Source organism: Streptomyces sp. SAS_272 (assembly GCF_052543235.1).
On the sequence record NZ_JBMNDR010000005.1, the window covers coordinates 1 to 57,671 of the forward strand.

General features: G+C 70.2%; 46 protein-coding genes and 3 pseudogenes (1 of these 49 running past the window's edge). 26 read left to right on the top strand and 23 right to left on the bottom strand.

Annotated elements, in window-relative coordinates; genetic code table 11:
* The first annotated feature begins 75 nt into the window (after positions 1–75).
* The 5 genes from ACN6LD_RS05430 (at position 76) to ACN6LD_RS05450 (ending at position 6,720) form a co-directional block, all read left to right on the top strand.
* On the top strand, positions 76–759 hold the full coding sequence (locus ACN6LD_RS05430; RefSeq protein ID WP_334450147.1) for a response regulator: 684 nt from the start codon (positions 76–78) through the stop codon (positions 757–759).
* A gap of 46 nt (positions 760–805) precedes the next feature.
* Positions 806–3,358 carry a sensor histidine kinase KdpD gene (locus tag ACN6LD_RS05435; protein ID WP_334451864.1) on the top strand — a complete coding sequence of 851 codons (2,553 nt, stop codon included), beginning with the start codon at positions 806–808 and terminating at the stop codon, positions 3,356–3,358.
* Between the two features lie 169 nt (positions 3,359–3,527).
* A complete protein-coding gene (locus tag ACN6LD_RS05440) occupies positions 3,528–4,907 on the top strand; it encodes a cation:proton antiporter (RefSeq protein ID WP_334450149.1) in 1,380 nt (459 codons plus the stop codon).
* Positions 4,908–5,425: 518 nt separating this feature from the next.
* Entirely contained in the window at positions 5,426–5,791 is a 366-nt protein-coding gene (locus ACN6LD_RS05445; protein WP_334450151.1) for a hypothetical protein, read from the top strand.
* The gene (locus tag ACN6LD_RS05450; RefSeq protein WP_334450153.1) at positions 5,755–6,720 is read left to right on the top strand and encodes an APC family permease; all 966 of its coding nucleotides are present in this window, start codon (positions 5,755–5,757) and stop codon (positions 6,718–6,720) included. The genes ACN6LD_RS05445 and ACN6LD_RS05450 overlap by 37 nt, the downstream gene beginning before the upstream one ends.
* 348 nt (positions 6,721–7,068) lie before the next feature.
* Here the strand turns inward: ACN6LD_RS05450 and ACN6LD_RS05455 are convergent.
* From ACN6LD_RS05455 to ACN6LD_RS05465, 3 genes and pseudogenes are all read right to left on the bottom strand, one after another.
* A pseudogene (locus ACN6LD_RS05455) lies at positions 7,069–7,272 on the bottom strand (helix-turn-helix domain-containing protein); the annotation flags it as partial.
* Positions 7,273–7,498: 226 nt separating this feature from the next.
* Entirely contained in the window at positions 7,499–8,107 is a 609-nt protein-coding gene (locus ACN6LD_RS05460) for a hypothetical protein (RefSeq protein ID WP_334450155.1), read from the bottom strand.
* Positions 8,108–8,290: 183 nt separating this feature from the next.
* Positions 8,291–9,643 (bottom strand): DUF1996 domain-containing protein, encoded by a 1,353-nt coding sequence (locus ACN6LD_RS05465; protein ID WP_334450157.1) that lies wholly within the window; start codon positions 9,641–9,643, stop codon positions 8,291–8,293.
* Positions 9,644–9,899: 256 nt separating this feature from the next.
* Between ACN6LD_RS05465 and ACN6LD_RS05470 the strand changes: the two genes are divergently transcribed.
* On the top strand, positions 9,900–10,592 hold the full coding sequence (locus tag ACN6LD_RS05470; protein ID WP_334450159.1) for a substrate-binding domain-containing protein: 693 nt from the start codon (positions 9,900–9,902) through the stop codon (positions 10,590–10,592).
* 206 nt (positions 10,593–10,798) lie between these two features.
* On the opposite strand, the gene ACN6LD_RS05475 is transcribed toward ACN6LD_RS05470, so the two are convergent.
* A complete protein-coding gene (locus ACN6LD_RS05475) occupies positions 10,799–12,025 on the bottom strand; it encodes a lactonase family protein (protein WP_334450161.1) in 1,227 nt (408 codons plus the stop codon).
* Positions 12,026–12,535: 510 nt separating this feature from the next.
* On the opposite strand from ACN6LD_RS05475, the gene ACN6LD_RS05480 reads away from it, so the two are divergent.
* The 4 genes from ACN6LD_RS05480 (at position 12,536) to ACN6LD_RS05495 (ending at position 15,938) form a co-directional block, all read left to right on the top strand.
* Entirely contained in the window at positions 12,536–13,531 is a 996-nt protein-coding gene (locus ACN6LD_RS05480; protein WP_445036282.1) for an NAD-dependent epimerase/dehydratase family protein, read from the top strand.
* Between the two features lie 192 nt (positions 13,532–13,723).
* Entirely contained in the window at positions 13,724–14,494 is a 771-nt protein-coding gene (locus ACN6LD_RS05485) for a glycosyltransferase family 2 protein (protein WP_445036284.1), read from the top strand.
* The gene (locus ACN6LD_RS05490) at positions 14,491–15,108 is read left to right on the top strand and encodes a TIGR04282 family arsenosugar biosynthesis glycosyltransferase (protein WP_334450167.1); all 618 of its coding nucleotides are present in this window, start codon (positions 14,491–14,493) and stop codon (positions 15,106–15,108) included. Before ACN6LD_RS05485 ends, ACN6LD_RS05490 begins: the two co-directional genes overlap by 4 nt.
* Positions 15,105–15,938: a class I SAM-dependent methyltransferase gene (locus tag ACN6LD_RS05495; RefSeq protein WP_334450169.1), complete on the top strand. Its 834-nt coding sequence runs from the start codon at positions 15,105–15,107 to the stop codon at positions 15,936–15,938. The genes ACN6LD_RS05490 and ACN6LD_RS05495 overlap by 4 nt, the downstream gene beginning before the upstream one ends.
* Positions 15,939–16,275: 337 nt before the next feature.
* Here the strand turns inward: ACN6LD_RS05495 and ACN6LD_RS05500 are convergent, their stop codons facing one another.
* Positions 16,276–17,508: a molybdopterin-dependent oxidoreductase gene (locus ACN6LD_RS05500; RefSeq protein WP_445034295.1), complete on the bottom strand. Its 1,233-nt coding sequence runs from the start codon at positions 17,506–17,508 to the stop codon at positions 16,276–16,278.
* A gap of 113 nt (positions 17,509–17,621) precedes the next feature.
* On the opposite strand from ACN6LD_RS05500, the gene ACN6LD_RS05505 reads away from it, so the two are divergent.
* The 3 genes from ACN6LD_RS05505 to ACN6LD_RS05515 all read left to right on the top strand — a co-directional run bounded on the left by ACN6LD_RS05505 (position 17,622) and on the right by ACN6LD_RS05515 (position 21,164).
* Positions 17,622–18,968: a hypothetical protein gene (locus tag ACN6LD_RS05505; protein WP_445034296.1), complete on the top strand. Its 1,347-nt coding sequence runs from the start codon at positions 17,622–17,624 to the stop codon at positions 18,966–18,968.
* A gap of 331 nt (positions 18,969–19,299) precedes the next feature.
* Complete coding sequence (locus ACN6LD_RS05510) at positions 19,300–20,055, top strand: response regulator transcription factor (RefSeq protein WP_445034297.1); 756 nt, start codon at positions 19,300–19,302, stop codon at positions 20,053–20,055.
* Positions 20,052–21,164: a sensor histidine kinase gene (locus ACN6LD_RS05515; protein ID WP_445034298.1), complete on the top strand. Its 1,113-nt coding sequence runs from the start codon at positions 20,052–20,054 to the stop codon at positions 21,162–21,164. Before ACN6LD_RS05510 ends, ACN6LD_RS05515 begins: the two co-directional genes overlap by 4 nt.
* A gap of 345 nt (positions 21,165–21,509) precedes the next feature.
* On the opposite strand, the gene ACN6LD_RS05520 is transcribed toward ACN6LD_RS05515, so the two are convergent.
* Positions 21,510–22,043, bottom strand: coding sequence for a TerD family protein (locus ACN6LD_RS05520; RefSeq protein WP_334450178.1), 534 nt, complete (start codon positions 22,041–22,043; stop codon positions 21,510–21,512).
* 259 nt (positions 22,044–22,302) lie between these two features.
* On the opposite strand from ACN6LD_RS05520, the gene ACN6LD_RS05525 reads away from it, so the two are divergent.
* Positions 22,303–22,872 (top strand): DM13 domain-containing protein, encoded by a 570-nt coding sequence (locus tag ACN6LD_RS05525; RefSeq protein WP_334450180.1) that lies wholly within the window; start codon positions 22,303–22,305, stop codon positions 22,870–22,872.
* 33 nt (positions 22,873–22,905) lie between these two features.
* Here the strand turns inward: ACN6LD_RS05525 and ACN6LD_RS05530 are convergent, their stop codons facing one another.
* On the bottom strand, positions 22,906–23,553 hold the full coding sequence (locus ACN6LD_RS05530) for a peroxiredoxin-like family protein (RefSeq protein WP_334450181.1): 648 nt from the start codon (positions 23,551–23,553) through the stop codon (positions 22,906–22,908).
* A gap of 120 nt (positions 23,554–23,673) precedes the next feature.
* Here ACN6LD_RS05530 and ACN6LD_RS05535 point away from each other — a divergent pair, with 120 nt between their 5' ends.
* Positions 23,674–24,264: a TetR/AcrR family transcriptional regulator gene (locus ACN6LD_RS05535; protein WP_334450182.1), complete on the top strand. Its 591-nt coding sequence runs from the start codon at positions 23,674–23,676 to the stop codon at positions 24,262–24,264.
* Positions 24,265–24,393: 129 nt separating this feature from the next.
* On the opposite strand, the pseudogene ACN6LD_RS05540 reads toward ACN6LD_RS05535, so the two are convergent.
* Positions 24,394–25,451, bottom strand: a pseudogene (locus ACN6LD_RS05540) (PucR family transcriptional regulator).
* 95 nt (positions 25,452–25,546) lie between these two features.
* Between ACN6LD_RS05540 and ACN6LD_RS05545 the strand changes: the two are divergent.
* Positions 25,547–26,281, top strand: a pseudogene (locus tag ACN6LD_RS05545) (ISAzo13 family transposase); the annotation flags it as partial.
* Positions 26,282–26,538: 257 nt separating this feature from the next.
* Here the strand turns inward: ACN6LD_RS05545 and ACN6LD_RS05550 are convergent.
* From ACN6LD_RS05550 to ACN6LD_RS05580, 7 genes are all read right to left on the bottom strand, one after another.
* On the bottom strand, positions 26,539–29,091 hold the full coding sequence (locus tag ACN6LD_RS05550; protein WP_334450186.1) for a sensor histidine kinase: 2,553 nt from the start codon (positions 29,089–29,091) through the stop codon (positions 26,539–26,541).
* A gap of 6 nt (positions 29,092–29,097) precedes the next feature.
* A complete protein-coding gene (locus tag ACN6LD_RS05555; protein ID WP_334451866.1) occupies positions 29,098–29,784 on the bottom strand; it encodes a response regulator in 687 nt (228 codons plus the stop codon).
* A 160-nt stretch (positions 29,785–29,944) separates the two neighbouring features.
* Positions 29,945–30,559, bottom strand: coding sequence for a potassium-transporting ATPase subunit KdpC (gene kdpC / locus ACN6LD_RS05560; RefSeq protein ID WP_334450188.1), 615 nt, complete (start codon positions 30,557–30,559; stop codon positions 29,945–29,947).
* Positions 30,560–30,564: 5 nt separating this feature from the next.
* Positions 30,565–32,706, bottom strand: coding sequence for a potassium-transporting ATPase subunit KdpB (gene kdpB / locus ACN6LD_RS05565; protein ID WP_445042631.1), 2,142 nt, complete (start codon positions 32,704–32,706; stop codon positions 30,565–30,567).
* The gene (gene kdpA / locus ACN6LD_RS05570; RefSeq protein ID WP_445034301.1) at positions 32,703–34,367 is read right to left on the bottom strand and encodes a potassium-transporting ATPase subunit KdpA; all 1,665 of its coding nucleotides are present in this window, start codon (positions 34,365–34,367) and stop codon (positions 32,703–32,705) included. The genes kdpB and kdpA overlap by 4 nt, the downstream gene beginning before the upstream one ends.
* A gap of 8 nt (positions 34,368–34,375) precedes the next feature.
* Positions 34,376–34,465, bottom strand: a complete 90-nt coding sequence (gene kdpF / locus ACN6LD_RS05575; RefSeq protein ID WP_334450194.1) for a K(+)-transporting ATPase subunit F — start codon at positions 34,463–34,465, stop codon at positions 34,376–34,378.
* A 216-nt stretch (positions 34,466–34,681) separates the two neighbouring features.
* On the bottom strand, positions 34,682–35,578 hold the full coding sequence (locus ACN6LD_RS05580) for an alpha/beta fold hydrolase (RefSeq protein WP_445034302.1): 897 nt from the start codon (positions 35,576–35,578) through the stop codon (positions 34,682–34,684).
* A gap of 192 nt (positions 35,579–35,770) precedes the next feature.
* Between ACN6LD_RS05580 and ACN6LD_RS05585 the strand changes: the two genes are divergently transcribed.
* The 6 genes from ACN6LD_RS05585 (at position 35,771) to ACN6LD_RS05610 (ending at position 41,350) form a co-directional block, all read left to right on the top strand.
* Positions 35,771–37,150, top strand: a complete 1,380-nt coding sequence (locus ACN6LD_RS05585; protein WP_445042632.1) for a TrkH family potassium uptake protein — start codon at positions 35,771–35,773, stop codon at positions 37,148–37,150.
* Complete coding sequence (locus tag ACN6LD_RS05590) at positions 37,143–37,865, top strand: potassium channel family protein (protein ID WP_334450200.1); 723 nt, start codon at positions 37,143–37,145, stop codon at positions 37,863–37,865. Before ACN6LD_RS05585 ends, ACN6LD_RS05590 begins: the two co-directional genes overlap by 8 nt.
* A gap of 164 nt (positions 37,866–38,029) precedes the next feature.
* Complete coding sequence (locus ACN6LD_RS05595) at positions 38,030–39,274, top strand: cation:proton antiporter (RefSeq protein WP_334450202.1); 1,245 nt, start codon at positions 38,030–38,032, stop codon at positions 39,272–39,274.
* Positions 39,258–39,716, top strand: coding sequence for a CBS domain-containing protein (locus ACN6LD_RS05600; RefSeq protein WP_334450204.1), 459 nt, complete (start codon positions 39,258–39,260; stop codon positions 39,714–39,716). Before ACN6LD_RS05595 ends, ACN6LD_RS05600 begins: the two co-directional genes overlap by 17 nt.
* Complete coding sequence (locus ACN6LD_RS05605; RefSeq protein ID WP_334450206.1) at positions 39,713–41,011, top strand: ArsB/NhaD family transporter; 1,299 nt, start codon at positions 39,713–39,715, stop codon at positions 41,009–41,011. The genes ACN6LD_RS05600 and ACN6LD_RS05605 overlap by 4 nt, the downstream gene beginning before the upstream one ends.
* A 57-nt stretch (positions 41,012–41,068) precedes the next feature.
* Positions 41,069–41,350: a hypothetical protein gene (locus tag ACN6LD_RS05610; protein ID WP_334450208.1), complete on the top strand. Its 282-nt coding sequence runs from the start codon at positions 41,069–41,071 to the stop codon at positions 41,348–41,350.
* A 48-nt stretch (positions 41,351–41,398) separates the two neighbouring features.
* On the opposite strand, the gene ACN6LD_RS05615 is transcribed toward ACN6LD_RS05610, so the two are convergent.
* From ACN6LD_RS05615 to ACN6LD_RS05625, 3 genes are all read right to left on the bottom strand, one after another.
* The gene (locus ACN6LD_RS05615) at positions 41,399–42,661 is read right to left on the bottom strand and encodes a serine/threonine-protein kinase (RefSeq protein WP_443042339.1); all 1,263 of its coding nucleotides are present in this window, start codon (positions 42,659–42,661) and stop codon (positions 41,399–41,401) included.
* A 168-nt stretch (positions 42,662–42,829) separates the two neighbouring features.
* Positions 42,830–43,891 (bottom strand): PucR family transcriptional regulator, encoded by a 1,062-nt coding sequence (locus ACN6LD_RS05620; protein ID WP_334450212.1) that lies wholly within the window; start codon positions 43,889–43,891, stop codon positions 42,830–42,832.
* 482 nt (positions 43,892–44,373) lie between these two features.
* Positions 44,374–46,338: an NAD-binding protein gene (locus ACN6LD_RS05625; RefSeq protein WP_445042633.1), complete on the bottom strand. Its 1,965-nt coding sequence runs from the start codon at positions 46,336–46,338 to the stop codon at positions 44,374–44,376.
* Between the two features lie 364 nt (positions 46,339–46,702).
* Between ACN6LD_RS05625 and ACN6LD_RS05630 the strand changes: the two genes are divergently transcribed.
* The 4 genes from ACN6LD_RS05630 (at position 46,703) to ACN6LD_RS05645 (ending at position 54,522) form a co-directional block, all read left to right on the top strand.
* Entirely contained in the window at positions 46,703–47,137 is a 435-nt protein-coding gene (locus ACN6LD_RS05630; protein ID WP_334450216.1) for a hypothetical protein, read from the top strand.
* A gap of 111 nt (positions 47,138–47,248) precedes the next feature.
* Positions 47,249–49,294: a flotillin family protein gene (locus ACN6LD_RS05635; RefSeq protein WP_445034304.1), complete on the top strand. Its 2,046-nt coding sequence runs from the start codon at positions 47,249–47,251 to the stop codon at positions 49,292–49,294.
* Between the two features lie 76 nt (positions 49,295–49,370).
* Positions 49,371–54,233, top strand: coding sequence for a DNA repair ATPase (locus ACN6LD_RS05640; protein ID WP_445042634.1), 4,863 nt, complete (start codon positions 49,371–49,373; stop codon positions 54,231–54,233).
* Between the two features lie 61 nt (positions 54,234–54,294).
* Entirely contained in the window at positions 54,295–54,522 is a 228-nt protein-coding gene (locus ACN6LD_RS05645; RefSeq protein ID WP_445034306.1) for a hypothetical protein, read from the top strand.
* Here ACN6LD_RS05645 and ACN6LD_RS05650 read toward each other — a convergent pair.
* From ACN6LD_RS05650 to ACN6LD_RS05670, 5 genes are all read right to left on the bottom strand, one after another.
* On the bottom strand, positions 54,519–54,800 hold the full coding sequence (locus tag ACN6LD_RS05650) for a hypothetical protein (RefSeq protein WP_445034307.1): 282 nt from the start codon (positions 54,798–54,800) through the stop codon (positions 54,519–54,521). The two genes, ACN6LD_RS05645 and ACN6LD_RS05650, sit on opposite strands and share 4 nt — an antisense overlap.
* A 78-nt stretch (positions 54,801–54,878) precedes the next feature.
* The gene (locus tag ACN6LD_RS05655; protein WP_445034308.1) at positions 54,879–55,370 is read right to left on the bottom strand and encodes a CBS domain-containing protein; all 492 of its coding nucleotides are present in this window, start codon (positions 55,368–55,370) and stop codon (positions 54,879–54,881) included.
* 152 nt (positions 55,371–55,522) lie between these two features.
* Entirely contained in the window at positions 55,523–55,870 is a 348-nt protein-coding gene (locus tag ACN6LD_RS05660) for a hypothetical protein (RefSeq protein WP_445034309.1), read from the bottom strand.
* A gap of 141 nt (positions 55,871–56,011) precedes the next feature.
* Positions 56,012–57,445, bottom strand: a complete 1,434-nt coding sequence (locus ACN6LD_RS05665) for a flotillin family protein (protein ID WP_445042635.1) — start codon at positions 57,443–57,445, stop codon at positions 56,012–56,014.
* Between the two features lie 109 nt (positions 57,446–57,554).
* Positions 57,555–57,671, bottom strand: the final stretch of a protein-coding gene (locus ACN6LD_RS05670; RefSeq protein ID WP_445034311.1) for a hypothetical protein. It continues 399 nt past the right edge of the window; 117 of the gene's 516 nt are visible here — the last part of the coding sequence; the start codon falls outside the window, past its right edge; its stop codon occupies positions 57,555–57,557.

Below are 57,671 nucleotides of genomic sequence, written 5' to 3' on the forward strand. Positions count from 1 at the left end.
GAATCCCCGCCCCGCCGGCTCCCGCCGCCGCCTCGAAAGCCCCGACCCCGCCCATGACAGGAAGGCCGCACGCCGATGACCCGGGTGCTGGTGGTGGAGGACGATCCACAGCTCGTACGAGCCCTTGTGATCAACATGCAGGCCCGGCACTACGGAGTGGACGCGGCGCCGGACGGCGCCACCGCGCTCCGGCTGGCCGCCGCGCGCCAGCCCGACGTGGTGGTCCTCGACCTCGGTCTGCCCGACATGGACGGCGTCGAGGTGATCAAAGCGCTGCGCGGCTGGACCCGGGTGCCCGTCCTGGTCCTGTCCGCACGTCGCGCGTCCGAGGAGAAGGTCGCAGCCCTCGACGCGGGCGCCGACGACTACATCACCAAGCCGTTCAGCATGGACGAACTCCTGGCCCGGCTGCGCGCCGCCGTGCGTCGCACCGAGGCCCTGCCGCTAGCCCCCGAGACGACCATGGTCACCACGGACGGCTTCACGGTCGACCTGCTGGCCAAGAAGGCGACCCGCGGCGGACGCGACGTGCGCCTCACCCCGACGGAGTGGCATCTGCTGGAAATCCTGGTCTGCAGCCCCGGTCGCCTCATCACCCAGAAGCAGCTGCTCCAGGAGGTCTGGGGCCCCTCCTACGGAAGCAAGACCAACTATCTTCGGGTCTACATGGCGCAGCTGAGGCGCAAGCTCGAAGCTGACCCCGCCCACCCGCGCTATCTGATCACCGAGCCGGGAATGGGCTACCGCTTCGAGTCATGACGCGCTCTCCATGCTCCTGACCGCACACGACCGCAGAGGCGAGAAGATGGCACGCGGCAAGCTACGGATATATCTCGGCGCGGCACCGGGCGTCGGCAAGACGTACGCGATGCTGTCCGAGGCGCACCGCCGTATCGAACGGGGCACCGAATGCGTCGTGGCCTTCGTGGAGCACCACGACCGGCCGCGCACCGAGGTGATGCTGCACGGCCTGGAGGAGGTGCCGCGCAAGGAGTTCGAATACCGCGGCGGCGTCTTCACCGAGATGGACGTGGACGCCGTGCTCGCCCGGCACCCCGCGGTGGCCATCGTCGACGAGCTGCCCCACACGAACATCCCCGGCTCGCGCCACGCCAAGCGGTGGCAGGACGTCGAAGAGCTGCTCGCGGCCGGGATCGACGTCGTCTCGACGGTCAACATCCAGCACCTGGAGTCCCTCGGTGACGTCGTCGAGTCGATAACCGGCGTCCGGCAGAAGGAGACCGTCCCGGACGAGGTGGTGCGCCGCGCGGACCAGATCGAACTGGTCGACATGTCACCGCAGGCGCTGCGCCGCCGCATGGCGCACGGAAACATCTACAAGCCGGACAAGGTGGATGCGGCCCTGTCCAACTACTTCCGGCCCGGCAACCTGACCGCGCTGCGCGAGCTGGCTTTGCTGTGGGTCGCCGACCGGGTCGACGAGTACCTGAACGAGTACCGTAGCCAGCACCAGGTGTCGAAGATCTGGGGCTCGCGCGAGCGGATCGTGGTCGGCCTGACCGGCGGCCCCGAGGGCCGCACCCTGATCCGCCGGGCCGCGCGCCTGGCGGAGAAGGGCGCCGGCGGGGAGGTGCTGGCCGTCTACATCTCCCGCAGCGACGGACTCACCTCTGCCTCACCAAAGGAACTGGCCGTGCAGCGCACCCTGGTGGAGGATCTGGGCGGCACCTTCCACCATGTCGTCGGCGACGACATCCCCGCAGCTCTGCTGGACTTCGCGCGCGGCGTGAACGCCACTCAGATCGTCCTCGGTGTGTCCCGCCGCAAGAGCTGGCAGTACGTCTTCGGGCCCGGCGTCGGTGCGACGGTGGCCCGCGATTCGGGGCCCGACCTGGACGTCCACCTCATCACGCACGACGAGGCGGGTAAGGGACGCGGCCTGCCGGTGGCCCGGGGCGCACGCCTTGGCCGCTCCCGCGTCATCTGGGGCTGGCTCACCGGCATCGGCGGTCCCGCACTGCTCACGTTGCTGCTCACCCACGTCGACGCGGACCTCGGCCTCACGAACGACATGCTGCTGTTCCTGACGCTGACGGTGGCGGCGGCCCTGCTCGGCGGCCTCCTGCCGGCTCTCGCCTCGGCGGCGGTCGGCACGATGCTGCTGAACTGGTACTTCACGCCCCCGGTGCACCGCATCACGATCGCCGATCCGAAGAACATCCTGGCTCTGGTGATCTTCGTTGGGGTGGCGGTCTCCGTGGCCTCCGTCGTGGACCTGGCGGCCCGCCGCACCCACCAGGCGGCCCGGCTGCGCGCCGAGTCGGAGATCCTCTCCTTCCTCGCGGGCAACGTGCTGCGCGGCGAGACCGGCCTGGAGGAGCTGCTGGAGCGGGTCCGCGAGACCTTCATCATGGAGTCGGCGGCCCTGCTGGAGCGCACGAGTGACGTCGAGCCGTGGACCTGCGCGGGCCGGGTCGGCCCCGGGCAGCCGGTGGAGCGGCCGGAAGACGCGGACGTGGACATGCCGGTCGGGGACCACATGTCGCTCGCCCTGTCCGGCCGCGTGCTGCCCGCCGAGGACCGCCGTGTACTGGCCGCCTTCGCCGCCCAGGCCGCCGTCGTCCTGGACCGCCAGCGCCTGCAGTCCGAAGCGGACCAGGCCAAGGAGCTGGCCGAGGGCAACCGCATCCGCACCGCCCTGCTCGCCGCCGTCAGCCACGACCTGCGCACCCCGCTCGCCGGGATCAAAGCCTCCGTCACCTCCCTCCGCTCCGACGACGTGGAGTGGTCCGAGGAGGACCAGGCCGAACTCCTCGCCGCGATCGAGGAGGGCGCCGACCGCCTCGACCACCTGGTCGGGAACCTGCTGGACATGTCCCGCCTCCAGACCGGCACTGTCGAGCCGCTGATCCGCGAGGTGGACCTGGACGAGGTCGTCCCCCTGGCACTCGTCGGCATCCCCGACCCCGAGTCGGCCGTAGCTCTGGACATCCCCGAAACCCTGCCGATGGTCGCCGTCGACAAGGGGCTGCTGGAGCGCTCCGTCGCCAACGTCGTCGAGAACGCGGTCAAGTACAGCCCGGACGGCGAGCCGGTGGTGGTGTCGGCCAGCGCGCTCGCCGACCGCGTGGAGGTGCGCGTCGTCGACCGGGGCCCGGGCGTCCCGGACGAGGCCAAGGACCGTATCTTCGCGCCCTTCCAGCGCTACGGCGACGCCCCGCGCGGCAACGGCGTCGGCCTCGGCCTCGCGGTCGCCCGCGGCTTCGCCGAGGCCATGGGCGGCACCCTCACCGCCGAAGACACCCCTGGCGGCGGCCTCACCATGGTCCTCACCCTCCCGGCCGCCCCCAGGCACGCGCCCACCCCCACCGACCTGTCGGCGACGGTCACGTCGTAACTCCGTAGACGGTGTTCCTTGCCGGAACCCGGCAACCTGTACGCCCGGGTGGTGCGCATCAGTGATCTGTCAAAGACGTACCAAGAGCAGGTAGGGTTCCCAACGGTGTGCCGGGAAGCCTGGTCGGCGAGCAGAGGCGTGATCTCTCTTCCGATCGGGGGCGTTTCCGGTGGTACTCGTTGCTGTCTTCGGGGTGGCTCTGCTGATCGCGGTGCTGCTGTCCGGGCTCGCCGCCCGTACCGTGCTGTCCACTTCCCTCCTCTTCCTCGCCGGCGGCGCGTTGGTCAGTGACGGGTTCCTCGGGCTGATCCACATCACGCCGGACAGTGAGATCGTGTCGGTCACGGCCGACCTGGCGCTGTTCGCGGTGCTGTTCACCGACGGCCAGCACGTCTCCTTCGCCAAGTTGCGCGCCAACTGGCGTAACCCTGCAAGGGCGTTGGGCCTGGGCATGCCGCTGGCGTTCGTGTTCATGGCATTGGTCGCCCACTACCTGGTCGGCCTGGACTGGACGACGTCGTTCCTGGTCGGCGCGGTACTGGCACCCACCGACCCGGTGTTCGCGTCAGCGATCGTGGGCCGCAAGGAGGTCCCGGCCAAGCTGCGGGAACTGCTGAATGTCGAGAGCGGCATCAACGACGGCCTCGCACTGCCGGTGGTGGTGCTGCTGATCGCGGCCGCAGGCCCGGTCGCCGGTCACACGAGCGAGGCGTCGCTCGGGACGATCGCGCTGGAGCTGGCCCTCGGCCTCGCCTTCGGCATCCTGCTGCCGCTGACCGTCAACGGCCTCGTACGGTTCCGGCTGCTCGGCGCCGAGCCCAAACTGCAGCAGCTCCTGCCGCTGGCGACCGGGATCATCCTGTACGGCCTGTGCCACCTCACCCACGCCAACCCCTACCTGGCCGCGTTCTCCGCCGGCGCCGTGCTCACCGCCACCGCACCGGAGGCAAAGGAGGCGTTCGCAACCGGCAGCCCATCTCCTTCTGGCAGTTCACCAAGTACGGACTCGTCGTCACGCTCGTCACGGTCGCTATCAGTGCTCTGTACTTATGGCTGCGGTACTTCGTGCTCGCCTGAGCTGGCCTGCGCGCGGGGATCCGGGCAAGGCCGTCGGGAGCACACTGGAGACGGGTGCCGTCTGTCCTCTCACAAGGGGGTGTCGGCGGTGGCTAGTACCTCTCGTACAGCAGTCCGGTGGTGGCGGTGGCGGCGCGACCTCCCCCACTCGGCTTCGCGCGAATGGGGGACCCCCACGGCGACGCAGCGATGTCGCCGAAGCCTGGCTCATGCTCATTGCCTGGGTGCTCGCCCTAGCCGGCGCTGTGCTGGCGGGCCTGGTGAGCGCGGGAGGGGACGGGAGCCGACCGCCCGCGGCACAGACGGATGTCCGCGCTCAGCCCGGGATGCCCCGGCACATGGATCACCACCGTGGGCCACCGGGCGGCCAGCGCCTCGGCGATGTGCCGGTAGACGGCACCGTTCGTGTTCGTACCGGGCACCAGCACCACCACCGTCGGCGACGCGGATGCCGGGTCCGGGCCAACCGTGACGACGCTGGTGGCACCGGCCGCTGTCGAGATCTCCCGTCGGTGGTGCGGCACACCCCACTCATCGAGTCGCTCAAGACACCATTCCCGCACCTGCTGACGGCACTTGGGGCCGCGATAGACGGAGGGCACGTCGGCAGCTTAGCCCTGCAGGCCGGTATCGGAACCAGGCTGACGTCGGCGTACAGAGCGGAGCCGTGAAGCGGCCCGGATCGGCCGACTACCTGTCAGCCGTGTCGCGCCGGCCGTCGTCCCTGGCAGCGGGCGGTGCCCGGCCGGGAACCGTGACGCATCCTTGACGCCTTACTTGCACTTCCCTGACGTAGTGTCGGCGGCGGAGTGCCGGGAAGTCTGGTCGGCGAAGTGTCCTGCCCTCGACGAATGCGTCCCCAAGGACGCCAAGGAAGGTCTTCGCGTGACCGTCTCGAAGTCGGCCGCCGCCGTCGCGGCTGCTCCGTCTGCTGTCGTGGGTGGCCGTGGCCCGCGGCGTTCCGTTCTCTTCTTCGCGTTCGCTTTCGCGGTGATCGCTGACCCCGTCTCCTCGGTGGCGTACGCGATCGAGGCCGCACTGCGCGCCCTGCACGGCGACCTGGCGCTGCTGCTGCCCACGATGAGCCTGGTCATCGGGCTCGTCGTGGTCGTCACCGCCAACTACTGGCAGCTCGTGAGGCGCTTCCCCAAGGGCGGCGGCGCAGCGGCCGCGGCCGGGCGGGCCTTCGGCGCGCGCTGGACGTTCCTGCCCATCGGGGCCCTGGTCGTCGACTTCGTCCTGACCTCGGCATCTCGATCGCAGCCGCTGCCAGCGCGGTCATTGCCCTCTTCCCCGGGCTTGCTCCGCTGCGCATCCCGATGGCGCTTCTGCTGCTGGTCGTGGTGGCGGGGCTGACCTGGTTCGGGCACGGCGGACGCCTGCTGTTCGCTGTCATGACCGTGGCCTTCGTCATCATCTCCGTGGCCGTACTGATCCTCGGCTTCACCTCGCTCCACACCCCCGGCCACGCCGCCACCTCGGCCGACCCAGGCCGCTCGGCGATGCTCGCGGTGGTCCTGGCGTTCCCGGTTGGCATGGCGCTGGCCACCGGAATCGAGGCGCCGTCGACCGCCATCGCCCAGCTCGGCCAGCTCGACGACACGCACCGTCGCCGCTTCGGTCGCGGCACCCTCGCGCTTCTGGTCGTGATCGTCGGCGGCCTGACCCTTGCGCTGACCGCGCTGGCCGTGCAGCTGCACATCGGCATCCCCGGCACGGATTCCACCCAGATCGCCGACATCGCGCACGCCGCAGCCGGACCCGGCTGGCTCTATGGCGCCTTCCAGCTGACCAGCTCGCTGCTCCTGCTCGCCGCGGCCAGCTCCTCCTTCCAGGCCGGCCCCGGACTGCTCAAGGCCCTGTCCGGCCCGCCCGAACGGCCCGGGGTACTGCCGCCGGTCCTCGGCCGGGTCAACCGCCACCACACCCCGTACTGGTCTGTGGTCGTCTACCTGGCCGCCGCCGCGCTGATCATTGTGGCCGCGGCGGGTCAGGAACAGGAGCTTGTCCTGTTCTACGCCGTAGCGGTCTTCGTCAGCTTCCTGGTCGGCCTCATGGCCATGGCCCGTTTCGCGCACCGCGAGAACAAGACGGCCCTGATGTGGATCAACGGCCTGGCCGCAGTGGCCGTCGCCTTCACCCTGGCGGTGAATTTGCTGCGCGGCTGGCCGATGCTGTCCCTGGCGGCGACCCTGCTCATCGCGGCTGGCCTGTACGCAAGGTGGGCCCGGGCCGGCCGCCCCACCGGCATCGAAGACGTCGAGGCGCGCGCCGAGGCGGAGTGACGGCGTGATGCGTACGGCACGGCGGCCGGAGCGGTAGTCGTGCCGCCTCCGACGGGAGACCTGTCAGCCTTTCTTTCCCTCCTTGTCTTTCTTCCGCTGCGGGTCGGCGTCGCCTGCTGAGTCTTCTGCTGAGTCTTCGCCCACGCGAGAGTCCGTCTCATCGATGGGCAGGGCAGCAGGGATCGGGCCGGCGCTCGGCGGCCCTGCCGAGGGCTGAGACGCGGAGGGTTCCGCACTGACACCGGCGTCCGCGCCCACGCCGGAGTCGGCGTTCTGGGAGGAGGCGGGACTGTCACCGGGCTCTGATCGTCAGCGCGGGAACAGCGGCTCACGATGGGCTGTCGGCCGTCACACCTCGTCGTCGGGCCACCCGAGGAGCCGGGGGCCGATCACCGCGGTCTGCAGGGTGTAGCGGTGGACGGGATCGCCGGGGTCGGCGCCGGTGAGCTTGTGGATGCGCTCCAGGCGGTAGGTGAAGGCCCGCACGCTCAGGTTCAGACGTCGGGCCGCCTCGGCGGCGACACAGCCGGAGTCGAAGTACGCCGCCAGCGACAAGGCTCAGGCGGAAGAGGCCGCTGCCGCGGCCCTCGCAGACGCAGCCGAGGCCGAGGGCGCCAACCCCGACGCCCACCCGTATCACCCGCCTCGCTGACGGCGGGCGGCCTCTCTTCCGGCTGCAACTCGCGCACCGGAAGTCTCCGAGCGCCTGACCATCTGGCAATCGACGTTCGTCAACGCTGCGCCGTTTGAATGCACCATGCGGAGGTGTCGAACGAGCTCAGGCGCGGCGCGGAACGGATTCGCTCCTTCTGGTCCCGGCGGCGAGCAGTGCGAAGCCCAGTGCGAAACCGAGCATTGTCCATACGCCGCGAGGCCAGAAGATGTGGCTGTCAGTGAAGGACCAGCCGGCCACCAGGAGAACCACCGTGCCGGGAATGACTCGCACGCCGTGTTTCGGGTAGAGCGCGACCGCCGTGGCCACGACCGCGACGATGAGAGCGTAGGCCCCGACCTGCCCGAGCGCCTCACCCGTGTCGTAGAGCGGGTACTTGATCCGCCCTATGTTCGCTGTCCCGGCAGCGTGCTCGACCGCGGTTCCCGCCGCGATACCGGCCACCGCGTCGAGACCGGTGTAGAAGGCCGCGTATGTGAACGCACTCGCCCAGGCCACCACCGTGGCGAAGCCCGCGAGATCTGGTCGGGGGCGGTGCCACAGAGGGACGAGGAGGCCGAGCGTAAGCAGCGGAAAGACCGGCAGCAGCGCGATGTGCAGCTGTGTCCAGTCCGCGGCCGTCGCCCTGGACAGGCCATGCGGGTGCGCGGCGCCCGCCGCAGCCAGCACAAGGGGCGCGACAGTGGCGAGGGTGATGTTTCGGATGGTCAACACGCTGGGATCGTAGGCGCGTTACGTCACGTGAGACGGCTGCGTAAGGGCTTCGTAAGATCTGGCGTGGTGCCGTGGAACGCTGGAAGCCGTCCGCCGGGGTGATTCCCTCCGACGCGACACTGGCCTCGCCGATCTTGCGGCGAGGCCGGAGCAGAGGAACCGGTGGCGGTCCGGTCGGTCGGTTCAGCCGCAGCGGCGCCCTGCGTTGATGCAGGAGACCGCCTGCTTCATGAGCTGGTCGGTCATCACGTTGATGAAGTCGTTGTGGTCGGTGATGGCGTTGTGCTGCTGTCCTTGGAAGCCGTCGACGGCGAAGTTCGGTGCCGCAGGGGTCTTGTAGGTGAGCCGCATCGTCAGCTGAGGGATGGCCTTGAAGCCGCTTGCGCAGTTGCCGTCTGCGTCGGCGAAGGCGACGTGGCTGCGGTGGTCGGCGCTGTCGACGTTGCGGCCGTCCCAGCAGCTCTGGAAGGCGAAGCTGCGCACCACCTTGCTGCCGCTGGGACAGATCGGGTACTTGTCGGTGAGCTGGACCTTGTTCTCGAAGCCGGTGCAGCTCCAGTGGGCGTTGGCGTTCTTGGTCCCGTTGGTGAACGCCTTGGCGTCACCGGTGATGATCCGCAGGAAGCGGGGCATCGCCACGACCTTGCCGGTGGGGCTGCCCTGGTAGGTGATCGTGACGGTCGCGGGCACCAGGATGGCTCCCTTGTTACCTTCGGCGCCGCCGCCGAGAGCGTTGGCGTCGGGGCCCTGACGGGTGGTGTCCCGCAGGACGGGCCAGTAGTACGCGGACTGGTCGCCGTTGGTGCAGGAGGTGCCCTGGGCGCTCAGGGACTCGTTGGTCGAGTTGAAGTCCACCTTCCGGTTGCCCACGTAGTCGTGGACGTGGTGGGCGCCGTTGCTGACACCGGGAGCCACGATGTCGTTGTCCGAGTTGTGCTGTCCCTGTTTGTTGACTCCGCATCGGGAGACGAATGCTCCGGTCGAGGCGCCTGCCTGCCGACGGACCCTGGGCACGTTCGGGGCCACCGTGGTGATGTCGACGAAGTCGGCCGCAGTGGGCCCGTCGTTGCTCTGTCCTGCGGCTCCGGAGCCGTTTCCTTGCTGTCCGGTGTTGCCTCCGTCACCCTGGGCGCCGCCGGGGCTCTGGCTCGCGGCCCCGGCCCCGGATGTCTGGGTCCCGGGTGCGTCGAGGCCGAGGTTGCAGACGGCGAGAGCGTCCAGCCCTGTGGGCCTGGCCGCCGACCGCCCGATGGCGATGGCGATCCGGTCGATGGTCGCCTTCCTCTTGTCTGCCAGAGGGCCGAGGATCGCGTTCTGCGCAAAGTTCGGGCCCCCTTGCCCGCGGGTGTCGACCAGCCGCTGGTTGGCCTCCGCGGTCTGGCGGTCCAGCAGTTGCAGGTTCCGGTCCACCTCGGCCTGTGCCTGTTGGGGGACGGCCGGCAGCTTGCTCTTCACGTCCGGACAGCTGATCGTCTGGGCTGACCGCGTCGTAGGAGCGGTGGCGGTGACGTTGGACGCGTTGGCGGCGTAGTTCACGGCTACGAGGCCACCGCCCCCTGCCAGCAGCGCCGTTACCGCCAAGATGGCGTTGCGGCGGCTCCGGCCGCGCCTGTGATCTGCTCGCATGAGAACTCCCGATCTGACAACGTGGTTCCTGGCCCGGTGGCGACGCGTATCACTCGCCGCCCGGATGCCCCAGCCTCATCTGAGTGGTCGGCGCTTGGCAGCTGTTCACGTCGCGCGTCATGGACACGTAAGAACTGAGCCGCGCCCGAACTGACCCCCGCTCAGCATGAGGAGCTGCGCCGCTTCGGCATCCTCGGCTCGGCGCTGGAAGAAGTCCGGGATCGCATGTGATCCGCGCCTTGTGCGCTACGACGACTTCACCCACTGCCTCGTGCACCGGCACGCTCTGGAGCTGCTGGCGTCGCCGACCGCACGATGGCGGTCTTCGCGGAAGGCAACCGTCAGAGGCTGGGCATCAATCGGGCGGCCGCGCCGCTCGGACTGCGCCTTTCCGGACGATGTCAGCCTGGTCGGCTTCGGTGATCTGCCCTTCGTGGACTGGGTGCATCCGCGTCTGACGACCGTGCGTACTCCGCTCGCCGACATGACTGCGCGCGCCACTTGCACGGTGCCGCTGCTGCTGTCCGGACAGCAACCGGAGACTGCACAGGCCGAGGTCACCATCGAGCTCGTAGTACGGGACAGCAGCGGGCCCCCCGCCGGTGACGGGGCGAGCCGTCGAACGCAGTCAGGGGGCGAGGGTCGGCTCAGCCGAGGAAGGGCGCGCGCCCCGGGCGCACGGAGTGGCCGACGGGCCGGCGAGGGGGCAGTGACATGGCGCTCATCGGCTGCTCAACCCGCCATGGTGGGCTGGGAGTTCGAGTCCCTGTTTCACCAGTGCGTTGGTGAAACCGGAGGGAGTGAGGCCCGGTGTCGCCCTGGTACAGGTCTCAAGTGGCGCCGCCGACGTCGAGGGTGACGACCTTGGACCGACTGGCAGGGCAGTTGTCGTGGCGGGCTGACTGGTCTGTTCCCCACTGGTGCTCCAGTCGGCCGGGCGCGTCCGGCCCGCATGGTCTGTCGGCTGCAGGATCCGTGACGGCGTTGAGCACTCCTGCTGCGTCGGAACGGGTTCGGCGCCCCGGAGAGGAGTCTCCAGGGCGCTGGGCCGCGGTGGCAGCTTCCTTACACCGCGGCGATGCCCTCCATGCCGGACTCGGCGAAGGGGGGCAATCCGGTGGCCGTGGTGACCTTGGTGAGGGAGCCGTTCCTGCCGATGCGGAAGCCGTCGACGGTGCCGGAGGTCCCGTTCTGTACGTACAGGAACTTCTCGTCCTGTGTCACCGCCAGGTCGATGACGCCCTGGGACATCGCCGACGGCGGGGTGGCGATGCCGACCTCGTTGGTGAGCGCGAGCCTGCCGTGCCGGTCGGTGCGGTAGCCGGTGACGGTCGAGTTGCCGGTGTTGCCGCCGTAGAAGAAGTCGCCGGCGCGCTCCAGCCAGCACAGCGTGTTCTGCCCGTTGGCCAGGGGCTTCTGGACGACCTTGAGGCGGCCGTCGGCGAGCACCTTGTATGTACTGACCGTCGATTTCTCGGCTTCGGCGACCAGCATGCGGCCTGCCTTGTCGAAGGTGATCGCGAACGGCACGCCGCCGGCTGATTCGTTGATCCTCGCCCGGGGTGCGGGGCGTCCGTCGGGCCGCATCGGGAACACCTCGATGGTGTTGGCGGACTTCGTGGTGACGACCAGTTCACGGCCGCCCGGCGTGAACGCGACCTGGCCGGGCGAGCTGCTGAACAGCGGCACCTTGTCGTTCTTCAGCCCCAGGGAGCGATATGAACCGCTCAGCGGCTGGAGTCCGTTGGCCGTGATCTTGAAGCCCTGGACGCTGCCCGCGCCTCCCGCGTTCATGACGTAGGCGAGGTTGCCGGACACCGCGATGGAGGAAGGGAAGTCGCCGCCTGAGCGCACCACTCGCCGGTGCGTCAGTTTCTGTCCCTCCACCCGGAACGAGGTCACGGTGCCGCTGCCCGCGTTCACTGCCAGCAGCAGATGCGAGCCGCGGTCGTAGACGAGTGAGCCCTGGGAGGCGAGGGAGTCGGTGGGTGCGTCGACCTGGTCGCCGCCCTTGCCGCCGGTCGCGTAGGCGCCTGAGGCGGTCAGCTTTCCGTCCTCGCCGCGCTTGAAGACGTGGATGGTGTTTCCGGCGAGCTCGTTGCCCTGTACGAAGACGGCGTGGTCGGCTCCCGCCTTGGCGCTCTTCGTCGTCGCGCCTTCGTGTGCGCGGGGGACTTCCCCCGCCGAGGCGATGGCCACCGTGGTCGCGACCGCCGCCGAAGCGAGGATGCCGGCCCCGGCGATGCTCATCCGGACCTGCGACTTCGACCTGCGCCTGGTATGCCTGCTCACGCCTGACTCCTCGTACCTCGCCGCCGCCGCCGGTCGGTGACGCGCAGAGCCAGAGTTGCCTGTGGGGCCGGTGGGAAGAAGATGTTTCGGTCCCGCGTCAGTTTCTCGTAAGAACTTCCGTTCGCCCCGGAGAATTCGGTGGCGGTCCGGCCTGCGGCTCGCCTGCCGCCGTTGCCGCTCATCCAGCGGTGAGAAGGCCCCGCATGGTGGAGCGAGGGCGGGGCAGTGTGGTCGCGGTAACGTCGACCCCGGTCTGATCGGGGGCTTCGACGAGAGCGCCTACGGGTCGGCCAAGTTCGCCGTGCGGGGGCCCGGAGCGGTGACTCGCGCCTTTCACGGCGCGGCGCCCCATCGCAGACGTCATGAGCAGGACGGCGGATGTGCCTTCCTGACCGAGTCGGCCCCGAAGTGATGTGCCATGGGCTGCTGCATCTGGCGAGGTCTTACGGACCCGTGACGTGATGGGCGCGGCGCTGCCGTGCGGGGTGCTCAAGCTCCTAGCGTTCGCTTATGCGAGTACTGGTCACCGGCGGAGCCGGGTTCATCGGGTGTCATGTCGTCGAAGCGCTGACCGCACGGGGGCACGAGGCGGTCGTGTTCGACCTTCGTGACGGCCAGGACGTACGCGACGCGGAGGCGGTCGCGGCCGCTCTGCCGGGTGTGGACGCCGTGTGCCATCAGGCGGCGATGGTGGGGCTTGGGAAGGGGTTTGCCGACGCGGTCGAGTACGTGTCGCGCAACGACCTCGGTACCGCGGTGCTGCTTTCCGCCATGGCCGACGCGGGGGTGGGGCGGCTCGTGCTGGCCGGCTCGATGGTCGTGTACGGCGAGGGCTCGTACGCGTGTGAACGGCACGGGACGGTACGACCCGGCCCCCGGGCCGTGGCCGATCTGGCCGCAGGGCGTTTCGAGCCCCGGTGCCCGCGGTGCGAGGAGGCACTGACCCCGGGGCTGGTCGGCGAGGACGCTCCGGTCGATCCCCGGAACGTGTACGCGACGACCAAGCTGGCCCAGGAGCATCTGGCTTCGGCCTGGGCCCGGTCGACGGGCGGCTCGGCGGTTTCGCTGCGCTACCACAACGTGTACGGGCCGGGCATGCCACGCGACACCCCGTACGCGGGGGTCGCGTCCTTCTTCCGGTCCGCGCTCGCCCGGGGCGAGGCACCGCGTGTCTTCGAGGACGGCGGGCAGCGGCGGGACTTCGTGCACGTTCGGGACGTGGCGGCGGTCAATGTGACGGCGCTGGAGGCCGAGTCCCCGGCCGGAGCGCTGGCTGCGTACAACACCGGCAGCGGGGAGCCCCACACGGTCGGCGAGATGGCGCGGGCGCTGGCGTCCGCGTGCGGCGGGCCCGAGCCCGTGGTGACGGGAGAGTACCGCCTGGGGGACGTACGGCACATCACGGCGGACTCGTCGCGGTTGCGGGCCGAGCTGGGCTGGAAGGCCGAGGTCGGCTTCGAGGAGGGCATGCGGGAGTTCGCGAGCGCAGGGCTGCGCGAGGAGTAGTACTCGACCGGCTCTGTCGCGGTCGCGGCGGAGGAGGCGGACGGCGCTCGGCCGACGCACCGGCTGTCGAGCGGCAGTTGGTCGCCGGGGTATACCGGCTGCGTCGGCCGCACTTCGGTGCTCTGCGCCCTTCCTCGACGTCCGCGTTTCGTAAGAAGCCGAAGTCCCTTACATACCTTTTGTCTTCGTAGGGTGAAAGCCGTGACGACTTCTCCTGTAACGCGATCGGAAGCGGGGACGACCGCGGCGACTGTCGACGTGGTGCTCCCTTGTCTGAACGAGGCTGAGGCTCTGCCCTGGGTCCTCGCCCGTATCCCGCCCACCTGGCGCGCACTGGTGGTGGACAACGGATCCACGGACGGCTCGCCGGACCTGGCCCGCGACCTCGGCGCGACCGTCGTGCGTGAGACGCGCCGCGGCTTCGGCGCCGCCTGTCACGCCGGGCTGACCGCGGCCACCGCGGACATCGTGTGCTTCTGCGACTGCGACGCCTCCCTCCACCCGTCCCTGCTCGTGCCCTTCGTACGCGAGGTGTGCGACGGTGAGGCCGACCTGGTGCTCGGGCGGCGCCGCCCGCAGGGCCCCGGCGCCTGGCCCGCGCACGCACGGTTGGGCAACGTGGCACTGGCACGGATGCTGCGTCGCCGCACAGGGCTGCGCCTGCACGATCTCGGTCCACTCCGTGCCGGCCGCCGGGAACAGTTGCTCGCCCTGGCGCTCACGGACCGCCGCAGCGGCTACCCACTGCAGATGGTCGTGCGCGCGGCCGACGCCGGCTGGCGGGTCGTCGAGCACGACGTGCCCTACCTGCCGCGCACCGGTGCCTCCAAGGTCACCGGTACCTGGCGCGGAACCTGGCAGGCGGTCCGGGACATGAGCCGTGTCCTGGCCGAACCACCGGTGCCCCGGGACGGGGCAGACGCCGACTCAATCGCCGTAATCCCAGGAGGAACCGCTCAGTGACCACTCTCCTCGTCATCGCCAAGGAGCCGCGGCCAGGACGGGTGAAGACCCGGCTCACACCGCCGTTCACGCCTCGAGAAGCGGCGGCGCTCGCCAAGGCGGCGCTCGTGGACACCCTGCGTACGGTGGCGGCCACACCCGCCCGCCGCCGTGTGCTGGTACTCGACGGCGCTCCGGGTCCCTGGCTGCCTCCCGGCTTCGACGTCGTCCCGCAGTGCGGGGGAGGTCTGGACGAGCGGCTGGCCGCCGCCTTCGCCGGCTGTGACGGACCCGCGCTGCTCATCGGCATGGACACCCCCCAGGTGACGTCCGCACTGCTCACCGTCGACTTCGCCGGCTGCGACGCGTACTTCGGGCCGGCCGAGGACGGCGGCTTCTGGGCGCTGGGCCTCGCTCACCCGGATCCCGAGCTGCTGCGGGGTGTGCCGATGTCGACGCCCACGACGGGTGCCGTGCAGCGTGAACGGCTCGCCGTCGCGGGCCTACGCGTACGCGAGCTGCCCCGTCTGCGAGATGTGGACACCGTAGGCGACGCGGAGGTGGTCGCCGCGGCTGCGCCGGAAAGCCGCTTCGCCGCCGAACTGGGGCGTCTCGGGGCGGCTGTCGGTCGATGAGCACCGCACATGAGATCGCGTCGCCGAGGGGGAGCGCCGTGGATCGCCTCGCGCCTGTTGCGGCGGTGGGCGCCGCGCGCCCTTGGTCTGCCGACCCCTACTCCGAGGCCCTGGTCACCGGCCGGGGCCAGCTCTTCCTTCGTCGCGCCGACGGCTGGCTGCTGCCGTTGGAGGTGGAACGCTGGTGTGCCAGGGCCGACGCGGCGGACATGGATGTCTTGGAGCACTGCGAAGGCGCTGTACTGGATGTGGGGTGCGGTCCGGGGCGGCTCGTCGCCGAACTCGCGGCCCGGGGCCGGCGGGTGCTCGGCGTCGACGTGAGTGAAGCCGCCGTCGCCCGCACGGTGCGGCTCGGCGGCCAGGCTCTGCAACGCTCCGTCTTCGAGCCGCTCCCGGCCGAAGGGCGCTGGGACACGATCCTTCTCATCGACGGCAACGTCGGCATCGGCGGTGACCCGACCGCCCTCCTCCGGCGGATGTCTCAACTGCTGAGCCTGAACGGCCTGTTGATTGCCGAGACGGTCCCGGAAGGTGAGGTCGACGAACGCGTCACCGTCCACGTCGTGAGCATTACCGCCGGCGCTCACGGCACGGCCGGTCCGCCCTTCCCCTGGGCCCGTCTCGGCACATCGGCCCTGCTCCGGCTCGCGACACGTGCCGGCTGGCGCCCGGAGCGTCAGTGGACGACCGGCGGCCGCTCCTTCGTCGCCCTGCGCAACCGCAGTGACCGCAGCAGGAGCGTCACCGCCGAGCCGCCGAACAGCACCGCGGTGATCAAAAGCCAGCGGGACAGGAATCCGTCGCCGGGCAGGGTGGTGGCGGAGCTGTAGTGGTCGGCCACCTGCCCGCTGCTCAGCGGAAACCAGATCAGCAGCAGAAGGCCGGAGAACGCCGCCGGGACGCGCACGTAGACCGTCCAGTCCCGGCGGCCGACCACGCCCAGTCCCCGCGCGACGACCCGGTCCGCTCCCGCGTACAGGGGCAGCAACACCAGGTCGTGCACCAGTGCCGCGCCCACGAACCACAGCACAACAGAGAGCCAGTCGTCCGCGAGCAGTCGCACGCCCGCATACCCTGCCAGCGCGAACGAACAGGCGAGAAGCAGGAGTTGCAGCGGGCTGCCCACACGCGGGCGCACCACAAGTCGTCGCATCACAGGTCGTCGCATCACAGTTCTCCGAACGTCATCCGTGCCACCCACTTGGTGTTGAGCACGCCGGGCGCCGCGGGGACGATGATCCGCGCCGGGTAGCCGTGGTCCGGGGTCAGGGGCTCGCCGTTGACGAACAGGGCGAGCAGGGAACGCGGGTCGCGCACCTGGTTGTCGCGCAGGGCGGCCCGGCGGAACGCCCCGTGCCGCTGGAGCGACTCCACCAGTACGTCGGGCGCCGCGCCGGCCTCGTACCCGACGAGCGCCGCCAGATCCCGCAGGCGTACGCCCCGCCACCACTGGTCGGAGGTCGACCAGCCTTCCACGCACGCGATGGGCAACGCCGCGCTGTGCAGCGGGAGTTGCAGCAGCTCTGCCCGGCTCAGCCGGACCGCCCGCCCCTGCCCCTCGATGACCAGACGCCACGCCTCGTCACCCGTCTCGGTCATGCTGATCCCGCGCGACGCGGCCGTCTTGTTGATCTGGAAGCCGCCGGGACCCGAACCCGGTTCGGGGCCGCCGTGCGGGGCGAGCAGAGCCGTTGCCCGCAGCGGTCCGTCAAAGCTCCGGCCCGCCGTCGTGGCCAGCAGGAGCAGGGAGCCGCCGCCGACGAAGGCGAGGGCTCCGCGGCGCGAGACGGTGGACGGTGCGGGGTTCGGGGCGACCAGCTCGCTCCCCTCGTCGCGCAGGTGACGCAGATTGCGTACCGCGGCCGGCACCCGCAGCGCCGCGTGAGTCACGAACGCCGCGAAGAACACCCAGGCGCCGTAGAAGTGCAGCGGATAGAAGGAGCCGGGGAAGAGGTAGTCGAGCTGGACGTTCAGCACGCCCGTGGTGAACTCGAACAGGGCGCCCCCGACCAGCAGAAGCAGCGAGATCCGCTCCAGCGCATGCGCGAGCGATCGCACGGGCGGCAGGGTGAACAGCCTCGGCAGGACCGACCACAGCTTCGCCAGCAGTACGGGGATCAGCGCGATGCCCAGGGTGACATGGACGCCCTGGGTGAGTCGGTAGAGCCAGGGCGGGTCGGTCGGCCAGGCGAAGAGGTAGAAGCCGAGCAGGCCCTTGTCCGGGGTCTTGTCGTTCACCGGCGACAGGTCAGGGTTGTAGGCGGCGTACGACACAAGGCCCGTCGCGAAGAGCACCGTGATCCCGACGAGCAGCACGATACCGAGCACGGAGGTGAACCAGGGGCTGCGCAGCGGACTGCGCCAGAAACCGGGAGAGGTGGGGAGTCGATGGTCGCGCATGTCCCGACCGTAGGCCGGTACCGGCCGCGGACGGGGCCCGCAACACATGACGAAACGCTGACGTTCAGGCTCACCGGAGTCTCATCCGGCTGTCCCCGGCCTAGCGTGCCGGTGTGAACCGCGATCTTCTCCGCGACCTGTCCGCGGCCCTGGCCGCAGCGCTGCTCGTCACGACGGCGGCTGTGATCGGCACCGTCCTGGAACACCGCTACGGGAACCTTCATGTCAGCTGGCCACCGCTCTACGGCCATTGGGAGCCGCATGTCGGCCCCGGCACCCCCGCCGCGATCACGGTGGCCCTCGTCGTGGTCGTGTACGGGCCGCTCCTCGCCGCCCGGCTGCCGTGGCGCGCGCTGCTGTGCACGGCCTGGGGCACCGCCATGGCGTGGACGTTCTCGCTCGCCTTGGTCGACGGATGGCAGAGGGGAATCGCCCGTCGGCTCACGACCAAGTACGAGTACCTCCAGGTCATCGAGCCCGTCAACCGCTTCCACGACATCCCGGCCGCCCTGCGGGACTTCACCCAGCACATCTTGATCCACTCACCCGATGCCTGGCCCGCGCACGTCGCCGGACATCCCCCCGCGGCGACCCTCACCTTCGTCCTCCTCGACCGGATCGGGCTGGGCGGCGGTGCCTGGGCGGGCGTCTGGTGCATCACCGTCGGGGCGACAGCGGCGGTGGCGGTCCTCATCACCGTACGGGCGCTGTCCGGGGAGGCGCTCGCCCGCCGCGCCGCGCCCTTCCTGGTCCTGGCCCCGGCCGCCGTGTGGATGGGCACCTCCGCGGACGGGTACTTCGCTGCGGTCGCCGCCTGGGCCGTCGCGTTCCTCGCCCTCGCCGTCACTGGACACCGGCCACCTGCGACAGGTCTCGCCTCCGGGCTCCTCTTCGGCCTCACCGCGTATCTCTCGTACGGGCTGACACTGTTCGCGGTGATCGCCGCCGGCGTCCTGCTGCTCGGCGCCCGACGCCTGCGCCCCCTGCCCTACGTCCTCGCCGGATTCGTCGTCGTCCCGGCCGTGTTCACCTTCGCGGGCTTCAACTGGTGGGAGGCGTACCACCTGCTGGTCACCCGCTACTACCAAGGGGCAGGCGGTATCCGGCCGTACGGCTACTGGGTGTGGGCGAACCTCGCGTGCACGGCACTCGTCGTGGGTCCGGCGACGGTGGCCGGGCTGCGACGATCCGGTGCGGCTCCCATCCGCCAGGGTCTTCGCACGTGCCTGCGCCGCTTCGACGCCGAAACCCGCCTCGCCCTGCTCGCCCTCGCCGCCCTGCTCGCGCTCCTCGCAGCCGACCTCTCCGGCATGAGCAAAGCGGAAACAGAACGCATCTGGCTGCCGTTCGCGATGTGGCTGCTTCCGGCCTGCGCGTTCCTGACGCGACCCCGTGCCTGGCTCATCGCACAGGCCACCCTCGCCCTGCTCCTCAACCACTTGCTGCTGACGGGATGGTGACCATGGAGACCCGGCTCAAGCCTCCGCGGAGGAGCGTCATCGGTCACCGCTTCTCCGGACGGATCTTCCCGGCCCTCGCCGTCGGCGCCACCCCTACCCGCACACAAGGCACCGCTCTGGTTTGCGCGAGGGGAGGCAGGCAGGGGTGCTCGCGACGCTGGCGCCTCCCGAGCTCAGGCACCGCCGAGTGACACGGCAGCCGTACGACGGGAGGCTGGTCGCGAGAACGGCCAGATTCGGGAAAGGGCGAAACGGGCGTCCAGGTCTTACGAAACGCGGACGTCGGGGCGCCCCTGCCGCACGGCAATGAAGCCGGTGGGAAGCTGGGGGCATGCAGCAGCCGCACGAATCCCCAGACTCCGGACATGCTCCACGTGGGCAGGGAGGTACGACCCGCGTCCTCGTCGTGGACGACGACCCCACCGTCTCCGAGGTCGTCTCCGGCTATCTCGACCGCGCCGGGTACCAGGTGGACGTGGCCGGGGACGGGCACTCCGCGCTCGCGCGGGCCGCGGCGCACTGGCCGGACCTGGTGGTGCTCGACCTCATGCTGCCCGGCATGGACGGCCTGGAGGTGTGCCGCCGGATACGTGACCGGGGGCCCGTGCCCGTCATCATGCTCACCGCCCGCGGCGACGAGGGCGACCGGATTCTGGGCCTGGAAGTGGGCGCCGACGACTACGTCACGAAGCCCTTCAGCCCCCGTGAGCTGGTCCTGAGGGTCGAGTCGGTACTGCGCCGGACCCGGCCCGGCGTCGCGGCTCGCCCCGTGCACGCGGCAGGCGTCACCGTCGACCCGGCAGCCCGCCGCGCCACCAAGAACGGCGCCGAGCTCAGCCTCACACTCCGCGAGTTCGACCTCCTCGCCTTCCTCCTGCGCAACCACGGCCGCGCCCACAGCCGTGAAGAGCTGATGCGCGAGGTGTGGGGCTGGGGCTTCGGCGACATGTCAACCGTCACCGTCCACGTCCGTCGGCTGCGGGCCAAGCTGGAGGACGACCCGGCCCGGCCCCGGCTGATCCAGACGGTGTGGGGAGTGGGCTACCGCTTCGACGCCACGCCCTGCGAGGAGGCGGTCCGACCGTGAGCGACACCCTCCTCATCGCCCTCTTCGCCTTCCTCGGCGCTCTCGCGGCCGGACTGCTCGGGGCGGGTGTGCTGTGGCTGATCCGGCGACGCTCGCTGACCGCGTCCCTCGCCGTGGTCGCCGCCGTGGCCGTGACCGCCATGCTCGCGGGAACGCTGGCCGTGGCGCAGGCGATGTTCCTGTCCTCGCACGACCTGAGAGTCGTCACCACGGTCGTGGCGATGGCGGCCGTGGTCTCCCTGGTCACCGCGCTGCTGCTCGGCCGGTGGGTCGTCGCCCGCAGTCGGGCGCTCACCGCCGCCGCCCGTTCCTTCGGCGACGGTGGCCATTTCGCGGCTCCCGACGGCCCGGCGACCGCGGAACTGGCCGCACTCAGCCGCGAGTTGGCCGCTACCAGTGCGAAGCTGGCCGAGTCCCGCGACCGCGAGCGCGCCCTGGAGACATCGAGACGCGAACTCGTCGCCTGGATCTCGCACGACCTGCGCACTCCCCTCGCCGGGCTGCGCGCCATGTCCGAGGCCCTGGAGGACGGCGTCGCCGCCGACCCCCACCGCTACCTTCGCCAGATGCGCACCGAGGTCGAACGCCTCAACGGCATGGTCGGGGACCTCTTCGAGCTCTCCCGCATCCACGCCGGGGCGCTCGCCCTCTCCCCCTCCCGCATGTCGGTGTACGACCTTGTGGGCGACGCCCTCGCGGGAGCGGACGCCCTCGCCCGCGAGTACGGGGTGTGGCTGGTCGGCGACCGCGTCGAGCCGTTGCCGGTCGAGGTGGACGGCAAGGAGATGAGCCGAGTGCTGGGCAATCTGCTGGTCAACGCGATCCGCCGGACACCCTCCGACGGTACCGTCGCGGTCACCGCCGAGCGCTTCTCCGACGGAGTCGTCCTGTCCGTCACCGACGGATGCGGCGGCATCCCCGAGGAGGACCTGCCGCGTGTCTTCGACACCGGCTGGCGCGGTACCCATGCCCGGACTCCTCCCGCCGGTGCGGGCCTCGGCCTGGCCATCGTCCGGGGCATCGTGGAGGCTCACCGGGGCCAGGCCGCCGTGCGCAACGTCCCCGGCGGCTGCCGCTTCGAAGTGACGCTTCCCCTGGCCGAGGCGTGATCGGGGGCTCCTGAGCCAAGCGAATCCGCCGACGAACGGAAGGGCATCCGGGCTGAGATCCACGGCGGTCGGCCATCCGGATCGGTCAGCAACTGCACGTGCACGCCATTCAGGCGGTGCGTGGCGGAGCAGTCGGCCCGGCCGTCGCCCAGGCTCGCACTCCGCGAGCATCCCTGTCGGCCCTCAGTCCGGCCGGTCGCAGACGACGTGAGCCGCGCCGGGAGCGGATCTGCGGGATACCGCGCACCAGCGGCTTCAGCCGTTTCCGGGTGCTTGGCGCCTCGGTTCCAGGGGTTCACGAGGGCACCACCATGACGGTCGTACGCTTCCTGCGCCGCTGCTTGGTCAGGGCTGTGGGGTGCTGCCCATCTCGGCGGCGAAGATCACGGGATCGCCGTCGAACCCTCGGACCATCTCCCGGAACTCCCACGTTCCGGAGGCGTCCCTGGTGAACTCCGCGACCGTCGCGGCGGTGTATTCGGAGAGCTGTGCGAAGTCGTCCTTCAGTAGCTCCCTGTACCCCTCGACGACCAGAACTCCGGCGCTCGACAGGTCGCCGAAGGTTTTGGGGCCGCTGTTCTGGTGGATCGCCACACCCACCACCACCCGAGCGAAGGAGGAAGCGAGGCGATCGAGCTCCAGGGTCATCGCTTCGACGTAGCCGAAGCCCTGGCCGGTCTGGCTGTGCCGGCTCATGTTGATGGTGCCGTCCGGTGAGCGGCTGTCGAAGTGGACGACGTACACCGGCCGCCCGAAGGGGGCGTCCGCCGAGTAGGTGGCGGCGATGATGTCGAGATGATGGGGTGGCTGATCCCAGGGACTCGGGTCCCATTTGAGCCGTACCTCGGCCTTCCCGACTCCATGGCTGTCGCTGCTCACCGAATTGCTGCCTCTCTCATTTCAAGCCACCACGCGATGGCACCTACCTGGGCAAGTATGGCTCTCGGCCATCCTGTTGAAGCCTCGCGCGGCAGCTCGCGATCGGGCTCGCCCTGCTGTGGACGGTGGAGGCGTTTGGAGGATCCCTCCGGCGCGACGGCGCGACGTAAGTATTTCGTCATCAGCTGCGGGGTGGGGGACGGGCGCCCGTGCACGTTGAATGGGAGCGCAACAGGAAAATCTCAGGAGGCGAGCGGGGATGGGACGCGTGCGGAAGGCATTGACCGGGCCATGGGTCATCGCGGTTGTGGTGGTGGCGGTTGGCGCAGTCGGCTTCGGGCTGTACTGGTTTCAGCCCTGGAAGCTGTGGCAGGACGAGACCGTCCAAGAGGCCCTGCCCGGGGTCGCGGACGTGTCCGCTCCTGCTGCGGCGCCCTCGGAAGAGACCCTCGCGCCGCCCTCCCCGGCCACCGGCCCGCAGGTGCTGGCCAGTGGTGAGCTGATCAGCCACGAGCATGCGACCTCGGGCGCGGTGAAGCTCGTACGGCTGGCTGACGGCTCCCATGTCGTCCGGCTGGAGAACCTCGACACCAGCAACGGACCGGACTTGCGTGTCTGGCTGACCGACGCGCAGGTGAAGCCGGGGAAGGCTGGATGGCATGTTTTCGACGACGGGAAGTACGTCAGCCTCGGCAAGCTGAAGGGCAACAAGGGAAGTCAGAACTACGCCCTGCCCCGTGACGTGGATCCGTCGAACTACCGCAGCGTGAGCATCTGGTGCGACCGTTTCGACGTGTCGTTCGGCGCCGCCGAACTCGCCCGTGTCTGACGGTGGTGCGGCCATGTCGCACCACGTCGGCACTCAGCCCAGGGCATCGAGGGCGGCCAGGACGGCGGCGGGTTCGGCGCGCTTGGTGTAGTCGGCGTCGACGAAGGCCCAGCGGATGACGCCCTCCCGGTCGATGACGTAGGTGGCGGGCAGCGGGAGGGTGCGCGGGTGGCCGCCGTTGACGCGCTGGAGGTCGAAGCCGAGCTTGTCGTAGACGGCGGCGAGGTCGTCGGGGAGGTCGAAGGCGAGGCCGTACTGCTTGGCGGTGTCGGAGCCGACGTCGCTGAGGACGCTGAAGGCGAGCTGATGCTTCTCGGCCAGGGAGAGGGACTCGTCGGGGACTTGCGGTGAGACCGCGACGAGGTGTGCGCCGCGTGCGGTGATCTCGGCGTGGTGCTGCTGGAGGGCGCGCAGGGCGATGTTGCAGTAGGGGCACCAGGCGCCCCGGTAGAAGGACAGGACGACGGAGCCGGTCTTGACCAGGTTGGCCAGGCTCACGGGGTTGCCGGCCGCAGACGGCAGGTGGAAGAGGGGGGCCTGTGCGCCGACGGCCAGTGCGCGGTCGGCCTGACCGGAGTCGGCGAGTTCCTGGCCGGCGCGCTGCATGATCTGCCGGATGTCGGCGGGGATCTGCTGCTGGCGGGCTGTGTAGAAGGCGTGCAGCTCGGCCTTGAGGGTCATCGGAAGGTTCCTCCTGGGGCGCCGGTCATGTCGTCTTCCGCTATCTCGGAACGACCGTTTCAAGATAGCGGGCGGGACGGTATCTTGGAACCCTCATTTCAAGATGCCGAGGACTGAGACATGCCGGACGTCAAACACTTCGATCCCGACACGGCCCTGGACGTCGTGATGCGGCTGTTCTGGCGCCAGGGCGTGGAGGCGACCGGGATCCAGGACGTCGTGACGGCCACCGGACTGAACCGCTCCAGCCTCTACGCCACCTTCGGCGGCAAGCAGCAGCTGTACCGTGCCGCACTGCGCCGGTACATCGAGCAACGCTCCCATCCGGCGTTCGGCCGCCTGGCCGGAGACGACCGCGGCCTGCCCGCCGTTCACGACTTCTTCGCCGCGCTGATCGAGGCCCGCTGCTCAGGCGCGTACGCCCAATGGGGCTGCATGGTCTCCAACGCTCATGCCGGCGGCGAGAACAGTGACCCCGACATCCGGGCCGTCCTCGACCGGCACCACGGGGAGCTACGGGAGGCGCTGCGCACGGCACTCGTCGCCGCCGAGGCCAAGGCTCAGCTCAAACCCGGCACCGACCCCGGGGCCGCGGCCGACCTGCTGGCCTTGCTCGCCTACGGAGTCAATCTACGTTCCCGTGCGGGCGCCGATGCCGGGGAGCTGACGAGGACGGTGACCGGGGCCCTCGACGCGCTGGGGGCCGCGTAGCCGGGCCGTGCGGCATGCCGTGTCAGCGGGGTCGGAGCGCGAGGTGAGTGGACGCCGGCCATCGAGGGCGGGGGGACGGCTGTGGACGTCGTACGCGTTGTCGGCGGCCGGCCGTGGCGGCGGGCGGTGTCAGACGTCTTTGGCCGGCCAGTCCAGAAGCCGGGCTCCGATCACGGCCGTCTGGAGCATGTAGCGGTGGGTCGGGTCGGCGGGGTTGGCACCGGTGAGTTTGTGGATGCGTTCCAGGCGGTAGGTCAGGGCGCGCACGCTGAGGGTGAGGCGGCGGGCGGCCTCGGCGGCCACGCAGCCGGAGTCGAAATACGCGGTGAGGGTGTCCAATAAGGGCTGGGCGCCGTCGCGGGCGGTGGTGAGCGGTCCCAGGGTGTCGGCGACGAGGTCGGCCATGGCTTGGCGGTCGCGGGTGAGGACGGGGTAGACCAGCAGGTCGGCGGCGCGCAGGACGGGGTCGTCGAGGTCGAAGCGCTCGGCGAGTTCGAGGGCGTTGAGCGCTTCCTCGTAGGACTGGACTACGCCGCCGGGACCGGGCTGGGGGCGGCCGATGGCGACCCGGCCGCCGTCGGTGGCGGCGTGCGCCTGCTTGGCGAAGTAGGCGAGTACCTCGTCCTGGTGGCCGGGGCGACGCACAGCAGGCGGCCGTCCTTGGTGGTGAGCAGGATGCTGCGGTCGCCGAAGCGGGAGATGAGTGCCCGTTCCACCTGCTGGGGCACCCGGTCGCCCTCGTCGTAGGTGGCGGGGCCCTGCGCGACGGCGACGGCGTGGGCGTGGGACAGGCGCAGGCCGAAGCGTTCGGCGCGTTCGGCGAGGCGGCCGAGGTCGCTGCGGCCGTAGAGGAGGTGGTCGATGAACTCGCGGCGGGCGGCCTCTTCTTGGCGTACGACCAGGAGCTGGGCGCGTTCGTAGCCTTCGGCGAAGGCGTCGATGACCTGCTGCACGGCGGCGAGCGCGTCGTCGGCGGAGCCGGGTGAACCTGGCCAAGCCGTGCGGGCGCAAGCCAGATGCGCGCTGACGAGGGCGCGCAGCCCGTGGCCGGCCTCGGCGGCCTGCTCGCCCAGGACGCGGCGGGAGGCGATCTCGTCCCGGGTGAGGCGTCGCCCGGTGGCCGACACCTCGGTCAGGATCTCGGCGTAACCGTCCAGAAACTGCTCGGGAAGTTCCCGCTCGGTCACGTCGTCCCCCTGATTCCTGACGCGCTGGTGACGGTTTCTTAGGGCTTGCCGGGAAACAAGTCCTGGCTTCCAGCTGCGGGGCTCGTTGCTCTGGTATGGGGAGACCGGAGGGGATCGAGGCCGTCCTGGCTGCGAAGTTCCAGGTGTTGTTGCCGCATCTGGACGAGCGGCAGCGTCGGCTGGCCATAGGGGCGGAAGCACTGGCGCTGGGGCATGGTGGGATCAGGCTCGTCGCTGCCGCGGCCGGGGTCCGGGAGGGCACGGTCTCGCGCGGAGCGGCTGAACTGGACTTTGGTCAGGCTGTGTTGGGGCGGGTCAGTCATCCTGGCGGGGGCCGGAAGAAGGCTGTGGACCTCGATCCGGGGCTGCGGCCGGCGCTACTTGCGCTGGTCGAGCCCGACGAGCGGGGTGATCCGATGTCGCCGCTGCGGTGGACGACGAAGTCGACGCGGAAGCTGGCAGCGGAGCTGACCCGGCAGGGCCATCGCGTCTCCGCCGACACGGTCGCGGGCCTGCTGCGGGAGGAAGGCTTCAGTCTGCAGGCCAACGCCAAGACCATCGAGGGTGCTCAGCACCCGGACCGGGACCCCCAGTTCCGCTACCTCAATGAGCAGGCACGAGACCACCGGGACGCCGGTGACCCGGTGATCAGCGTGGACAGCAAGAAGCAGGAGCTGATCGGCCACTACAAGAACGCCGGGCACCAATGGCGGCCCGCAGGGCACCCCGTGAGGGTCAAGACGCACGACTTCCCCGGCCAGGCAGAGAAGGCGATTCCGTACCGCGTTGGTCGGGTGCGAGCCCGCGGCGGTTGGTCCTCCGTGATGTGTACGGAGCCCAGATCGAGGTGGATCCAGACGTGCTCGTGGCCGATCCTGCGCTCTGGCGGCTAGTGGACGCGGGCGTCCGTGGTTCTCTGGAGCGAGGGAGCCTCCGACGCGGAGCGTCCGCGCTGCGGGAGATCTCCCGACGGATCGACGAGGAAACCGTCAGAGCCGTCTTCAGGGTCTCGGGCCTCTCCACGGATGGCGGTCAGCCCTGAGGCGAGCGGGCCGGTCGAACAGTCCATCCGCTCCACGGCCCGCCGCTATCTCGAAGCAGTGGCCGGGACATCGGGGTCTGCGGTCTGCAGGCCGGGAGCCGCTTTCAGGGTGAGCACCATGGTGAGGCCGCCGCCTGGGGTGTCCTCGGCGTCGAGGGTGGCGCCCATCGCCTCGGCGAAGCCGCGCGCGACGGCGAGGCCGAGGCCCACTCCCGCGCCGCGCGGGGCGTCGCCGTAGCGCTGGAAGGGGGCGAAGATGCGGTCCTTGGCCTCGTCGGGGACGCCTGGGCCACGGTCGACCACGCGGACCTCCACCCGGTCGGCGATGGCGCTGGCCGACACCAGCACCGGCTTGCCGTCGGGGCTGTATTTGACCGCGTTCTCCACGACGTTGGCGACCGATCGCTCCAGCAGCCCCGGATCCGCGGCGACCATCGGCAGGGTTTCGGGGATGTCCAGCTCCACGCTCTCCTCGGGGTCGGGTATGCCGCCCAGTGCCATCGGCACCACCTCGTCCAGGTCGGTCTCCCGGATCAGCGGGGTGAGGGTGCCGGTCTGGATCCGGGACATGTCGAGGAGGTTGTTCACGAGGTGGTCGAGGCGGTCGGCACCCTCCTCGATGCCTGCCAGGAGTTCGGCCTGGTCCTCCTCGGACCAGGCCACGTCGTCCGAGCGGAGTGAGGAGACCGCGGCCTTGATCCCGGCCAGCGGGGTGCGCAGGTCGTGGCTGACGGCCGCCAGCAGCGCGGTGCGGATGCGGTTGCCCTCGGCGAGTTCCTTGGCCTGGTCGGCCTGGTACTGCAGCCGCTGGCGGTCCAGGACCACGGCGGCCTGGGCGGCGAAGGCCGCGAGCACCCGCTGGTCCTCGGCCGGCAGGACGCGGCCGGTCAGGGCGAGTGCGAGGTGGTCGCCGACGGGCATGTCGACGTCGGCGTCCTCGGGGCGCCGCAGGGGCCGGGTGCCCCCGACACTGGCGGTGATCGTCCAGGGGGTGACCTCGCTCTCGCGTTCCATGAGGGCGACCGTGTCCATGCTGAAGGTCTCGCGGACCCGTTCCAGCAGTGCTTCCAGGCTGGTCTCGCCGCGCAGCACGCTGCCCGCGAGGAAGGAGAGGATCTCCGACTCGGCGCGCAGCCGGGCGGCCTGGTGCGTGCGCCGGGCCGCCAGGTCAACGACCGAGGCCACGGACACCGCCACGGCGAAGAACACGGCGATGGCGACGATGTTCTCCGGGTCGGCGATGGTCCAGGTGTGCACCGGGGGAGTGAAGTACCAGTTGAGCAGCACCGAGCCGACGGCGGCCGAGGCCAGCGCGGGCAGGAGGCCGCCGAGCAGGGCCGCTCCCACGGTCAGGGCCAGGAAGATCAGTACGTTGTTCGTGAGGTCCGGGCCCGTGTCGATGTGGGTGAGCGCGTAGGTGAGCAGGAGTGGGCCGAGCACGCCGACCAGCCAGCCCCCGATGATGCGCGAGCGGCCCAGACGGCTGCCTCGTGCGATCGGCAGCCCGCGCCCCTTGGCGACCTCGTCGTGGGTGACGATGTGGACGTCCAGGTCGGGGCCCGACTCGCGGGCCACGATGGCGCTCACACCGGGACCGAAAACGTACTGCCAGGTGCGGCGGCGGCTTGCGCCGAGGACTATCTGGGTGGCATTCACCCCGCGCGCGAAGTCCAGGAGCGCGGCGGGGACGTCATCGCCGACGACGTGGTGGAAGGTGCCGCCGAGGTCCTCGGCCAGCGTGCGCTGCACGGCCAGTTCCTTGGGCGAGGCCGACGTCAGACCGTCGCTGCGGGCGATGTAGACGGCCAGCACCTCGCCGCCGGCACCCTTCTCCGCGAGGCGGGCGGCCCGGCGGATCAGGGTCCGTCCCTCGGGACCGCCGGTCAGGCCGACCACGATCCGCTCGCGGGCCTGCCAGGTGGAGCGGATGTTGTGCTCCCCGCGGTACTGCTGCAGGTACGCGTCAACCCGGTCGGCCACCCACAGCAGGGCCAGCTCCCGCAAGGCGGTCAGGTTGCCGGGGCGGAAGTAGTTCGACAGCGCCGCGTCGATCTTGTCGGGCTTGTAGACGTTGCCGTGCGCCATGCGGCGGCGCAGCGCCTCGGGGGACATGTCGACCAACTCGATCTGGTCCGCCCGCCGTACCACCTCGTCGGGGACGGTCTCCTGCTGCCGTACACCGGTGATCGACTCGACGACGTCGCCCAGGGACTCCAGGTGCTGGATGTTGACGGTCGAGACGACGTCGATCCCGGCGGCCAGCAGCTCCTCGACGTCCTGCCACCGCTTGGCGTTGCGGGACCCGGGGATGTTCGTATGGGCGAGCTCGTCCACCAGGGCGACGTCCGGACGGCGGGTGAGGACCGCGTCGACGTCCATCTCGGTGAACGTGGTGTCGCGGTAGCCGATCTCGCGGCGCGGCACCTGCTCCAGTCCGTGCAGCATTACCTCGGTGCGCGGCCGGTCGTGGTGTTCCACGAAGGCGACCACGCAGTCGGTGCCCCGCTCGATGCGGCGGTGCGCCTCCGACATCATCGCGTACGTCTTGCCGACACCCGGCGCCGCGCCGAGATAGATCCGAAGCTTGCCGCGTGCCATGGTCTCTCACTCCTCGAAGCGGTAGCCCATGCCGGGCTCTGTGATGAGGTGGCGCGGATGGGAGGGGTCCGCTTCCAGTTTGTGCCGCAGCTGGGCCATGTAGACGCGAAGGTAGTGGGTCTTGCTGCGGCCGGCAGGACCCCACACTTCCTGGAGCAGCTGCTGCTGGGTGATCAGCCGCCCCGGGTTGCGCAGCAGTACTTCCAGGATGTGCCACTCGGTCGGGGTCAGGCGCACCTGCCCGCCACCACGCGTGGCCTTCTTCGCCGACAGGTCGACCGTGAACTCCTCGGTATGCACGACCAGCGGCCTGCCGTCGGCCAAGGGCGCGGGTTCAAGGTGGCGCAGGGCCACCCGCAGCCGGGCCAGGAGTTCCTCCATGCTGAAGGGTTTCGTGATGTAGTCGTCGGCGCCGGTGTCGAGCGCCTCGATCTTCTCGCCCTCGGCATGGCGGGCGGAGACCACCAGAATCGGTACCCGGCTCCAGCCGCGCAGCCCCCGGACCACGTCGAGGCCGTCGATGTCCGGCAGGCCGAGGTCCAGCAGGACCACGTCGGGCGGCCGGGCGGCGGCCAGCCGCAGGGCGGTCGCCCCGTCGGGCGCGGCGTCCACCTCGTACCTGCGGGCCCTGAGGTTGATCACGAGGGCTCTGAGGAGCTGGGGATCGTCGTCCACGACCAGCACCCGTGTCATCGCCGTGCCGCCTTCCATGGAGGTGCGGGAGGTGAGCCGGGCAACGGGCACCACCTTCGCCGGGTCTGTTCTGTGGGGGATGGTGGGGCAGAGACGGGAGTCGGCGGCCGGAGGATGCTCCTCGTGCCGCTGGCTCCCGCCTGCTGCGGTGGCAACGCGGTCAGCTCTTCTCGGCCAGTGTCCTGAGCGCGATGTTGAGTTCGAGGACGTTGACGCGCGGCTGGTCGAGGAAGCCGAGCGTGCGTCCCCGGGTGTGGTCGTCGACCAGTTTCCGCACCTGGGCGACGGGCAGCCCGTTCGCCTGCGCGACCCGCTTGACCTGGATGTCCGCGTACTGCGGGGAGATGTCGGGGTCGATGGCGGAGGCGGAGCCGGTGACCGCGTCCTTGGGCACCTCGGACTCGGGTACGCCGTTGAAGGCGGCGACCTGCTTCTTCGCGGCCTCGACGTTCTTGACGAGGGTCGGGTCACTGGCGCCGAGCTGGCTGGAGCCGGTGGCCAGCGGGTCGTAGCCGCTGTTGGACGGACGGCCCTGGAACCACTTCGGGTCGGGCTTGTCGGTGCCCTTGAAGTTCCAGCTCTGGCCGATCAGCGTCGAGCCGACCTCCTTGTCGTCGACCTTGACGATGGAGCCGCCTGCCTGGTCGTGGAAGGCGAGTTGGCCGATGCCGGTGACGGCGAGCGGGTAGATGACGCCGGTCACGACGGTGAGGACGAGGAGCATGCGCAGGGCGGCCCACAGCATCCGTGCGGTGTTCGTAACGGAGTTGTTCATGTCCTTCACCCGATCCCGGGGATCAGCGAGATGAGCAGGTCGATGAGCTTGATGCCGATGAACGGTGCGATCAGCCCGCCCAGGCCGTAGATGCCGAGGTTGCGGCGGAGCATCCTGTCCGCGCTCATCGGCCGGTACTGCACACCGCGCAGGGCAAGCGGGACCAGCGCGATGATGATCAGCGCGTTGAAGACGACGGCGGACAGGATCGCCGACTCGGGGCTGGCCAGACCCATGATGTTGAGCTTGTCCAGTGACGGGTAGGCGACGGCGAACATGGCCGGAATGATCGCGAAGTACTTCGCGACGTCGTTGGCGATGGAGAACGTGGTCAACGCGCCCCGGGTGATGAGGAGTTGCTTGCCGATCTCCACGATCTCGATGAGCTTGGTCGGGTTGGAGTCGAGGTCGACCATGTTGCCGGCCTCCTTGGCGGCCGACGTGCCGGTGTTCATCGCGACGCCGACGTCCGCCTGGGCGAGAGCCGGGGCGTCGTTGGTGCCGTCGCCGGTCATCGCGACGAGCTTGCCACCCGCCTGCTCCCGCTTGATGAGGGCCATCTTGTCCTCGGGGGTGGCCTCGGCGAGGAAGTCGTCGACGCCCGCCTCCTCGGCGATCGCCTTCGCCGTCAGAGGGTTGTCGCCCGTGATCATGATGGTCTTGATGCCCATGCGCCGCAGTTCGTCGAACCGCTCCCGCATGCCCTCCTTGACGACGTCCTTGAGGTGAATCACCCCCAGGACGCGTGCGCCCCGGTCGTCCTCGACGGCCACGAGCAGCGGGGTGCCGCCGGCCTCGGAGATCCGGTCGGCCAGGATGCCGGCGTCCTCGGCGACCTCGCCGCCCTGCTCGCGCACCCAGGCGGCGACCGAACCGGCCGCGCCCTTGCGGACCTTGCGCCCGTCGACGTCGACGCCCGACATGCGGGTCTGGGCGGTGAAGGCGATCCACTCGGCGTGCGCCAACTCGCCCTGGTGGCGTTCGCGCAGCCCGTACTTCTCCTTCGCCAGGACGACGATGGAGCGGCCTTCGGGCGTCTCGTCGGCCAGCGACGACAGCTGCGCGGCGTCGGCCACCTCGGCCTCGGTCGTCCCGCGCACGGCCACGAACTCGGACGCCTGCCGGTTGCCGAGGGTGATGGTGCCGGTCTTGTCCAGCAGCAGGGTGGAGACGTCACCAGCCGCTTCGACTGCCCTGCCGGACATGGCGAGGACGTTGCGCTGCACGAGGCGGTCCATGCCCGCGATGCCGATCGCGGACAGCAACGCGCCGATGGTGGTCGGGATCAGGCAGACCAGCAGCGCCGTGAGCACGATCATGGAGGTCTGCTTGTCCGCGCCCGCGTAGATCGCGAACGGTTTCAGCGTGACGACCGCCAGCAGAAAGACGATGGTGAGGGACGCGAGCAGGATGTTCAGCGCGATCTCGTTCGGCGTCTTCTGCCGGGCCGCTCCCTCGACGAGGTTGATCATACGGTCGATGAAGGTCTCACCGGGCTTTGTCGTGATCTTGATGACGATGCGGTCGGACAGCACCTTCGTGCCGCCGGTGACGGCCGAGCGGTCGCCGCCGGACTCACGGATGACGGGTGCCGACTCACCGGTGATCGCGGACTCGTCGACCGACGCGACACCCTCGACGACGTCACCGTCGCCGGGGATGATGTCGCCGGCCTCGCAGACGACCAGGTCGCCGATCCTCAGCTCCGTACCCGGCACCTGCTCCTCGGACGTGCCGTCCTTCAGCAGCCGTCGGGCGACCGTGTCGGTCTTGGCCTTGCGCAGGGTGTCGGCCTGCGCCTTGCCGCGGCCCTCGGCGACCGCCTCCGCCAGGTTGGCGAAGACGACGGTCAGCCACAGCCAGGCGGCGATGACCCAGCCGAACCAGTCACCGGGGTCCTTGACGGTCAGCACGGTGGTGACCACGGAGCCGACGAGCACAACGAACATCACGGGCGACTTGACCATCACCTGCGGATCGAGCTTGCGGAAGGCGTCAGGCAGCGACGTGAGCAGCTGCTTCGGGTCGAACAAGCCCGCACCGACACGGCCATGGTCCGTGTGACCGGTCGGTACGTCGCTGTGTGGTGCCCGGCTGGGTGTAACCGTGGGCATCGGGTCCTCTTGCTTCTCGATACGAGTGGTCATGTCGCCAGTCCCTCGGCCAGCGGGCCCAGCGCGAGTGCCGGGAAGAACGTCAGACCGGTGATGATCAGGATCGCGCCTACCAGCAGGCCGGTGAACAGCGGCTTTTCGGTGCGCAGGGTGCCTGCGGTGGCGGGAACGGGCTTCTGCTCGGCGAGCGAGCCCGCCAGCGCCAGCACGAACACCATGGGCAGGAAGCGGCCCAGCATCATGCACAGCCCCAGCGTCGTGTTGAAGAAGTCCGTGTTCGCCCCGAAGCCGGCGAAGGCGGAGCCGTTGTTGTTGGACGCCGAGGTGTAGGCGTACAGGACCTCGGAGAAGCCGTGCGCCCCGATGTTGGTCATGGCGTCCTTGCCGTCCGGCAGGGCCATCGCCACCGCGGTGCCGATCAGCACCAGCGCCGGGGTGACGAGGATGTAGCAGGCGGCCAGCTTGATCTCGCGGGTGCCGATCTTCTTGCCCAGGTACTCGGGCGTGCGGCCGACCATGAGTCCGGCGATGAAGACGGCGATGACCGCCATGACGAGCATGCCGTAGAGGCCGGAGCCGACACCGCCGGGCGCGATCTCGCCCAGCATCATGCCGAGCAGCAGCACGCCGCCGGACAGACCGCTGTAGGAGTCGTGGAAGGAGTTGACCGAGCCGGTCGAGGTCATCGTCGTCGACACCGCGAACAGCGACGACGGTCCTTCGCCGAACCGTTGTTCCTTGCCCTCCATCGCCCCGCCCGCCAACTGGGAGGCGGTGCCGGGGTGGGCGTACTCGATCCACGTCACGGCGACCACGCCGGCGAACCAGATGATGCCCATGGCCGCGACGACGGCGTAGCCCTGCCTGACGTTGCCGACCATCCTGCCGAAGGTGCGCGGCAGCGAGAATGGGATCACCAGCAGCAGGAAGATCTCCAGCAGGTTGGTGAAGCCGTTGGGGTTCTCGAACGGGTGGGAGCTGTTGGCGTTGAAGAAGCCGCCACCGTTGGTGCCCAGGTCCTTGATGGCCTCCTGGGAGGCCACGGCGCCGGGGCTGATGGCCTGCTTGTCACCGGTGAGCGTGGTGATGGTGTGGATGTCGCCGAAGTTCTGGATGGCGCCAGCGGCGATCAGCAGTACGGCCGCGACGACGGAGACCGGGATCAGGATGCGGACGGTGCCGCGCACCAGGTCCGCCCAGAAGTTGCCCAGGTCACCCGTGCGGGACCGGGCGAACCCGCGCACCAGCGCGACAGCGACGGCGATGCCGACTGCGGCGGAGACGAAGTTCTGCACGGCGAGCCCGGCGGTCTGGGTGACGTGGCTCATCGCCACTTCGCCCGAGTACGACTGCCAGTTGGTGTTGGACACGAAGGAAGCGGCGGTGTTGAACGCCTGGTCGGGGCTGATCGGCTTGAAGCCGAGCGACAGCGGCAGCTTGTCCTGCAGCCGCTGCAGCACGTACAGGAACAGCACGCTCACCGCGGAGAAGGCGAGCACCCCGCGCAGGTAGCCGGGCCAGCGCATCTCGACGTCCGGGTCGGCGCCGACCGAGCGGTAGATCCACCGCTCGACCCGTAGGTGCTTTGTGGAGGAATAGACGGCGGCCATGTAGTCGCCGAGGGGACGGTGGACCAGAGCGAGCGCGCCGATCAGCGCGGTCACCAGGAGCACGTCAGCAAGTACCGGGCTCATGGGCGTGCTCAGAACCTCTCCGGGAAGATCAGGGCGAGGACGAGATAGCCCAGCAGGGTGACGGCCACGACCAGTCCGACGACGTTCTCGGCGGTCACAGCTTCGCCACCCCCTTGGCGATGAAAGCCACCAGCGCGAACACCGCGACGGTGGTGAGGACGAAGGCCACGTCGGCCATCGCAGTCTCCTGAATGAGGTTCGGACAAGAACGGACCTCTAGAGGAAACCCCCTTCTCAGGGGGGAGGCGACGGTCGTTAACGCTCCTCATACGGCCGTGGGCTCGGCCTTGACGGATCTCTGACGCGGAGAGGCTTCAAGGCCCGAGGAAGCCGCGGATCCGAGTGGCGATGGCGGGCCAGTCGTCGCCGAACCAGACGAAGTGACTGTCCGCGTGGCTCTCCAGCAGCTCCGCTCTCCGGAGAGCGGCGGCCAGGGCCTGGGCATGGGCGAACGGCACGGCGCCGTCGTAGCGGCTGGCGATCACCAGGCCGGGCTGCTCGACTTCGGCCGACAGACGCCTGAGGCCGGGGCCGGCCTTGAGATCTCGGAGGTCGTTGAGGAACCCGTGCCCCGAGCGCATCCGCGTGAACAAGGCGATCGCCGTCTCCCGGTGCTCGGGCCGCAAGCCCGCCACGACCTTCCCGACCGAAAGGACCGTGAGATCACGCAACAGCATCCGAAGCGCAGCATCCGGCGCGTGCCGTACGAGCGCGTGCACCAGCGCCCACGTCGCCGGTTCGGTGCGGGGAGCGAAGACGACGTGAGCGCCGAGGTACGTACGGCGGTCGGGCCAGGGCACCGGTCCCACCGCGCTCTGCAGGATCAGCCGCTCCACCAGGGCAGGGTGCCGTGCGGCCATCGCGACGGCCGTGGGACCCCCGCCCGAGACGCCGACCACCGCCGCGACCCGGGTGACGCCGAGACGTGCGCAGAGCGCGGCGATGGCGTCGGCGAAACCTTCTGCCGAACCGCCGGTCTTGACCGGGGTACGGCCGTATCCGGGCCGTGACGGCACCAGCAGGGAGTAGCCCGCCTGCGTGAACGGCTCTTCACCCAGGGCCAGCCCGGCCCGCATGTGCCCGCCATGGAAGATTACGACGGTCTCCGGCCCGCGACGATCGAGGCGGAATTCCAGCGGCCCGTGGCCCGTCTCGACCACCTTCGTGGGGAGCTCGCTCTCGGCGGCTCCGCGAGCTGGAGGGAGCCTCACGACAACTCCCCGGTGCGGCGGAGTTCCCTGACGGTGGGGCGGTTCACTCCGAAATCGTGCCATGAAGCCGCCTGTCCTGGCTGTCCCGGGGCTGGTGGAGTTTGTGCAGGTAAGGTGTGCGGCCGGGATCTTGACGAGCCTTTGACACAGAGCTGCGCGGAAGCTGGGCGTCAGGGGATGGAGGTGACAGCGGTGAGAACACGGGGGGCGCGGATGCGGTCACAGCCGTCGCTGCTGACCGCACACCCTGCTCGCTCGGTCGTCGTGGCCTTCGCCCTCGTGGTCCTGGTCGGCGCGGTGCTGCTGGCCCTGCCGATCGCCACCGAGGAACGCGCCGGCGCCGGCTTCGTGACCGCGCTGTTCACCTCCACGTCGGCGGTGTGCGTCACCGGACTGGCTGTCGTGGACACGGGAACGTACTGGAGCGGATTCGGCGAGGGCGTGATCCTCGCGCTGATCCAGGTCGGCGGCTTCGGGATCATGACGATGGCCTCGCTGCTGGCGCTGCTGGTCTCCGGGCGGCTGCGCCTGCGCATGCAGCTGACCGCGCAGGCGGAGACCAAGAGTCTGGGCATCGGCGACGTACGACGAGTGCTGCTCGGTGTCGCCGGCACCACGCTGATCGTCGAACTGGCAACCGGCACGGTCCTCGCGCTGCGCTTCCGCTACGGGTACGGAGAGAGCGTCGGCAGCGCGGTGTACCTGGGCTACTTCCACGCCGTGTCGGCGTTCAACAACGCCGGCTTCGGCCTGCACGCCGACAGCATCACCCGCTACGCCCAGGACGCCTGGGTCACCCTCCCGATCGCCGGCGCCGTGATCCTGGGCGGCATCGGCTTCCCCGTCGTGCTGGAACTGCTGCGCCACCGGCACCGACGGCGCACCACCGGACGGCGCAACTGGACCCTGCACACCAGGCTGACGCTGATCACCAGCGCCGTCCTGCTGGCCGCCGGAACCGTGCTGACCTGTCTGCTGGAGTGGACCAACGCCGACACCCTCGGCCCCCTCACGACGGCGGACAAGGTCCTCAACGGCTTCTTCTACTCGGTCATGTCCCGTACCGCCGGCTTCAACGCGATCGATATCGGCGCCCTGCACGCTTCCACGCTGCTGATGACCTGCGTGCTGATGTTCATCGGCGGCGGCAGCGCCGGAACCGCGGGCGGCATCAAGGTCACCACGTTCGCCGTGCTGGCCGCAGCGATACTCGCCGAGGTCCGCGGCGAGCCCACCTCCTCGATGCTGGGCCGCCGCCTGGCCCCGCACGTGCTGCGCCAGGCTCTGACCGTGGCGTTGCTGGGCATCGGTCTGGTCATTAGTTCCACGCTCGCCCTGCTCACGCTCACCGAGGAGAGCCTGGAGGCGGTGCTGTTCGAGGTGGTCTCCGCCTTCGGCACGGTGGGCCTGTCCACCGGTATCACCGCCGACGTCCCGACGGCCGGACAGTTGCTGCTGGTCGGCCTGATGTTCGTCGGCCGCCTGGGACCCATCACCCTGGTCTCGGCGCTCGCCCTGCGCGAGCGCACCCGCCGCTACGAACTGCCCGAGGAGCGACCCGTCATTGGTTAACCACCTCACCTTCCTGCGCCGACGGCGCCGCAAGCGCCGCACCGAGACGCCTGCCCAGGGCGGCGGTGACCAGCGTGTCGCGGTCATCGGTCTCGGCCGCTTCGGCTACTCCCTGGCCGGCGAGCTGATGCGGCGCGGGTGGGACGTGCTCGGCCTCGACACCGACAGCCGTCTGGTCCAGAAGTACAGCGACGGCCTCACCCACGCCGCCGTCGCCGACTGCACCGACCCCGAGACACTCCACCAGCTCGGCGTCCACGAGTTCACCAGCGCCGTCGTCGCCATCGGCAGCGACATAGAGGCCAGCATCCTGGTCAGCTCAAACCTGCTCGAGGCCGGGGTGCCCAACATCTGGGCCAAGGCCGTCAGCCGTCAGCACGGCCAGATCCTCGAACGCCTCGGCGTCCACCACGTGGTCCTGCCCGAGCACGAGATGGGCGAGCGCGTCGCCCACCTGGTCACCGGCCGCATGCTGGACTTCATCGAGTTCGACGACGACTACGCCCTGGTGAAGACCGTCGCGCCGGACCTCGCCACCGGCGTCCCGCTCGGCCAGAGCCAGGTCCGCAGCAGATACGGCGTCACGGTCGTCGGCATCAAGCGCCCCGGGGAGGACTTCACTTACGCCACCGCCGAGACGGTCGTCCAGAAGGGCGACGTCATCGTCGTCACCGGCAAGACCCACGCCGTGGAGACCTTCGCCGAGCTCGGCTGAAGACCGAACAATGTTGCCGGGTTCCGGCAACGCCCGTGCCTCCGTGGTGCCCGTCAGCGAGCTGTCAAAGACGTATCAAGGGCAGGTAAGGTTCACCGTGGTGTGCCGGGAAGCCTGGTCGGCGAGTAGGGGACAAGTCTCTCTTCCGATCGGGGGTGGCCGTCATGGTGCTCGTGGTGGTGTTCGGTGCCGCGCTGTTGGTGGCGGTGCTGTTGTCGGGCCTGGCGGCGCGGACGGTACTTTCCACGTCCTTCCTTTTCCTGGTCGGCGGCGCGCTGGTCAGCGACGGATTCCTCGGGCTGATTCACATCACGCCGGACAGCGAGATCGTGTCCGTCACAGCAGACCTCGCCTTGTTCGCGGTGCTCTTCACCGACGGCATGCACGTGTCCCTGCCCAAGCTGCGCGCCGGCTGGAGGAACCCCGCACGCGCCCTGGGCCTGGGCATGCCGCTCGCGTTCGTCTTCATGGCCCTGGTCACCCACTACTTGGTGGGCCTGGACTGGACGACGTCGTTCCTGGTCGGAGCCGTGCTGGCGCCGACCGACCCGGTGTTCGCGTCGGCGATCGTCGGACGCAAGGAAGTCCCGGCCAAGCTGCGGCAGCTGCTGAACGTGGAGAGCGGCATCAACGACGGGCTCGCGCTCCCCGTGGTCCTGATGCTCATCGCGGCCGCCGGCCCCACCGCGGACAGCGCGGAAGCCTCCGGCTCCACCATCGCGTTGGAACTGCTGCTCGGCCTGGTCTTCGGCGTCGTGCTTCCCCTGCTGGTCAACGGTCTCGTACGCTTCCGGCTGCTGGGCGCTGAGCCGAAGCTTCAGCCGCTGCTGCCGCTGGCCACCGGGATCATCCTGTACGCGACCTGCCACCTCACCCACGCCAACCCCTACCTCGCCGCCTTCTCGGCCGGCGCGGCCCTGGCGCGCGTCTCTCCGGAGGCCAAGACGTCCTTCGAACCACTCGGCGAGGCGCTGGCGGAGCTGGCGAAGTTCGCGGCACTCCTGGTGTTCGGCGCGCTGCTGACCCCGCAGCTGTTCGGCGACCTCTCCTTCGGCGGGTACGTGGCAGTGGTTCTGGCGATCGTGCTGATCCGCCCGGCCTCGCTGCTCATCTCGCTGCTCGGCACGAGCGTCATTTCGCGCAAGGAGAAGCTGGTGGCGGCCTGGTTCGGGCCGAAGGGCTTCGCCTCGGTGGTCTACGGCCTGCTCGTGCTGCAGTCCGGCATCCCGCAGGCCGAGGAGGCGTTCACCCTCATCGCGGTGTGCATCGCCTTCTCGATCATCGCCCACAGCTCCACGGACGTCCCGATCGCGCGCGCGTTCGACGTCGACGACATCGTCGGCATCCCGGACAAGGACCAGCCCGCCACCACCACGCCCGAGGAGGGCCGTCTTGACGCTCGCGCGTGACCTGGCCCGCCCGTATCCGACGGTGCGGGTCGACGACGACGCCCAGGACGCGGCCCGGCTGCTGATACGCGAGCGGCTGCCCGCTCTGCTGGTGCTCGACCAGGTGGATTGTCCGTACGCGATCATCCCCACCGCCCAGCTCCTCAGCGCCCTGGTGCCTGAATCCGACCCCCTGGATCCACTGCTGTCTCTGATCGCCGATCGTTTGGACGACGGCGCCCAGGAAACGCTCTCCGGGCGGTCGGTGGCCGACTGGCTGCCCCGGCGTCGTACCACGCCCGGCCTGGTGGGCTCGGAGGACTCGCCGTCTGAGGTCGCCGCCCTCATGACACGCAAGGACTGCCCCGTCGTCGCGGTGATCGAGCATGGCGGCGGCGCAGTCACGTTACTTGGGGCGATCACCGCGAACGTCTTGTTGGAGCACTTCATCGGAGGACCGTGAACGACTGGCAGAGCTGGGCGGCGGTCGTCGTCTTCGTCTGCGCGTACGCGCTGATCATCAGTGAGAAGATCCACCGCGTCGCCGTCGCCCTCGGCGGCGCCGGCCTGATGCTCGCGATCCGGGCGACCGACGACAAGTCGGCGTTCTACTCCGAGCACAGCGGCGTCGACTGGAACGTCATCTTCCTGCTCATGGGCATGATGATGATCGTCGGCGTGCTGAAGAAGACGGGCATGTTTGAGTACCTGGCGATCTGGTCGGTGAAGAAGGCCAGGGCCAAGCCCTTCCGCGTGATGGCCATGCTGGTCGTGATCACGGCCGTGGCCTCGGCCCTTCTGGACAACGTCACCACGGTGCTGCTGATCGCGCCGGTGACACTGCTCGTCTGCGAGCGCCTCGCCCTGCCGGCCGTCCCGTTCCTGATCGCCGAGGTCATGGCGTCGAACATCGGCGGCACGGCGACCCTCGTCGGTGATCCGCCCAACATCATCATCGCCAGCCGGGCCGGGCTGACCTTCAACGACTTCCTGGTCCATCTGGCGCCGATCGTGGTCGTCCTGGTGATCGCACTGCTTCTGCTGTGCCGGGTGATGTTCCGCAAGTCCTTCGTCTACGACGGGGATCGCGCCGCCGAGATCATGGCGCTGGAGGAGCGCGAGGCCATCAAGGATCGGACGCTGCTCGTTCAGGGCCTCGTGGTCCTGGCCCTCGTGGTCGTGGGCTTCGTTCTGCACCCGGTGCTGCACTACGAGCCCAGCGTCGTCGCTCTGCTCGGCGCAGGACTGCTCATCGCCATCTCCACGGCGGAGACCCGGGAGGTGCTCCAAGAGGTTGAGTGGCCCACCCTGGCTTTCTTCGCCGGGCTCTTCATCATGATCGGCGGGCTGATCGAGACCGGTGTGATCGGTGAGATCTCCAAGGCCCTGGCCGACGTGATCGGCGACAACGAACTCGGCGGCTCCATGACCATGCTGAGCGCCTCCGCGGTCCTGTCCGGCATCGTCGACAATATCCCCTACGTCGCCACGATGGCCCCCATCACCAGCGACCTCGTCCAGAACATGGGCGGTGGCAGCGACCACGTCATGTGGTGGGCCCTCGCGCTCGGCGCCGACCTGGGCGGCAACGCCACCGCCATCGGCGCCAGCGCCAACGTGGTCGTCCTCGGCATCGCCGAACGCAACCGCCAGCCCATCTCCTTCTGGCAGTTCACCAAGTACGGCCTGGTCGTCACCGGCGTGACCGTGTCCCTCGCCCTCGGCTACGTCTGGCTGCGCTACTTCGCACTCGGCTGACGCCGCTCGAAGCGGGCCAATCCCCTGTCCATCACGCCGGATCGGAGAGCAACGGGCGTGGACGCCTCTCTCATGGCGCCGTTGGCCGTCATGGCCATGCTGGTGATCAGAACCGGACTGGTGGAGATCCGCCGTCCGGGCAGCTTGCGTCGGCAGTGGTCGTTCCTGACCAGACGGCGGGCTGTCGCGGCTGGAGTCGCAGCGGCCGTGCTCGTCTCTGTCGTCGGCTGGCAGGCCGCAGGCTTTGGCGCTGTGGCCTGGGCGGTGCTCACCGGGGCGCTCGTCGCTCAGATCGCCGACCTGGCGTCCCAGACGGACGGCACGGACCGGAATCCGTGACGTCCCGTGCCGCCTGGTAGGGCAGGTCCGCCTTCGACGGGAGACCTGTCAGCCTTTCTTTCCCTTCTTGTCCTTCTTCGGCTGCGGGTCGGCGTCGCCTGCTGAGTCTTCGCCCACGCGAGTGTCCGTCTCATCGATGGGGACGGCGGCAGGCGTCGGGTCGGCGCTCGGCGGACCTGCCGAGGGCTGAGACACGGAGGGTTCCGGACTGGCGTCCGCGCCCACGCCGGAGTCGGCGTTCGGGGAGGAGGAGGGACTGCCACCGGGCGCGAAGCAGACCGCGCCGACCAGGAGGGACACGGCGAACAGCGCGGCCGCCGCGAGGATGACGACGGTTCTCGGGCGCTGTCCGGCCGGAATGTGCACGCGCCGCCGACGACCGGCTGGGGTGCGGTGACGGGCCGGCGGGAGCCGGTACGTCGTGCTGTCGGCCGGATCCGCCGTCTTCCGAGCGGTCGGGGCGGTGAAGGACTCGAAGCCGTCGAGGGCCGGCAGGGGCTGTGGGGATCCCCGCCAGGCTTCCGCCTGGAACCAGTCGGCGACCTCCTGCGCGGTGGGACGGTCCTCGGGCTGCTTGGCGAGCATGCCGAGCAGGTAGTTCTCGAAGGCGGGCGGTAGACCTGCGCTCAGCGGGCCGGGCGGCGCGGGCGGCGTGTCGACGTGCAGAAAGAGCAGGGTGGTGGCGTTGCTGGCGGTGAATGGCGGCTGTCCGGTGAGCAGTTGGTACAGCACGCAGCCGAGCGAGTACACGTCGGAGGCCGGCCCCGCGGTCCGGCCCAGGGCCCGCTCGGGAGCCAGGTAGAGGCCGGTGCCGACGATCTGACCAGTGGTCGTCAGCCCGCCGTTCGGATCGTCGAGAAAGCGGGCGATGCCGAAGTCGCCCAGTTTCAGGGTGCCGTCGGCCTCGCACAGCAGGTTGCCCGGCTTGATGTCGCGGTGCACCACACCTTGGCGGTGCGCCGCTGCCAGGGCGGCGGCCGACTGCGCGGCGATCACGGCCACCCGCTCCGGTGCCAGACGGCGGTTGCCGGACGTCTCGTCGGCGAGGCTGCCGCCCTCGACGAACTCCATGACGAGGTACAGCCGTCCTTCCCAGGAGCCGAAGTCCAGGACGCCCACCACGTGCGGATGGCTCAGGGACGCGGAGGTCTGTGCCTCCAGCCGGAAGCGCGCGGTGGCCGCGGGGTCGGTCTGCTGCGTCAGCATCAGCTTCACCGCCACCGGGCGGCCGAGCAACTCGTCGGTCGCCCGCCACACCTCTCCCATGCCGCCCCGGCCGACGACCGATTGCAGCCGGTACCGATCAGCCACCAGCACGTGCGCACCCACCCCTGTTCAGAAATCGCACCGGCTCAACAGCCCGTCCCATGATCAGACTATTCCGTCCGGCGTCTCGGGCTCACCGCAAACGATCAGACAGCCACAGCCGTGGGGCTTTGATCGTCAGCGTGGGAACGGCTCACGATGGGCTGTCGGCCGTCACACCTCGTCGTCGGGCCACCCGAGGAGCCGGGCTCCGATCACCGCGGTCTGCAGGGTGTAGCGGTGGACGGGATCGCCGGGGTCGGCACCGGTGAGCTTGTGGATGCGTTCCAGGCGGTAGGTGAAGGCCCGCACGCTCAGGTTCAGACGTCGGGCCGCCTCGGCGGCGACACAGCCGGAGTCGAAGTACGCCGTCAGCGTCTCGACGAGGGGCCGGGCGCCGCCTCGTGCGCTCAGCAGCGGGCCGAGGGTGTTGCCGACGAGGTCGGCCATGGCCTGTCGGTCGCGGGTCAGGACCGGGTAGACGAGGAGGTCGGCCGCGCGCAGCACCGGCTCGTGGATCTGCAGCCGGTCTGCCAGGTCGAGGGCGTTGAGAGCCTCTTCGTAGGAGTGGACGACACCCCCGGCACCGGGGTGGGGACGTCCGATGGCGACCTGGCCGCCCTCGGTGGCCGCGTACGCCTGCTTGGCGAAGAACGCCAGCACGTCGTCCTGGTCCCCCGGCGCGATGCAGATCAGCCTGCCGTCCTTGGTGGTGAGCAGAATGCGCCGCTCGCCGAACCGGCCGACCACGGCGCTCTCCACCTGCCGGGTGGCCGGGTCGGTCTCCTCGACGGGCTTGTTGCCCTGCGCGACGGCGACGGCGTGGGCGCGGGAGAGGAGCAGCCCGAAGCGTTCGGCCCGTTCGGACAGGCGGCCCAGGTCGCTGCGGCCGTAGAGCAGGTCGTCGATGAACTCGCGCCGCACCGCCTCCTCCTGCCGTACGGCGAGCAGCTGCGCCCGTTCGTGCCCCTCGGCGAAGGCGTCGATCGCCTGCTCGACGGCGGCCAGCGCGCGATCACCCGCCGCGGCGGAGAGTTCGGGCCAATGATCGCGGGCCACGGCCAAGTGCCGGCGAAGGACGGCCCGCAGGCCGAAGCCCGCCTCGGCGGCGCGTTCCCCCCGGGTTCGCAGGGACTCCAACTCGTCCCTGGTGAAGCGGCGACCCGTCGCGCACACCTCGGTCAGTATCTGGACATACCCGTCCAGATACTCGTCGGGGACCTCCCGCCCTGTCACACGTCCTCCTGATTTCTTGGCGCCTTGCCGACGCGTTCCTGACGCACGCTGGACAAGACTGGCAGATCAGGGGCGGTGGGAGGAGCCTGGCATCAACGGCGGATCGGATTCCCTCGCTGATACGAGGTGATGGTGGCGCCTGCGGTCGGGGCGCGGGGGGCGTCGATCTCCGCGTACGCCGGGCTCTGCCCCTCCCGGCAGCCCGCGCTGCTTTGTGGTGCTGCCGCCGGGCTCGGAAGGTCTTGCCATCCCACCGGGCGTCAGTGCGTTGCGGCGACGCCCGGTAACTCGTCTCGCCCGATGCCGGAATTGTCCTGAGTCTGGCTTGAGCTGAAGGCTCCTGGCTGGTTCTGCACCTTCTGCATGGATCCGCTGTTCTGGATGCCTGAGTTGGTGCCGTCGGGCTGCTGCGCCTTGCGGCTGAGCCTCTTTTCATCCCCCAGAGGACCTTCCCTGTGGGGAGTTCGCCGGTGATTGGGCCTTCATGGACTGGCGGTAGTCGGGTGGTCCGGCAGGTGCGTTCCCAGGAGTTCGGCCAGCCCCTGGCGGGTGGCGGCGAGGACTACCCGGTCCTGCGGGTGGAGTACGTAGCCGGGGTGCGGGTCCCAAAGGAGGCCGCCTTGGTGTTCCGTGCCCTCGTGGGACGGTGTCACCGCGAGGTCGGGCAGGCGGTCGCCGGGATCGGTCGAGTCGACGGCCAGGACGCGCCAGGCTCCCGGACGGAACGACTCGGCGATCGTGCGGCCCTCCAACTGCGGGTGGCCCGCGACGTCGAGGGCCGCGAAGACCAGGACGCGCCGTTCGACGGGGATGGCGCCGAGGATCCGGCGGCCCATCATGGCCCCGGCGAAGGCGGGCGCGGCGAGGGTGGAGACGCTGCGGCTGCGGGTGAGGGCCTCGGGGTGGGCGGCGCGCAGGGTGCGGTGGACAGCGGTCGCGAAGGCGTCGTCGTACAGGCGCAGTGACACGCGCAGTCGGGGCGCCACGGAGCGGGCGTACAGGGCGGCTTCGAGGTTGGTGGTGTCGCTGCTGGTGACGGCGAGCAGTGCGTGGGCGCGGTGGGCCTTCGCAGCCTCCAGGACGCCCTCCTGGGTGACGTTGCCGATCACGGTGGGCACGTGCAGGCGGCGGGCCAGGGGGATGCCGCGCGCCTCGGGGTCCTCCTCCACACACACCACAGGGATGCCGAGTTCGTGCAGCCGGGCCAGTACACGGGTGCCGACCTTGCCGAGGCCGAGCAGGACGACATGGCCGGACAGGCCGCGCGGCGGCCGGCGCAGCGCGGAGGCGGTGCGGAAGGTCCCGAGCCCTTCCAGCACGGCGGCGAGCAGCACGGGCAGGAGCAGCAGCCCGGCCAGCCCGGACAGGAGTTGGAGGACCTGGCGGGCGGTGGGTTCACCGACGGCGGGGTCCCCGATGGCGAAGAGGTCGAGGAGGGTGAGGTAAGCGGCGTGCAGGGGGTGGTCGCCGGTCGTGAACCAGGACGCCACGGCCAGCCCGAGGACGCTCAGCACGAGCCCGGCCAGGGACCGGCGCAGGCGGCGCGAGAAGAGCGAGCCGAGCGGCAGGCCACGGCCGGTGAGACGGCCGGACGGACGCGTGGGGCCGGCGTGGGTGACGGTCTCCAGGACGACGGTGCCGCGCCCCGCGGCGGCGGCCACCGCGTCCTCGTCCGGCAGCAGCAACGGACCGTCCTGTCCGCTGGCGTCCGAACCCTCCGTTCCGGCCGGGTCGTTGGCGGTGGCGGAGAGCACGGCGAGCGTGCACAGGCCGGGGGCGGCGACCTGGCCCGGCCGCGGCGGGGTGCGCTCCGCGGCCCGCAGCAGCAGTCCATCGGCCTGGACCACCTTGCTCGTGCCCGAGACGGCCGTGGCCACCAACGCGGGGGCCGCTGTGTCGGCGTCGGACAGGACGGTGGTGGAGGTGTCCAGGACGGTCGGATCGAGACCGGGAGAGGCGACCGCGGCGGCCTGGTCGAGCAGGTCGGCCAGATGCCGACCGAGTCTGCGGTCGTAGAGCCGGATGACCAGGCGCAGACGGGGGTTGAGGCGGCGGGCCGCGAGGGCGGCGCGGATGTTGGTCTCGTCGTCGTCATGGACGAGCGCGAGGGCGTCGGCCCGCGCGACACCGGCGTCCGCGAACGCCTGTTCGTCGAGGACCGCGGCCTGGAGGACGCGGATGCCCGGTTCCGGGTCCGTGGCGGAGGCCCGGTTCACGACCGCCTGCATGCGAGCGAACAGAGCGGCCGCCGCCGCCCATCTCTCCGTTCCGCTGCCTGCGGTGCCGGCACCGGGCAGCGACGGCACGACGACGGTGACCCGCACGCGGTACAACACACGCAGCTCGGCGGCCAGGCGTTCGGCGAGGGCGTCGTCGCCGCACACGATCATGTGGCCCGGAAGCGCCGGGTGGCGGGCTTGGCCGGGAAGCGAGGGAACGCGCCTCATGAGTAGGCCCGCCTTCCGACGGTACCGACGGGGTTGCGGATCTGGCCTCCCTCTGCGCGGCCGTCCACCACCCGGCGGCCTCCTACGGCTCCGTACGCGACTCGGCCCACCCCTGCTCCTTCCTCGATGCGGCTGTCGACCAGGCCGGACGACGACGGCAAGGTTAGACAACGGCCCGGCACTCGCCGAAGTTGTCATCGCCCGGCATCAAGGGGACATCAAGACTGCCGGAACACGGCAATGCGCCACACGACATGGGCAGTTCAAGATAGGGGCAGCGGAAACAAAGGGGAGCAGTCCCGGCGCCGCTCCCTGGCGACAGGGTGGGTGCCGGGACTCGGGAACTCGGCTCGGGGGCGAGGACATGGGGCAGATCGTCGACGCAGCCGTGCGGTTCCCCACCGTCACCCTCACTTCGGCCCTGGCCGTCGCTCTCGGTTTCTGGCTGCTGGTCCTGCTGGGCCGGGCCGACGCGCGCGCCTTCGACGCTGACGCCCCGTCGCTGACCAGGTCGCTCGGCGGGACGCCGGTCGCCGTCGCCGCCTCCGTCGTGATCGTGAGTGCATGGCTCGTCAGCCTCACCGGAACGGTCCTGATGGATCTGGCACGCCTGACCGGTCCCGGTGGTGCCGCGGCCCGGGTCGCACTGCTGGTCCTTTTCGCCCTCGTCGCCTGGCCGGTGACACGAAGGTGCGCGGCCCCTCTCGTCAGGCATTCTGCGAGCCGGGCCGGGCTGCACCGGCGGGCTGCGGCGAGCGGCACTCCGTACGACCCCGGCAGTCCCCGCACCGGCGGCTAAGCCGCCACAGGCCCTGCGGCCGCACCGCCTTTCACGCCTGCTCGCGGCCGAGCGGGCCATCCCGCCTCGCCGTCGAGGCCGTCAACTCCTCGCAGACTTCAAGGATTTCGTATGGATGCCATCACCGTGGGCGTCGGCGTGCTCATCGCCGCCTGCCTGCTCGTCGCTGTCGCCGTCCTGTTCGTCGTCTCCCGGTTGTTCCGGAAGGTGGAGCAGGGCAAGGCGTTGATCGTCTCCAAGGTGCGCAAGGTCGATGTGACCTTCACCGGCCAGGTGGTCCTACCGGTGCTGCACAAGGCCGAGGTGATGGACATCTCGGTGAAGACGATCGAGATCACCCGGGCCGGCAAGGAGGGGCTGATCTGCCGGGACAACATCCGCGCGGACATCCGGATCTCGTTCTTCGTGAAGGTGAACAAGACCGTCGAGGACGTCATCAAGGTCGCCCAGGCCGTCGGCACCGTGCGGGCGAGTGACCAGAGGACGCTGCAGGAGCTGTTCCACGCGAAGTTCTCCGAGGCGCTGAAGACCGTCGGCAAGCAGATGGACTTCACCGACCTCTACACCAAGCGCGAGGAACTCCGCTACAAGATCATCGAGTTGATCGGCATCGACCTCAACGGCTACCACCTGGAGGACGCGGCGATCGACTACCTGGAGCAAACGCCGCTCACCCAGCTCGACCCGGCCAACGTCCTGGACGCCCAGGGCATCCGGAAGATCACCGAACTGACCGCCGTGGAGCACGTACGCACCAACGAGGCCCAGCGCACCGAGGAGAAGGAGATCACCCGCCAGAACGTCGACGCCCGCGAAGCCATCCTGGAGCTGGAGCGCCGGCAGACGGACGCCGAGATCAAGCAGCGGCGGGAGATCGACACCGTGCGGGCCCGTGAGGAGGCCGAGACGGCGCGGGTGGTGGAGGAGGAGCGGCTGCGGGCGCAGGGCGCGTTCCTGAAGACCGAGGAGCAGCTCGGCATCCAGCGGGAGAACCAGGCCCGCGAGGTCGCCGTCGCGCAGAAGAACCGCGAGCGGGTCATCGCCATCGAGAACGAGCGCATCGAGAAGGACCGCCTCCTCGAGGTCATCGCCCGGGAGCGGGAGACCCAGCTGACGCAGATCGCCGCGTCCAAGGAGGTCGAGGCGGAGAAGCGAGAGATCGCCGAGGTCATCCGTGAGCGGGTCGCGGTGGACCGTACGGTCGCCGAGCAGGAGGAGGCCATCAAAAGTCTGCGGGCCGTGGAGGAGGCCGAGCGTGGCCGGCAGACCGTGATCATCGCCGCCGAGGCGGAGGCGCAGGAGAAGCTGGTCAAGGACATCAAGGCCGCCGAGGCCGCCGAGCAGGCCGCTGTCCACCGCGCCGCCGAGGAGCTCACTTTGGCCGAGGCCCGGCTGAAGAGCGCCGACCTCGACGCCCAGGCCAAGCTGCGCCTCGCCGAAGGCGTCCAGGCCGAGACGGCCGCCGAGGGCCTCGCGGCCGTCCAGGTCCGTGACAAGGAAGCGGAGGTCATCGAGAAGGCCGGCCGCGCGGAGGCCGAGGCGGCCCAGGCGCGTATGCGGGCCGAGGCGGAGGGCGTCCGGGCGAAGGCGCTCGCCGAGGCCGAGGGCATCGGCGAGAAGCTCAAGGCGGAGGCGGCCGGTCTGACCGAAAAGGCGGCGGCGATGGCCGCGCTCGACGAGGCGTCCCGCGGTCACGAGGAGTACCGGCTGCGGCTCCAGGCGGAGAAGGAGATCCGGCTCGCTGGGCTCGATGTGCAAAAGCACGTCGCCGAGGCGCAGGCCACGATCCTCGCCACGGGACTGGAGAACGCCGACATCAACATCGTCGGTGGGGAGTCGGTCTTCTTCGACCGGCTGGTCTCCTCGATCGCGCTCGGCAAGAGCGTCGACGGGTTCGTCCAGCACTCCGAGACGGCCCAGGCTCTCGCGGGGCCCTGGCTGGACGGTTCGTCGAGCTTCACCGACGACCTCAGCCGCGTCCTCGGCTCGGTCTCCACGGCGGACGTGCAGAACCTGACCGTCTCCGCCCTGCTGATGAAGCTGATGAAGACGGGCGGAGCCGACTCCGGCGCTCTGGAGCAGCTGCTCAGCAGGGCCGGCGAACTGGGTGTCGCCGACACCTCGCTCGCGGCCCTGAACGGCAGCGCCAGGGTCTGACAGGCCGCGGTCCGGAGCTGCCGCACAGGGGACGGCAGCTCCGAACCGCTTTTTCCGACATTCTGAGAGGGACCCCATGACCACCGGCCTGGACACCGGCACGTACGAGGTGCTGCGCGACCGCCTCACCGCGCAGGCCGCCGAGCTCGCCCGCCGCGCCGAGGCGCTGAACGCCCGCCGCACCGAGGAGTTCGGCTCCACCCGGCTCGAACTCGCCGGCACCGAGCGGCTGCGCACCGAGCACACCTGCGTGCCCCGGGACATCGTCTCCGTCGGCGACGTCCTGCTCTTCGGCCAAAACGTCTTCCTCGGCCTCAAATCGGAGACGACCGTCGGCGACGTCTTCGCGCTGCACGACCGTGACCTGAACCGGCTGCCGGACGACGCCGTGCCCGGCCTGCTGGACGACCCGGCCTTCGTCCGCGAGTTCGCCGCCCTCTACCGCTACTACCGCCAAGCCCACCTCCTCCAGCTCCGCCGCGTCGACGGCAGACTGCTGGCCGTCTTCCGGACCGGTGAGAAGGCCGAGGACATCCGCGTCCTGCGCTGGGCCGTGACCGACGACGGCCAGGTGTCCTTCCTCGACGCGCGCGGCGAGCGCGACCACGTCTTCCCGCCCTCCCACGACTTCGCGTGGACGCGGACCTCACGCGAGGACCACGTCCTCGGCCGCCACCCTCACGTCTCCATCGAGAGCGAGGTCTTCGTCGAGACCGTCGGCGGAACCCTCACCGTCAAGGTCGAGAACAACACGGAGATCGGCGAGGGCATTTACACGGAACCCGTCGACGAGCCGCTGCAGTCCCTCGCCGACGCGGACATCGCGTACGCGCGCGTGGGGGCCCTGATCCTGCTGCGGATCCGCCCCTACAAGGAGGACACCGACCGCCACCTGGTGTTCAACACCCTCACCAGGACGGTCGTCCGACTGGACGGCATCGGGCAGGCGTGCCATCGGCTTCCCGACGACCAGGGAATCGTCTTCCCCGGCGGGTACTGCCTGGCCACGGGCGCGTACAAGACCTTCGATGCGGTCGTCACCGAGGGCCTGGAGTTCGAGCGCGTGGTCCGCTCGCCCAACGGCGAAGACGTGCTGTTCGCGTTCCACGCGCGTGTGGAGGGCCGCAGTCTGCTGCTGCCGTACAACGTGATCCGCAAGGAGGTCGCGACCCCGCTGTCCTGCCACGGCTGGGCGCTGTTCGACGACGGCGCGCTCGTCGTGCTGCGGGCGGACAGCGACGAACCGCAGCGCGTCCATCCCGTCCAGCTGTGGACCTCGCCGTTCGTCTCCGACACCCACGCCGCTGCCCAGCCGGCCAGCACCGGCCCCCTGGCCCGCGTCGGCAACGCCGACCTGGTGCGCGGCATCTCCGACTGCCTGTCCATCACCCGCGCGGTCACCGAGACCACCCCGACGAGCGAGGTGTACGAGGCACTGACCGCGGCCTGCGTCCGGGCGGCGGACTCCCACCACTGGCTGGGCGAGCCCGGACTCGGCGCTCTGCACGAGCCGCTCACGCAGGTGCGGGTCACCGCCGAGCAGGTCCTGGCCGAGTTCGAGACCGTCCAGGCACTCATCCGGCAGGCCGCGGACGCCCTCACGAAGGCCGCGGAGCGGGTCGCCGTCGTCGTACGGCGTCTGCGCGGCGAGGCCCCGCGCAGCGCCGCCGCCTGGGTCACCGGCCTGACCGAACTCCGGCACGCCCAGGGCCACCTGCTCACCCTCAAGGACATGCGGTACGCCGACACCGCGCGCATCGACGAACTCGCCTCCGACATCAAGGGCGACCTCGCCACCTTCGGGCAGCGGGCCGTCGCCCACCTCGCGCGCGAGGACGCGTTCGCCGACCACCAGGCCGACATCGAACAGCTCGTCGCCGACGCGGAGGCGATCGCCACCGTCGCCGAGGCCGCGCCCGTCGCCGCCCGCCTCGACGAACTCACCGACGGCCTGCGCACGGTGACCGAGGTCGTCGCCGGGCTGGACATCGGCGACGCCACCCTCCGTACGTCCGTTCTGGAACGGATCGCCGAGGTCCTGGGCGGCGTCAACCGCGCCCGCGCCCTGCTCGACGGCCGCCGTCGCGCACTCCTGGACCGGGAGGGACGGTCAGAGTTCGCCGCCGAGTTCGCGTTGCTCGGCCAGGCCGTCACCGGCGCGCTCGCCGCCGCGGACAGCCCCGAGGCGTGCGACGAGCAACTCGCCCGCACGCTCGTCCAGCTGGAGAACCTGGAGTCCCGGTTCGCCGAGTTCGACGACTTCCTCGGCGACCTCGCCGACAAGCGCGACGAGGTCCACGAAACCTTCTCCGCCCGCAAACAGACCCTCGCCGACGCCCGCGCCCGCCGCGCCGAACGCCTCGCCGACTCGGCGGCCCGCGTCCTGCGGACCGTCACCCGCCGCGCCGCCACACTCGCCGACACGGACGCCGTCACGACGTACTTCACCTCCGACCCCATGGTCGCCAAGGTCCACCGCGTCGCCGACGAACTGCGCGAACTCGGCGACCAGGTCAAGGCGGAGGAACTCGACGGCCGCCTCAAGGCCGCCCAGCAGGAGGCCCTCCGATCCCTGCGCGACCGCACCGACCTCTACACCGACGACGGCCGCACCCTCCGCCTCGGCACCCACGGCTTCGCTGTCAACACCCAACCCCTCGACCTCACCCTCGTCCCACAGGGTGACGGCCTCGCCTTCGCCCTCACCGGCACCGACTACCGCTCACCGGTCACCGACCTCGACTTCGCCGCCACCCGCCCGTACTGGCACCGGCCCCTGCCGTCGGAGTCGCCCGAGGTCTACCGCGCCGAACACCTCGCCGCCCGGCTGCTCGACGAGCACGGCCCGGCGGCCCTGGAGGAGGCCGACCTGCCCGCCCTCGTACGACAGGCCGCGGAGACCGCCTACGACGAGGGATACGAGCGGGGTGTCCATGACCACGACGCGGCCCTGATCCTGACCACGCTCCTGCGCTTGTACGCGGACGCCGGCCCTCTGCGGCACGAGCCTGCGGCGCGTGCCGCCGCCCAGCTGTTCTGGGCCCACGGAACGACCGCCGAGGCCCGGCAGGAGTGGCAGCGGCGCGCGGTCTCACTGGCTCGCGCCCGGGACACGTTCGGCCTGGCACCCGCGATCGACGACCTGCGGCAGGAGCTGGCGGAGGCGATCGGCACGGAAGCGGCGGCCACCTACCTCTTCGAGGAGCTGACGAGCGGCCCCGACGGCTTCGTCGTCAGCGGGAGTGCGCGCACCCTGCTGGAGAAGTTCCGCCGGACGGTGGGCTCATCGGCCTACGACGAGGACCTCGCCGCACTCGGGGGTCTGGCCGCACGCAAGCAGCTCGTCGAGGCGTGGCTGTCCTCCTACACCGCCTCGACCGGCACGGACACCACCCCCGGCGACCTGGCCGAGGCGGTGGCCGCAGAACTCTGCCCCGACCTGGCCCGCTACGACTACGACGCGCAGACGACCGAGACGGTCCACGGGCTGCTCGGCGTCCACCCGCGCATCACCGCCGGGTCCCTGTCCGTCCGTATCGACGAGTTCCTCGCCCGCACCCGCGCGTTCCGCACACACGATGTTCCCGGACACCGCGCCTACCAGCGCCGCCGTACGGAGCTGGTGGCAGCCGAACACACCCGGCTCCGCCTGGACGAGTACCGGCCGCAGATCATGTCCTCGTTCGTACGCAGCAGGCTCATCGACGAGGTCTACCTTCCGCTGATCGGCGACAGCCTCGCCAAGCAGCTGGGCACCACGGGCGAGTCCAAGCGCACCGACACCGGCGGCCTGCTCCTGCTCGTCTCCCCGCCCGGCTACGGCAAGACGACCCTCATGGAGTACGTCGCCGACCGCCTCGGCCTGATCCTGGTCAAGGTCAACGGCCCCGCCCTCGGCCACACGGTCACCTCCCTCGACCCGGCCGAGGCCCCGAACGCCACCGCCCGCCAGGAAGTCGAGAAGATCAACTTTGCGCTGGCGGCCGGCAACAACACCCTCCTGTACCTCGACGACATCCAGCACACCTCGCCGGAACTGCTGCAGAAGTTCATCCCGCTGTGCGACGCCACCCGCCGCATCGAGGGCGTACGGGACGGGGAGCCGCGTACGTACGACCTGCGGGGCAAGCGCTTCGCCGTCTGCATGGCCGGCAACCCCTACACCGAGTCCGGCGCCCGCTTCCGCGTGCCCGACATGCTCGCCAACCGCGCCGACGTCTGGAACCTCGGCGACGTCCTGACCGGCAAGCAGGACGCCTTCGCGCTCAGCTTCATCGAGAACGCCCTCACCGCGAACCCCGTGCTCGCCCCGCTCGCCGGCCGCGAGCACGCCGACCTCGACCTGCTGGTCCGGCTCGCCCAAGGCGACACCACGGCCCGCGCTGACCAGCTCACCCATCCCTACGCTCCCGCCGAACTGGAGCGCATCCTGGCCGTGCTGCGCCACCTGCTCACGGCTCGCGACACCGTGATGGTGGTGAACAGCGCCTACATCGCCTCCGCAGCCCGGTCCGACGCCACACGCACAGAGCCGCCCTTCCAGCTCCAGGGCTCCTACCGCAACATGAACAAGATCGCCCAGCGCGTTCAGCCGGTCATGAACGACGCCGAATTGTCCGCGCTGATCGACGACCACTACACGGCCGAGGCCCAGACCCTCACCACCGGTGCCGAGGCCAACCTGCTGAAGCTGGCCGAACTGCGCGGCACACTCACCGCCGAGCAGGCCGCCCGCTGGGCCGACGTCAAGACCGCCTACCTGCGCACTCAAACGCTCGGCGGACCGGAGGACGACCAGCTCACCCGGGCGATCACCGCCCTCGGCCTCCTCGGGGACCGGATCGCCGCCGTCGAATCCGCCATCAACCGCGCCGCCGACCCACGCCACCTCATCGCCAACCCGACAGCCCGGCACGCGGTCCGTCCGTGCGAGGAATAGCTCCCCGCATTTCACAAGGCCGACCGAACCGCCGCGCCGGGCCCTGACCACGGGAGGTCTCATGCTGTACATGGCGATGGCAGCCACGGCGCTCTTACTGGTGCTGGCCGCATCGATCGCCGTGCTGCTCCGTCGAGAGCGGCGACGGACGGTCTCCAGCCCTGAGGCCCGTCGCATCGAGGCGGCCGCGACACAGGGGATCCGGGACGCACGACGCCAAGCCCACGCCCGCCGGCATTTCAACGGGACCGGCACGATCGGCGGCCTGAGGGATCGCGACTCGCGCTAAGGGCTGTCCGGTGATGCGGGGGTCGGGTCCGTCGACGGAATCTCCGCCGGCGGCGCCCACCGTGACATGTCAGGCGGCGGGCTCCAGGACGCTGGGGCGGGATCCGGCGGCGAGGCGAAGGGTCCTGCGTGGTTGTGCATGAGGATCAGCATCACGGCAGCGAAGGCCACGCTCAGCACGATCAAGGCCAGGCCCACGGGGTTGTCCGGGTTGTACTCGTAGCGGTTCGTCCCCCACTTGCTCCGTTGGAAGACGGGTTCGTTCTTGTCGAAACGCACAGCGAAGTTCCTTCTTCGAGTGCACGAATGGCGGGCTGGAGCAGGGGAAACCCCCGATACCGACCGGCCCGACTGCCGTCACGAGGAGTCCGATGGTGCTGAGGCCCCGAGGAGTTCATGCAGAAGATGAGAGGCAGTGATCACGCCCAGCAGACGGGTGCCCCCTTCCTTGTGCCTGCCTTTCGCCGTTTCCACCACTGCCACCAGTGGGCTGCGCACCCGTGCCATCAGCGCGGACACCTCCAGCGCGGTGTCATCCGGGTCGGCGATCGGCGGTGGGGCAGCCTCGTGGGGCAGGCAGTCGCCGACGCGGCGGCCCGCCAGGGCCTGGCACAGCCGGTCGGCGTGCTTCTCGTCGACGACGGCGGCGAGCGTCGGGTCCTCGATGACGTAGGCGGGCACCAGGATCTTGATCATCTGGGAGGCAGGAAGGATCGCCCTCGGCTCGCCCCGTTCGTCCACCACGAGCAGGGCCGGCAGCCTGTGCTCGGCCATCAGCCGGGCCGCCTCCATGGCATCGCTGTCGACGCTCACCGTCTCGTACTCGACCGCCAGGTCACGAGCGCGCATGGTCGGCTCCTCATCTGCTGGAAAGGTTCCTGTACTCACCGTCATACGTCATCGGCGAGCGGGCCAGGTCATTGACGCGAAACATACGCGGCGCCACCGGTAGAACCACAGGGTGGGGGAGAAGAGGCCACTGCCGGACCGTGGCGACGCCATCAGGACCGATTGCCGATGCCCTCGTCGCCGATCTGTGGACGGACGGCGCTGCGGCGGAACCGGTCGCCGAGCTGCGAGCCGGCGATGAGCCCCGCCGCGAACAGCAGCAGACCGGCCTCCACCACGGGCAGGAGGAACATCGCGTCCTTGCCGACGAGCCCGCCCCACCGTCCCAGCGGGACGACCAGCCCGCCGACCCACATCACCAGCATGGCGACACCCCGGACTCGGATGCCCCAGGGCGTCGTACGGCTGCGGACCCGCCTGGGCGCCCAGCCCCGCAACGAGGCGATAGACAGGGGCAGCACGAAGGCCGACCAGCCGATCAACCATGCCCACAGGAACATCTCCCACACTCCTTCTCCGAGACGGCCGAGCGGCCGCAAGGCGTTCGCGGCGGCTCGTCGGCGATCGGGGGACGCCGCCGTCCGTCCTTGAAGCCCGGGCGGTTGGCAGCCGCCCGGGCTCACTGCACTGCCGTACCAGCGTCAGCCGGTGATCTCGATCTTGCCGTTGGCTTCGGCCGATGCCGCGGCCTCGGGCTGCGCACCGCCGGCCCGCTTGGTCATGCCCTTCAGCAGCTCGGCGAGGTCGACTCCGGTGGTGGAGCTGAGGAGTTCCATCCCCTGGGCGACGTTGTCGGCGACGGTGCGGGAGAGCTGGGAAGCGCCGTCGGTGGAGATGACGGTCATCTTGTCGATGGCGCTGAGCGGTTCGGACGCCTTGGCCACGACCTGGGGCAGGACCTCGACGAGCATCTGCAGGACGGCCGCGTCGCCGTACCGGGCGAACGCGTCCGCCTTCTTCTGCATCGCCTCTGCCTCGGCGGCGCCTTTCGCGCCGATGGCGGCGGCCTCGGCCTCACCCTCGATGCGGACCGCGTCGGCGAGCGCGGCGCGATGCGCCTTCTCGCCCTCACCGGTCAGCCGGGAGCGCTGGGCGTCCGCCTCGGCCTGCTTGACCAGGGCGATGCGGCGAGCCTCGGCCTCCTGCTCGGCCTGGTAGCGGGCGGCGTCGGCGGGCTTGCGGACCTTCGTGTCCAGTTCGCGGTCGGTCAGAGCGGCCTGCCGCTGGGCGACCTTCTCCTGCTCTGCGAGGACCTCCTGCGATCGCGCGGCTTCGGCCAGCGGGCCGGCGGCAGCGGCGCGGGCGGCGGCCTCGTCGGTCTCGGCCTTGATCTCCGCCTGCTTCAGCGCGAAGGTCCGCTGCGCGATGGCGATCTCCTCCTCGGCCTTCAGCCGGGCCTGCTCGGCGGCCCGCCGGGCGACCGCCTCGGCGATGTCGGCCTCCTGCTTGGCGCGGGCAGCCTCCGGACGGCCGAGGTCTTCGAGGTAGGAGCCCTCGGTGCTGATGTCCTGGATCTGGAAGGCGTCCAGCACCAGGCCCTGCCCGGACAGACTGGCCTCGGCCTCCTCCGCCACTTGTCCGGCGAAGGCGGCACGGTCGCGGATGATGTCCTCGACCGACATCCGGCCCACGATGGCCCGCAGCGCACCGGAGAGTACTTCCTGGGTGAAGCCGACGATGCCGTCCTGCTGCATCAAAAACCGCTGGGCAGCGGCGCGGATGGAGTCCTCGCTGCCGCCGACCTTGACGATGGCAACGCCTTCCAGGTGGGCCTTGACGCCGCGCAGGGTGACCGCGCCGCGCACCGCCACCGGGATGTGCCGCGAGGACAGGTCGAGGGTGAACTTCTGCTGCACGAACGGCACGACGAACACACCGCCGCCGACCACGACCTTCTGCCCGCTGTTGTCGGTGAAGACCCGGCCGGTCTCCGGATCGGTGGACTGCTTGCCGCGCCGCCCGGTAACGATGAACGCCTCACTTGGCCCGGCCACCTTGTAACGGGTCACGACGACCAAGCCGAGCAGCACGAGGAGTACGACGACTCCCACCACGGCGAAGACGACTGGACTCATGGTGATTCCCCCTCAGCCCTCCCAGGGGACGGCGGATCGATACGGATTCGTGTGAAGAAACGGGCACCGGCACTGCCGATGCGCCGGGAGTTGCGGCGGTGCCGTGCGGTCAGCGCTCCACGGGGCGTACGGACACAGCTGTCTGAGACAGCGTCCCTTCCACCCAGACCTCGGCCCCCCGAGCGACCGGCGACGGACTCTTCGCGGAAAGTTTCACCGGTTGCCC

What these genes read in the sequence shown, in the direction of transcription:
- ACN6LD_RS05525 (WP_334450180.1), top strand. Translation starts at nt 22,303, where the DNA reads ATGGGACGCGTGCGGAAGGCATTGACCGGGCCATGGGTCATCGCGGTT.
- ACN6LD_RS05635 (WP_445034304.1), top strand. Translation starts at nt 47,249, where the DNA reads ATGGATGCCATCACCGTGGGCGTCGGCGTGCTCATCGCCGCCTGCCTG.
- ACN6LD_RS05450 (WP_334450153.1), top strand. Translation starts at nt 5,755, where the DNA reads ATGGCGCTTCTGCTGCTGGTCGTGGTGGCGGGGCTGACCTGGTTCGGG.
- ACN6LD_RS05430 (WP_334450147.1), top strand. Translation starts at nt 76, where the DNA reads ATGACCCGGGTGCTGGTGGTGGAGGACGATCCACAGCTCGTACGAGCC.
- ACN6LD_RS05645 (WP_445034306.1), top strand. Translation starts at nt 54,295, where the DNA reads ATGCTGTACATGGCGATGGCAGCCACGGCGCTCTTACTGGTGCTGGCC.
- ACN6LD_RS05435 (WP_334451864.1), top strand. Translation starts at nt 806, where the DNA reads ATGGCACGCGGCAAGCTACGGATATATCTCGGCGCGGCACCGGGCGTC.
- ACN6LD_RS05665 (WP_445042635.1), bottom strand. Translation starts at nt 57,445, where the DNA reads ATGAGTCCAGTCGTCTTCGCCGTGGTGGGAGTCGTCGTACTCCTCGTG.
- ACN6LD_RS05495 (WP_334450169.1), top strand. Translation starts at nt 15,105, where the DNA reads ATGAGCACCGCACATGAGATCGCGTCGCCGAGGGGGAGCGCCGTGGAT.
- kdpA (WP_445034301.1), bottom strand. Translation starts at nt 34,367, where the DNA reads ATGAGCCCGGTACTTGCTGACGTGCTCCTGGTGACCGCGCTGATCGGC.
- ACN6LD_RS05555 (WP_334451866.1), bottom strand. Translation starts at nt 29,784, where the DNA reads ATGACACGGGTGCTGGTCGTGGACGACGATCCCCAGCTCCTCAGAGCC.
- ACN6LD_RS05470 (WP_334450159.1), top strand. Translation starts at nt 9,900, where the DNA reads ATGAGGAGCTGCGCCGCTTCGGCATCCTCGGCTCGGCGCTGGAAGAAG.
- ACN6LD_RS05500 (WP_445034295.1), bottom strand. Translation starts at nt 17,508, where the DNA reads ATGCGCGACCATCGACTCCCCACCTCTCCCGGTTTCTGGCGCAGTCCG.
- ACN6LD_RS05655 (WP_445034308.1), bottom strand. Translation starts at nt 55,370, where the DNA reads ATGCGCGCTCGTGACCTGGCGGTCGAGTACGAGACGGTGAGCGTCGAC.
- ACN6LD_RS05550 (WP_334450186.1), bottom strand. Translation starts at nt 29,091, where the DNA reads ATGGCACGCGGCAAGCTTCGGATCTATCTCGGCGCGGCGCCGGGTGTC.
- ACN6LD_RS05640 (WP_445042634.1), top strand. Translation starts at nt 49,371, where the DNA reads ATGACCACCGGCCTGGACACCGGCACGTACGAGGTGCTGCGCGACCGC.
- kdpB (WP_445042631.1), bottom strand. Translation starts at nt 32,706, where the DNA reads ATGACCACTCGTATCGAGAAGCAAGAGGACCCGATGCCCACGGTTACA.
- ACN6LD_RS05510 (WP_445034297.1), top strand. Translation starts at nt 19,300, where the DNA reads ATGCAGCAGCCGCACGAATCCCCAGACTCCGGACATGCTCCACGTGGG.
- ACN6LD_RS05625 (WP_445042633.1), bottom strand. Translation starts at nt 46,338, where the DNA reads ATGAGGCGCGTTCCCTCGCTTCCCGGCCAAGCCCGCCACCCGGCGCTT.
- ACN6LD_RS05630 (WP_334450216.1), top strand. Translation starts at nt 46,703, where the DNA reads ATGGGGCAGATCGTCGACGCAGCCGTGCGGTTCCCCACCGTCACCCTC.
- ACN6LD_RS05480 (WP_445036282.1), top strand. Translation starts at nt 12,536, where the DNA reads ATGCGAGTACTGGTCACCGGCGGAGCCGGGTTCATCGGGTGTCATGTC.
- ACN6LD_RS05535 (WP_334450182.1), top strand. Translation starts at nt 23,674, where the DNA reads ATGCCGGACGTCAAACACTTCGATCCCGACACGGCCCTGGACGTCGTG.
- ACN6LD_RS05660 (WP_445034309.1), bottom strand. Translation starts at nt 55,870, where the DNA reads ATGTTCCTGTGGGCATGGTTGATCGGCTGGTCGGCCTTCGTGCTGCCC.
- ACN6LD_RS05595 (WP_334450202.1), top strand. Translation starts at nt 38,030, where the DNA reads ATGGTGCTCGTGGTGGTGTTCGGTGCCGCGCTGTTGGTGGCGGTGCTG.
- kdpC (WP_334450188.1), bottom strand. Translation starts at nt 30,559, where the DNA reads ATGAACAACTCCGTTACGAACACCGCACGGATGCTGTGGGCCGCCCTG.
- ACN6LD_RS05530 (WP_334450181.1), bottom strand. Translation starts at nt 23,553, where the DNA reads ATGACCCTCAAGGCCGAGCTGCACGCCTTCTACACAGCCCGCCAGCAG.